At 33.0% G+C, this 57,671-nt stretch carries 49 protein-coding genes and 1 tRNA gene (2 of these 50 only partly in view); 25 read left to right on the top strand and 25 right to left on the bottom strand.

Annotated features, from left to right (window positions below):
- The 3 genes from ACU4C5_RS07720 to rfbB all read right to left on the bottom strand — a co-directional run.
- A protein-coding gene (locus ACU4C5_RS07720; RefSeq protein ID WP_446843616.1) for an NAD-dependent epimerase/dehydratase family protein crosses the window boundary here: on the bottom strand, window positions 1–217 show its beginning. The gene continues 797 nt to the left of window position 1, outside the view; the window shows 217 of its 1,014 coding nt (coding positions 1–217); it begins with the start codon at window positions 215–217; the stop codon falls past the left edge of the window.
- Between the two features lie 76 nt (window positions 218–293).
- Entirely contained in the window at window positions 294–1,163 is an 870-nt protein-coding gene (gene rfbA / locus ACU4C5_RS07715; RefSeq protein ID WP_446843615.1) for a glucose-1-phosphate thymidylyltransferase RfbA, read from the bottom strand.
- 4 nt (window positions 1,164–1,167) lie between these two features.
- Complete coding sequence (gene rfbB / locus ACU4C5_RS07710; RefSeq protein WP_446843614.1) at window positions 1,168–2,217, bottom strand: dTDP-glucose 4,6-dehydratase; 1,050 nt, start codon at window positions 2,215–2,217, stop codon at window positions 1,168–1,170.
- 597 nt (window positions 2,218–2,814) lie between these two features.
- Between rfbB and ACU4C5_RS07705 the strand changes: the two genes are divergently transcribed.
- The 5 genes from ACU4C5_RS07705 to ACU4C5_RS07685 are packed head-to-tail and all read left to right on the top strand — an operon-like array spanning window position 2,815 to window position 10,089.
- Window positions 2,815–7,008: a T9SS type A sorting domain-containing protein gene (locus tag ACU4C5_RS07705; protein ID WP_446843613.1), complete on the top strand. Its 4,194-nt coding sequence runs from the start codon at window positions 2,815–2,817 to the stop codon at window positions 7,006–7,008.
- Window positions 7,009–7,064: 56 nt separating this feature from the next.
- Window positions 7,065–7,247 carry a hypothetical protein gene (locus ACU4C5_RS07700; RefSeq protein ID WP_446843612.1) on the top strand — a complete coding sequence of 61 codons (183 nt, stop codon included), beginning with the start codon at window positions 7,065–7,067 and terminating at the stop codon, window positions 7,245–7,247.
- A 12-nt stretch (window positions 7,248–7,259) separates the two neighbouring features.
- Complete coding sequence (locus ACU4C5_RS07695; RefSeq protein ID WP_446843611.1) at window positions 7,260–8,387, top strand: phosphoenolpyruvate carboxykinase (ATP); 1,128 nt, start codon at window positions 7,260–7,262, stop codon at window positions 8,385–8,387.
- Window positions 8,388–8,412: 25 nt separating this feature from the next.
- Window positions 8,413–9,456, top strand: a complete 1,044-nt coding sequence (locus tag ACU4C5_RS07690) for a nucleotidyltransferase family protein (RefSeq protein ID WP_446843610.1) — start codon at window positions 8,413–8,415, stop codon at window positions 9,454–9,456.
- 54 nt (window positions 9,457–9,510) lie between these two features.
- Entirely contained in the window at window positions 9,511–10,089 is a 579-nt protein-coding gene (locus ACU4C5_RS07685) for a hypothetical protein (RefSeq protein ID WP_446843609.1), read from the top strand.
- 61 nt (window positions 10,090–10,150) lie between these two features.
- Here ACU4C5_RS07685 and ACU4C5_RS07680 read toward each other — a convergent pair whose 3' ends face one another.
- Complete coding sequence (locus tag ACU4C5_RS07680) at window positions 10,151–11,044, bottom strand: zinc-dependent peptidase (RefSeq protein ID WP_446843608.1); 894 nt, start codon at window positions 11,042–11,044, stop codon at window positions 10,151–10,153.
- Between the two features lie 201 nt (window positions 11,045–11,245).
- A complete protein-coding gene (locus tag ACU4C5_RS07675) occupies window positions 11,246–11,914 on the bottom strand; it encodes a class I SAM-dependent methyltransferase (protein ID WP_446843607.1) in 669 nt (222 codons plus the stop codon).
- 257 nt (window positions 11,915–12,171) lie between these two features.
- Here ACU4C5_RS07675 and ACU4C5_RS07670 point away from each other — a divergent pair, with 257 nt between their 5' ends.
- Entirely contained in the window at window positions 12,172–13,620 is a 1,449-nt protein-coding gene (locus ACU4C5_RS07670) for an MBOAT family O-acyltransferase (protein WP_446843606.1), read from the top strand.
- 3 nt (window positions 13,621–13,623) lie between these two features.
- The gene (locus ACU4C5_RS07665; protein ID WP_446843605.1) at window positions 13,624–14,556 is read left to right on the top strand and encodes a hypothetical protein; all 933 of its coding nucleotides are present in this window, start codon (window positions 13,624–13,626) and stop codon (window positions 14,554–14,556) included.
- 134 nt (window positions 14,557–14,690) lie between these two features.
- On the opposite strand, the gene ACU4C5_RS07660 is transcribed toward ACU4C5_RS07665, so the two are convergent.
- The 4 genes from ACU4C5_RS07660 to ACU4C5_RS07645 form a co-directional block, all read right to left on the bottom strand.
- Window positions 14,691–15,587 (bottom strand): 3-hydroxyacyl-CoA dehydrogenase, encoded by an 897-nt coding sequence (locus tag ACU4C5_RS07660; protein ID WP_446843604.1) that lies wholly within the window; start codon window positions 15,585–15,587, stop codon window positions 14,691–14,693.
- Window positions 15,588–15,656: 69 nt separating this feature from the next.
- A complete protein-coding gene (locus ACU4C5_RS07655; protein ID WP_446843603.1) occupies window positions 15,657–17,597 on the bottom strand; it encodes an oleate hydratase in 1,941 nt (646 codons plus the stop codon).
- Between the two features lie 97 nt (window positions 17,598–17,694).
- Entirely contained in the window at window positions 17,695–18,564 is an 870-nt protein-coding gene (locus ACU4C5_RS07650) for a helix-turn-helix domain-containing protein (protein ID WP_446843602.1), read from the bottom strand.
- A 554-nt stretch (window positions 18,565–19,118) separates the two neighbouring features.
- Window positions 19,119–21,977: a T9SS type A sorting domain-containing protein gene (locus ACU4C5_RS07645; RefSeq protein WP_446843601.1), complete on the bottom strand. Its 2,859-nt coding sequence runs from the start codon at window positions 21,975–21,977 to the stop codon at window positions 19,119–19,121.
- Window positions 21,978–22,199: 222 nt separating this feature from the next.
- Here ACU4C5_RS07645 and ACU4C5_RS07640 point away from each other — a divergent pair, with 222 nt between their 5' ends.
- The 16 genes from ACU4C5_RS07640 to ACU4C5_RS07565 all read left to right on the top strand — a co-directional run bounded on the left by ACU4C5_RS07640 (window position 22,200) and on the right by ACU4C5_RS07565 (window position 38,887).
- Window positions 22,200–22,583, top strand: a complete 384-nt coding sequence (locus ACU4C5_RS07640) for a hypothetical protein (RefSeq protein ID WP_446843600.1) — start codon at window positions 22,200–22,202, stop codon at window positions 22,581–22,583.
- A 159-nt stretch (window positions 22,584–22,742) separates the two neighbouring features.
- Complete coding sequence (locus ACU4C5_RS07635; RefSeq protein ID WP_446843599.1) at window positions 22,743–22,940, top strand: hypothetical protein; 198 nt, start codon at window positions 22,743–22,745, stop codon at window positions 22,938–22,940.
- A gap of 204 nt (window positions 22,941–23,144) precedes the next feature.
- Window positions 23,145–24,362, top strand: a complete 1,218-nt coding sequence (locus ACU4C5_RS07630) for a tyrosine-type recombinase/integrase (RefSeq protein WP_446843598.1) — start codon at window positions 23,145–23,147, stop codon at window positions 24,360–24,362.
- Between the two features lie 3 nt (window positions 24,363–24,365).
- On the top strand, window positions 24,366–25,607 hold the full coding sequence (locus ACU4C5_RS07625; protein WP_446843597.1) for a hypothetical protein: 1,242 nt from the start codon (window positions 24,366–24,368) through the stop codon (window positions 25,605–25,607).
- A gap of 132 nt (window positions 25,608–25,739) precedes the next feature.
- Window positions 25,740–26,024: a helix-turn-helix domain-containing protein gene (locus ACU4C5_RS07620; protein ID WP_446843596.1), complete on the top strand. Its 285-nt coding sequence runs from the start codon at window positions 25,740–25,742 to the stop codon at window positions 26,022–26,024.
- A 5-nt stretch (window positions 26,025–26,029) separates the two neighbouring features.
- Window positions 26,030–26,923 carry a hypothetical protein gene (locus ACU4C5_RS07615; protein ID WP_446843595.1) on the top strand — a complete coding sequence of 298 codons (894 nt, stop codon included), beginning with the start codon at window positions 26,030–26,032 and terminating at the stop codon, window positions 26,921–26,923.
- 104 nt (window positions 26,924–27,027) lie between these two features.
- The gene (locus tag ACU4C5_RS07610; RefSeq protein WP_446843594.1) at window positions 27,028–29,121 is read left to right on the top strand and encodes an HsdM family class I SAM-dependent methyltransferase; all 2,094 of its coding nucleotides are present in this window, start codon (window positions 27,028–27,030) and stop codon (window positions 29,119–29,121) included.
- Window positions 29,121–30,449, top strand: coding sequence for a restriction endonuclease subunit S (locus tag ACU4C5_RS07605; protein WP_446843593.1), 1,329 nt, complete (start codon window positions 29,121–29,123; stop codon window positions 30,447–30,449). Before ACU4C5_RS07610 ends, ACU4C5_RS07605 begins: the two co-directional genes overlap by 1 nt.
- 2 nt (window positions 30,450–30,451) lie before the next feature.
- On the top strand, window positions 30,452–33,724 hold the full coding sequence (locus ACU4C5_RS07600) for a DEAD/DEAH box helicase family protein (protein ID WP_446843592.1): 3,273 nt from the start codon (window positions 30,452–30,454) through the stop codon (window positions 33,722–33,724).
- A 26-nt stretch (window positions 33,725–33,750) separates the two neighbouring features.
- Window positions 33,751–34,770, top strand: a complete 1,020-nt coding sequence (locus ACU4C5_RS07595; protein ID WP_446843591.1) for a hypothetical protein — start codon at window positions 33,751–33,753, stop codon at window positions 34,768–34,770.
- A gap of 2 nt (window positions 34,771–34,772) precedes the next feature.
- Window positions 34,773–35,096, top strand: a complete 324-nt coding sequence (locus ACU4C5_RS07590) for an STAS-like domain-containing protein (protein WP_446843590.1) — start codon at window positions 34,773–34,775, stop codon at window positions 35,094–35,096.
- Entirely contained in the window at window positions 35,077–35,631 is a 555-nt protein-coding gene (locus tag ACU4C5_RS07585) for a hypothetical protein (protein WP_446843589.1), read from the top strand. Before ACU4C5_RS07590 ends, ACU4C5_RS07585 begins: the two co-directional genes overlap by 20 nt.
- A 909-nt stretch (window positions 35,632–36,540) precedes the next feature.
- A complete protein-coding gene (locus ACU4C5_RS07580; protein ID WP_446843588.1) occupies window positions 36,541–36,708 on the top strand; it encodes a hypothetical protein in 168 nt (55 codons plus the stop codon).
- A gap of 249 nt (window positions 36,709–36,957) precedes the next feature.
- Window positions 36,958–37,398, top strand: coding sequence for a DUF6943 family protein (locus ACU4C5_RS07575; RefSeq protein WP_446843587.1), 441 nt, complete (start codon window positions 36,958–36,960; stop codon window positions 37,396–37,398).
- Between the two features lie 137 nt (window positions 37,399–37,535).
- Window positions 37,536–38,177, top strand: coding sequence for a DUF6266 family protein (locus tag ACU4C5_RS07570; protein ID WP_446843586.1), 642 nt, complete (start codon window positions 37,536–37,538; stop codon window positions 38,175–38,177).
- A 338-nt stretch (window positions 38,178–38,515) separates the two neighbouring features.
- Window positions 38,516–38,887 carry a hypothetical protein gene (locus ACU4C5_RS07565; RefSeq protein ID WP_446843585.1) on the top strand — a complete coding sequence of 124 codons (372 nt, stop codon included), beginning with the start codon at window positions 38,516–38,518 and terminating at the stop codon, window positions 38,885–38,887.
- 473 nt (window positions 38,888–39,360) lie between these two features.
- Here ACU4C5_RS07565 and ACU4C5_RS07560 read toward each other — a convergent pair.
- From ACU4C5_RS07560 to mraZ, 15 genes are all read right to left on the bottom strand, one after another.
- Window positions 39,361–39,434: transfer RNA gene (locus ACU4C5_RS07560), tRNA-Arg, on the bottom strand.
- A gap of 37 nt (window positions 39,435–39,471) precedes the next feature.
- Window positions 39,472–39,921, bottom strand: coding sequence for a GatB/YqeY domain-containing protein (locus ACU4C5_RS07555; RefSeq protein WP_446843584.1), 450 nt, complete (start codon window positions 39,919–39,921; stop codon window positions 39,472–39,474).
- A gap of 163 nt (window positions 39,922–40,084) precedes the next feature.
- Window positions 40,085–42,031, bottom strand: coding sequence for a cell division protein FtsZ (ftsZ, locus tag ACU4C5_RS07550; RefSeq protein WP_446843583.1), 1,947 nt, complete (start codon window positions 42,029–42,031; stop codon window positions 40,085–40,087).
- Window positions 42,032–42,088: 57 nt separating this feature from the next.
- Window positions 42,089–43,438, bottom strand: coding sequence for a cell division protein FtsA (ftsA, locus tag ACU4C5_RS07545; RefSeq protein ID WP_446843582.1), 1,350 nt, complete (start codon window positions 43,436–43,438; stop codon window positions 42,089–42,091).
- Window positions 43,439–43,441: 3 nt separating this feature from the next.
- Window positions 43,442–44,161 carry a cell division protein FtsQ/DivIB gene (locus ACU4C5_RS07540; protein ID WP_446843581.1) on the bottom strand — a complete coding sequence of 240 codons (720 nt, stop codon included), beginning with the start codon at window positions 44,159–44,161 and terminating at the stop codon, window positions 43,442–43,444.
- Window positions 44,151–45,503 (bottom strand): UDP-N-acetylmuramate--L-alanine ligase, encoded by a 1,353-nt coding sequence (gene murC / locus ACU4C5_RS07535; RefSeq protein ID WP_446843580.1) that lies wholly within the window; start codon window positions 45,501–45,503, stop codon window positions 44,151–44,153. The genes ACU4C5_RS07540 and murC overlap by 11 nt, the downstream gene beginning before the upstream one ends.
- The gene (gene murG / locus ACU4C5_RS07530; protein WP_446843579.1) at window positions 45,504–46,598 is read right to left on the bottom strand and encodes an undecaprenyldiphospho-muramoylpentapeptide beta-N-acetylglucosaminyltransferase; all 1,095 of its coding nucleotides are present in this window, start codon (window positions 46,596–46,598) and stop codon (window positions 45,504–45,506) included.
- Window positions 46,598–47,788 carry an FtsW/RodA/SpoVE family cell cycle protein gene (locus ACU4C5_RS07525; protein ID WP_446843578.1) on the bottom strand — a complete coding sequence of 397 codons (1,191 nt, stop codon included), beginning with the start codon at window positions 47,786–47,788 and terminating at the stop codon, window positions 46,598–46,600. The genes murG and ACU4C5_RS07525 overlap by 1 nt, the downstream gene beginning before the upstream one ends.
- A complete protein-coding gene (gene murD, locus ACU4C5_RS07520; protein WP_446843577.1) occupies window positions 47,788–49,119 on the bottom strand; it encodes a UDP-N-acetylmuramoyl-L-alanine--D-glutamate ligase in 1,332 nt (443 codons plus the stop codon). The genes ACU4C5_RS07525 and murD overlap by 1 nt, the downstream gene beginning before the upstream one ends.
- A gap of 2 nt (window positions 49,120–49,121) precedes the next feature.
- Entirely contained in the window at window positions 49,122–50,363 is a 1,242-nt protein-coding gene (mraY, locus tag ACU4C5_RS07515; RefSeq protein WP_446843576.1) for a phospho-N-acetylmuramoyl-pentapeptide-transferase, read from the bottom strand.
- 1 nt (window position 50,364) lies between these two features.
- Window positions 50,365–51,828, bottom strand: coding sequence for a UDP-N-acetylmuramoyl-L-alanyl-D-glutamate--2,6-diaminopimelate ligase (locus ACU4C5_RS07510; protein WP_446843575.1), 1,464 nt, complete (start codon window positions 51,826–51,828; stop codon window positions 50,365–50,367).
- The gene (locus ACU4C5_RS07505) at window positions 51,828–53,777 is read right to left on the bottom strand and encodes a PASTA domain-containing penicillin-binding protein (protein WP_446846439.1); all 1,950 of its coding nucleotides are present in this window, start codon (window positions 53,775–53,777) and stop codon (window positions 51,828–51,830) included. Before ACU4C5_RS07505 ends, ACU4C5_RS07510 begins: the two co-directional genes overlap by 1 nt.
- Before the next feature lie 56 nt (window positions 53,778–53,833).
- On the bottom strand, window positions 53,834–54,151 hold the full coding sequence (locus ACU4C5_RS07500; protein ID WP_446843574.1) for an FtsL-like putative cell division protein: 318 nt from the start codon (window positions 54,149–54,151) through the stop codon (window positions 53,834–53,836).
- Window positions 54,148–55,044, bottom strand: coding sequence for a 16S rRNA (cytosine(1402)-N(4))-methyltransferase RsmH (gene rsmH / locus ACU4C5_RS07495; RefSeq protein ID WP_446843573.1), 897 nt, complete (start codon window positions 55,042–55,044; stop codon window positions 54,148–54,150). The genes ACU4C5_RS07500 and rsmH overlap by 4 nt, the downstream gene beginning before the upstream one ends.
- Complete coding sequence (mraZ, locus tag ACU4C5_RS07490; RefSeq protein WP_446843572.1) at window positions 55,031–55,501, bottom strand: division/cell wall cluster transcriptional repressor MraZ; 471 nt, start codon at window positions 55,499–55,501, stop codon at window positions 55,031–55,033. Before mraZ ends, rsmH begins: the two co-directional genes overlap by 14 nt.
- Window positions 55,502–55,800: 299 nt before the next feature.
- Between mraZ and ACU4C5_RS07485 the strand changes: the two genes are divergently transcribed.
- Both ACU4C5_RS07485 and yihA read left to right on the top strand, forming a co-directional pair.
- Complete coding sequence (locus ACU4C5_RS07485) at window positions 55,801–56,565, top strand: alpha/beta fold hydrolase (protein ID WP_446843571.1); 765 nt, start codon at window positions 55,801–55,803, stop codon at window positions 56,563–56,565.
- 15 nt (window positions 56,566–56,580) lie between these two features.
- Window positions 56,581–57,198, top strand: coding sequence for a ribosome biogenesis GTP-binding protein YihA/YsxC (gene yihA, locus ACU4C5_RS07480; protein WP_446843570.1), 618 nt, complete (start codon window positions 56,581–56,583; stop codon window positions 57,196–57,198).
- A gap of 5 nt (window positions 57,199–57,203) precedes the next feature.
- On the opposite strand, the gene ACU4C5_RS07475 is transcribed toward yihA, so the two are convergent.
- Window positions 57,204–57,671, bottom strand: the end of a protein-coding gene (locus ACU4C5_RS07475; protein WP_446843569.1) for an ABC transporter permease. 627 nt of this gene lie beyond the right edge of the window; 468 of the gene's 1,095 nt are visible here — the last part of the coding sequence; the start codon falls outside the window, past its right edge; its stop codon occupies window positions 57,204–57,206.

The following is a 57,671-nucleotide window of genomic DNA, read 5'->3' as shown; positions in this document are numbered from 1 at the left end:
AGCTAAATTGTTCATTATACAACTGACTTACAATACTTTTATTATATATTATTTCTGTATCACAAATCCCTAATTCTTTAAGACGTGCTATTTTTAAGTTTACATCATAATAATCATTAATATTATCTAAGCCAACAACACTATAACCTAAGGATATTAATTTTACACATAAATGATAGCCTATAAATCCTGCAGCTCCAGTAACTAATATTTTCATGAAATGTTTTTATTTATGAGTTCTAATAAACGATTATTTTTTATAGTAGTACGAATTGTCCATTACTTTTATTATGTTATTGAGTTAATCGTTTTAAGTACGCATAATAATCGCCTTTTAAATGAGTTATTCTATCGCTTAACTCTGTGTTTGAAATCCACCCATAATTAAGGGCTATTTCTTCTAAACAAGCTATTTTAAGTCCTGTACGCTTCTCTACAGCTTTCACAAACTCAGTCGCTTCAGTTAAAGCTTCATGGGTTCCCGTATCTAACCAAGCAAAGCCACGACTTAAAATATTCATTTTAAGTTGTTGTTGTTCTAAATAATATTGGTTAACAGCAGTAATTTCTAATTCTCCACGATCTGAGGGTTTAACTTGTTTAGCAACATCTATAACCGAATTAGGATAAAAATAAAGCCCTACCACAGCATAATTAGATTTTGGGACTTGCGGTTTTTCTGCAATACTAATCACATTGTTATCGGCATCAAACTCAGCAACACCATAACGTTCTGGATCACTCACATAATTACCAAATACCACAGCTTTCTGTTCATCTTTAACCGCAGTTACAGCTTGCCGTAACAAACCTTGCAAACCAGCGCCATAAAAAATATTATCACCTAAAACCAAACACACATCGTCTGTACCTATAAAAGCTTCTCCTATAATAAAAGCTTGCGCTAAACCATCTGGAGAAGGCTGTACTTTATAACTTAAAGTCAATCCTAAAGCTGTACCATCGCCTAACAAACGTTTAAAGTTGGGTAAATCGTGAGGGGTAGAGATAATTAAAATCTCTGTAATACCAGCCAACATAAGTACCGAAAGCGGATAATAAATCATCGGCTTATCATATATAGGTAACAACTGCTTACTCACACTTAATGTTAAGGGGTGTAATCGTGTTCCCGATCCTCCTGCTAAAATAATTCCTTTCATAATATTAAGAGTATTGTGTGTTATAATAATCCTTATACGCACCAGAAGTCACATTCGCTAGCCAATCGTCATTTTGCAAATACCAATCAATAGTTTTAGATAAACCGTCTTCAAAAGTCACACTTGGCGACCACCCTAAAGTTTCATTTATTTTACTAGCATCAATCGCATAACGCAAATCATGTCCTGGTCTGTCTTTTACAAAAGTGATAAGCTCTGCACTTGTACCAGCTGCACGTCCTAATTTCTCATCCATTTGTGTACACAACAAACGTACTAAATCAATATTTGTCCACTCATTAAAACCACCTATATTATAGGTTTCTTTAGTAACACCCTCATGATAAATAAGGTCTATAGCTAAAGCATGATCAATAACATATAACCAGTCACGTGTAAACTGACCATCACCGTAAATAGGTAAAGGTTTATGATGTATAATATTATGAATACATAAAGGGATTAATTTTTCAGGAAAATGATGAGGTCCATAATTATTTGAACAATTACTAATCACATAAGGCATATCATACGTTTCACCATAAGCACGAACAAAATGATCTGAACTTGCTTTTGAAGCCGAATATGGAGAATTTGGATCATAAGAGCTATCTTCTGTAAATAAACCTTCAGCGCCTAAACTTCCATAAACCTCATCGGTACTAATATGATAAAAACGTTTGCCCTCTGAGCCAGTTGCACAAAGTGCTTTAAAAGCATTTAAAAGTACCATCGTTCCAAAAACATTGGTCTTTACAAACGATAAAGGATCTGTAATAGATCGATCTACATGAGATTCCGCAGCCAAATGAATAACACCATCAAATTGATAACGTGCAAATAAGGCATCTACAAAAACAGCATCGGTGATATCACCTTTTTCAAAAGAGTAATTAGGCGCATCAACAATATCTTTTAAGTTCTCTAGATTTCCGGCATAGGTCAAAACATCTAAATTCACAATATGATAATCAGGGTAATTGGTAACAAATCGTCTCACAACATGAGATCCAATAAACCCAGCACCTCCAGTAATTAAAATAGTCCGCTTCATGCTATATATGGTCTTTAATAAGGTCTTATTTTTCAAAAAACCTCTTTAGCAATCACCTCTAGTAAATAAATACAAGAATAGTGAAAAACACAAGAGTTCAGGCAAAACTAACAAATTACCAACCAATTCCAACGAATTGAATCAGATAACTTTACCAATACACTGTAACAAATCATTAAAGACATCCTAATAAAAAGACAAAGCAACGTTTTTGAACACTAGCAATAAATAATTCAGAAAGAAAACCCACAAAAATCTCAAGCAGCTTCTGGACCTCCAAATCCTAATGGAGACCTCTTCAGCTAACAAGCTTATAAAAAAACTAAAAGCGTTTAAAGGTATTTAAACGCTTTTTTTTATACTCAAAAAGAACAAACCACAGATATATTGAAAATTAAAACCTGCAAAATTCAAATATCACACCTAAAAAAGAGCACCTCATCGAATTTATTAACCATACACCTATATAAAAGTAGATTTCACCGTTTCTTAACACTTCCATAACCAATAACATACTCGTTTTTCTAAATTTGCTACACTTTTAACCAATCAATGTGGTCCCATCCCTCTGGCTACGAACTTAAAAAATAGAACTAAATGAAAAAATTCTACCTATTATTAATGGTACTCATGTCAACCTATTTAGGCTTTGGGCAAACAACAATTTTTGAAAACAGCTGCGACAACCAAACAGCAAGTGATTGGTCTTTTAGTGACACTAGTCAACAATCAGGTTATTGGAAAATAGATGAAGTTGATGGATATGTAACATCTGAAACATTTGGAGCTTACTCCGATTTAGTTTTAGTAACTAATTTACGCTCATACGGAGGAGGTAGCACCGCAAACTGTCTAATTGAAATATCAACGGATAATGGAGCTACCTGGGATGGTGTCTCTCAATCTTTTACTGATTTAGCTAATACCTATATTAATTACACTTTTAATATAGGTACACTTACAGGATCTACTAACAAAATTAGATGGCTAAGAAACACAGGAACTAAAGCTGTTAGAGTTAATAATATCAAATTACAAGGTACACTTAGCACCACAAACACCCAAGTACAATTCACAGCAGCAGAAGCATCAGTATCTGAAGGTATAGGAACTTACAACCTAGAATTTGCAATCCTAAACGAAGATGTTGCAGCAACAAACTTTGAAGTCGCTTTAACAACTGGAGACGCCTCAGAGATAAATAACTACAGCACACAAACAATAACATTTCCTGCAAATAGCGCAACCAATCAAACCGCAACCATAACAGTAACGGATGATACAGACTTTGAGCCAGACGACACACTAACATTTACCATACAAAACGTAACTGGTGGAAATAGCGCAGAAGTTGGAAGTCAAGACACATTCAATCTTACCATCACGAATAATGATGCAACACCACCAACAACATTACCTTACAATGAAGATTTCACTGATTGTGGTACAGCAGAATGGACTCCTTTTGATGAATCTGCTAGTAAAGAATGGACATGTACTTACGGAGCATACACCATGAATGGATTTGGTAATAATGACGATATAGACTGGTTAATTTCAGATTTTACTATTGATTTCTCAGCATATACCAACCCTATCATTGATGTCACAACTAAAGAAAAATACGGAAACACAACTAATGAAGTAGGAGAATTTGAATTAAGATACTCTACAGATTATTCAGGTTCTGGAGATCCTACAACGGCAACTTGGACGGCATTAACCTTCAACCCAAACAACACATCCTCTGGAGGAGGCTACTCTCCATCCTCAATAACAAGCGTAGAAGCTTCAGGTATTACAGGAGTAGCTTACTTGGCATTTGTATATGATACCGCAGCAGGTTCTGGTGCCGAAGAATGGGTTATTGAAAACGTTAGTATTGATAATGTAATTGCTAAAGATCAAGACACCGAAATTTATGAATCAACAACTCCAATTACAGCAATAACACTAACTGCTGAAGATAATACAACAGTAGCAACGTCTGTAGATGTATTTGCGTTCAATATTGAAGATCAAGGAACATCAGATGGTTTACCAACAAACATCACCACTATGCGTTTTGTGCCTGGTACAAATAATACAGCAGATTGGACAGATCATTTACAAGGCATTACATTATATGACGACAGTCTTAACGATTACACACCAACAACAACCACCATTGAAGATGATGAAATTGTTTTAACATTTAGCACACCAATCGCAATCGCAGATGCTACAGCGGTAGAATTCTTTTTAGGAGTGTACTTAAACACAACCAATATTACAGATGGAAGTATTTTAGAATTTAACATCCCAGAAACAGCAAGCGGATTTACAGCTGACACAGCAGGTTCAGGATTTGCTTCTAGTCTGCCTTCTGGAGAGGTTAACAGTAGCCAATTCACTATAGATGTTGAAGTAACACAATTAGCATTCACACAACAACCTACAGATACTGAAATTGAAGCGATAATGACACCTCAAGTTACGGTAGCTGCTGTAGATACAAATGGAAATATAGATACCGACTATAATTCAGATATAACCATCACATCTACAGGAACTCTAACAGGTACATCTATAGTAGCAAATGCAACAAATGGAGTTGCCACCTTTGCAACGCTAATACATACAGTGATTGAAAACGGATTAACATTAACAGCTAATGATGGTTATGCAGGTCCAGTAACAAGTAATACATTTAATAGTAATGCAATTGTTATTGTACCAAGCTTAATTATATCTGAAGTAGCAGATCCTGATAACAATGCAAGTAACGGAAGATTTGTTGAACTATATAATAACGGTACAACAACTATTGATTTAGACGCTCAAAACATTTATTTAGTAAAGCAAGTAAACGGAAACAATATAAACGACATAACTCTTACAGGTACTATAAACCCAGGAGAAGTATATGTAATATCTGGAAGCACAAGCTTCAACAATACATATGGTTTTGATAGTAATAATAATAACAATCAAGTTAGTGGTAATGGTGATGACGGATACTACTTATATTTTGACGGAAACTACAGTTCAGGAACTCTGCTAGATGCTTATGGTGTAATTGGAGAAGATGGTTCAGGTAAAGATTGGGTATACGAAAACGCGAGAGCCATAAGAAATAACCCAAAGACAACTAGCCCTAATGCAACATGGACAGCTTCTGAATGGACAATTACAGATGCTGATGATGTAGATATGACTCCAGGGGCTTTAGAGAATGAATTTAGATACAATAATGCGGCTTGGATGCCAAGAAATGGTTTTGATAATGCAACCAGTGGTGATGAGGTTATCATTTTTTCAAACATAAATGCTAATGATAATTTAACGGCTAAATCTTTAGAAATAAAAACAGGAGCGACATATACCGTTACACCTGGAAATGCTATGACTATAACAGAAAACATTATCAATAATGGAAACCTAACCCTACAATCAACAGCAACAAGTTTTGCTAGTGTAATTGTAGACGGTACACTAACAGGAACAGTAAACTACCAACGTTTTGTAAACGCAACAGCTAATGGTAACGATCTAATTGCACCACCATTAGTAGGACAAACTTGGGCAGATTTCCTAACAAATAACCAATCAGTATTATTAAGTAGCGGAACTACATACGGGTTTGCGCCTTTTGATAAAACGGCAATTCCAGCGCAATATGTAAATTATACAGATGCAACAGTTTCTGCTTTAGTAAACGGACTTGGATACAGAACAGCAACCGCCGCAGGAGAAACTCTAACCTTTACCGGAACAGTAGCTACAGCGCCTGTAGTAGCTCCAATAACAACGTCTGGTGCTGGTTATGAACAATGGAACCTTATAGGAAACCCATTCCCGTCTTACATCACTCTAAGCGAGTTTTTAACTGAAAACAATGCGAAGTTCGCTACGGAAGAGGCAGGAATTTACGGATATAATGGTTCAGATTTTACCGTGTATAATTTAGCTTACGCACAAGCAAACCCAGGAACACAAATCGCTCCTGGTCAAGGATTTTACGTAGCAGCTGCAACAGTAGCAGAAACAGTTACGTTTACAAATGCAATGCGTGCTATAGGTACTGAGGATGATTTTATAAACGGAAGAACAAATAACACGTCTATTTCTCATCTACAGTTACAACTGAATACCGCTTCAAATGCTACAGCTACTGAATTTTACTTCACAGCAAATGCATCGCAAGGTTTAGATCACGGATATGACGCCGCACGTTTTGGTAACACGATACCAGAATTTGCATTGTATTCGCATTTGGTTCAAGATAATCAAGGACGTGCAATGTTAGTACAATCATTAAGTGATAACGACCTTACAAACGTTACTATAGCTTTAGGGGTAAATGCAAATCAAGGGGAACAAATGACCTTCAGCATCAACGCATCTACAATACCTGAAACGGTACAAGTGTACTTAGAGGATAATGTAACAAATACCTTTACATTATTGAATACGGGGGATTATACAATAACTCCAAGTGAAACGATAAATGGTACAGGACGTTTCTTTTTACGTTATGCAGATAGCGCTTTAAATACCGTAGAAAATGAACTAAACGGAATAAATGTGTTTGCAAAATCAGACACAAAAACTATTGAGATTAGAGGCCTTTTAGCACACAAAACAACTTGTACATTATATGACATACAAGGACGTGCTATAAAAACAGAAACCCTAAACACCAATACAAATGCACAAGCTATAACAACTAATAACCTAAGTGCAGGGGTGTATATTGTAAAACTGACAAACAATACACAACAGAAAACACAAAAAGTAATTATTAAGTAATACAGCATTAAAAAAGAGATGTAATACACACCAAATTGCATCTCTTTTTTTTAACTTTGAAAAGAGACATCATGACTAAAAAAAATAACACAGATCAGCTGACGAGAAAAGAAGCCATCAAAAAAATGGGAAAATATGCCGCTTTAACTGCCGTTGGAACTTTTATCATATTAAACCCTCAAAAATCTCAAGCCGCTTCAGGACCTCCTAATCCAAGTGGTAGTTTGTTTGATGAATAAAATAAAATCAATTTGAAGCATAACTTAGCCCCCACCTTAATAAAAAAGCACGGAGAACATTGGATACTGTGGTACCAATCGTCAAATAGTTATACAGTTATAGACAAAGCGTTTAAAGTCACTTTAAACGCTTTTTTTGAGGCTAAAACAAGCAACGAGTTTCAGGATAGCTTAGAAAACACGATGTCTGCTACAGATAAAGAAATAATTACATCGCATATTGAAAACTACTTGAAATCATGCAATCAAAAGACACCTGAAATACCCACTACTCAGGCAAATTTCAAGACCAATAAAGCAAGAATTAAAAACGACTACACCATAAACAAGCACAGACTACAAGTGTGCTATAGTAGTCAGAAATTAAAAAATATAATTCATCCTAGTATATCGCATTTAGAAACCGAAACTACAGCAACGGTAAAAGCTAAAATTGACATATACCTAGCTAACGGCGAATTGCATCTATTTAAAGATGAAGAACTAATCATTAAAGTACCACAACACCAATACCACCGCATACAAGGGAAATTTGTAATGCTAATGTTGTGTACTTTTTATAACAATACCGAAGCAGATTGGATAGCCACCTTACATGGCTCAACAATTAGCAATAACGATGCTGCAATACTATTAATGGGAGAATCGGGAAAAGGGAAAAGCACATTAACCACTTTATTAGCAACCCATGGGTTTCAATTAGTAGCCGACGATGTATCGCCATTAAATGCAGATACCACAAACATACACCACAACCCCGCTGCAGTATCTATAAAACACGGTGCTTTTAAACGTATAAAACCTTTCGTTCCTAATTTTAATAACTTAGCAACTTCAAATTATAACCCAGAAAAAGGAGAGATAAAATATGTGCCGTTTCCAACACCAAAACAACATAATTACCCCTGCTGTGCCATCGTAATGGTAAATTACAAAAAGGACGCAGATACGGTAGTAGAAGCTATAGCTATTGATAAAGTATTACAAACGCTTATTCCAGATTCTTGGATTTCTCCAAACCCAATACATGCCGAACAATTTTTAAATTGGTTAAAATCACTTAACTTGTACCAATTAACTTATAGCAATACCAATTCAGGAATTGCTGCAATTACAGATATTTTTAAATCCAACAGCTAAATGTAAATAGTTTGTAAACCCAACTATGGAGACCAACCTAATAACGCACCAACAGATTGCAACAATTTTAAGTAGGCACACAACACGAACCCACTTAAACAATACAATGTCTACCAATGTTAACTGGGATAACATCGTGATGGAAGGCAGTAAAAATCTAGTATTACCAGCCATATACACCAACCTAAAAACAAAAGACGCCTTACAGATACTACCTAAAGATTTAGAAGTATACTTAAGTGAGATCACCCAGATCAATAGAAATAGAAACCGCGCCATCCTAAAGCAGGCAACAGATATTTCGGCAATATTAAATGCCCATAATATTAAACATGTCTTCTTAAAAGGAACCGCGATGTTAGTCTTAAACCATTACAATGATCTTGCAGAACGTATGGTTGGAGATATTGATATTTTAGTGGAAAAACAAAAACTCATAACGGCATTCAACCTCATCAAAGCAAATGGATACTCAAAAACATTAGGCTTTGCCTATCACAACCCACAACACAGACACCTAGAGCGTTTGATTCCTGATAAGGAGTTAGCAGCAATAGAATTACACGCCCAATTATTAGCTAAAAAAAACCAACACCATATAAATGTAAATCACGTATTGCAAACCCGAGAAATACGTGAAGGGATGGCTATTCCTAACCCCTACTACAGAGCACTACATAATGTGTGCAATTGGCAATTGAACGATCATGGACATTATTACGGAGAAATCAATCACCGCACATTATATGATAGCTTGATGTTAAACACACCAAAAAATGAAACACTAATCACACACTTATATACGACAAATTTCGGACAGTCATTTTTAGAATTAGCAAAAATATACTATCCCGATTATACAGAAATAGTGTCTCATCCTAAAATGAAATGCTATAGAAAACAACACCTTCTGAAACTGAAAAGCAAATATATAAAAGCGACTTCTAAATTTCTTAAAGTATTCTATTTTGAGAATAGGGAACGAATTATATTAGTAATCAATAACAAAAGCTATAGAAAACACCTTTTCAAAATGATATTTTCTAAAAAAAAGAACACTATTAATTGATAAAACGCTATTTTTGAATCTTAAAATTTATCTCGAATTTAAAACGGAACGAAAATGAAAAAAATTACATTAATAATCGCATTACTTTTAAGTGTGTGTACCTATGCACAAGAGAACGACGGTTGGATTTTTGGTATTGGTGTGAATGCTATCAATGATACAGGATCAGAATCACCAGTTGAAAATATTGACGACTGGGCATTTAAAACTCCTATTGCTATTAGTGCTGAAAAAGCATGGTCTAAATATTTCTCTCTTGAAATTGCTGGAACTATAAATGGTTTTGATAAAAATGAACTTGAAATTAGCGACAAAAAGTATACATATTACGCGCTTGATACAAACGTAAAATACTACTTTGGAGATCACATTATTCCTTCTGTAAAATGGTTAGACATGTATGCATCTGCCGGTGTAGGAATGTTTCTTCTTGGTGAAGGAGACGTTTTTAAACATACAGGTACAGGAAATGTTACAGGTAACTTAGGTGGAGGATTTTTATTCTGGTTAAACAAAAACCAAACATTTGGTTTAAAAACTCAAGTAATGGCTAAATTTGCAGCTAATAACGGAGATGTTGGAATTAACACAAACCACTACCAATACACAGCACAAGTTATTTTTAAATTATAAAAATAATACCTCATACAAAAAAGCCTCACTATAACTAGTGAGGCTTTTTTAGGTTTAAATATTAATAGCCTTTAAAATTAAAGTTCAACATCAATTTAATCTTACTATAAATCACAGGAAACTGATCTTCAAATGCGGCAGGGGTTTCAATAAAATTTTCGGCGAGTACCGAGATAAACTCAAAATGATTTTCAAAAGCATAAGCCCTAAAATACCCCGAGGCAATTAACGCCGTTTTCACACGCTCATGAGTCGATAAATAAGTAACCAACTCGTCATAAGCCACCAAAAATAAAGTCGCACTAGCACTTTTACGCCTGTTTTTTAAGAACGTAAAATGCAGCGCATGCATATACTCATGTACTCCCAAATTAATATTATCAGTAGTATCTAAATACCCCAATTCAAAATCTTTCCACGAAAAAACCAAAGCTTTATAAGCCATATTAAATTCGCCTTTATGCATTCGTTTATTAAGGGTAGAATAATAGGATTGAGGATAAATGATAATCTTATCTACAAGAGCAAACTTATAATCCCGGAGTCCGAAAGTTAACTTAGCGGCAGTAGCAGCAGTCCAAACTTTCATGGTATCGGTAATCTCAATATCTTTTCCTATAAATTCCCAAGACCCAATATAATACTGTACACGATGTACAAAATACGATTGCTGTCTGGCATTTAATCGTTTATAAAACTCAAATTCTGAGGCCAAGATACCATGGAGGGATGGGGAAAGTTGGCGTTTTTTTAAATACACATGATTAAAAAATAATCGTGGCTTAAAAACCCGAATACTAAATGTTTCAATACCTATAAAAAGATGCTTAACAATATAAGCGATAAATACAACCACCGCAAAAATAAACATCAAAGCAACAAGCACACCAAGGATAATCATAGTAATAATTTCGCCTTGTGTTTGAACAGCTTTAACAATACTAAAATAATTCATAGATAACATTTAGTGCATACAATATGAGACATTGTAAATATAAACATTCCACATCTAACAGAAATAAATCCTCTAATCATACCTCATAGATAAGCCATAGACGGTCCATGGATAGTCCATAGATGGTCCGTAGATAAGCCGTACATAGTCCGTACCCAACCCGTAGTTGTTAAAATTGCATATATTACCGATAAACGGTATTTAAAAAAGCGTATAAATTGTAGTGACAATCACACCTTTACCTGGTGCTAAAGGAACAGACAACACTGTTTGAGCATTAACAACCTTAAGATGAAATGGAGCCTGAAGCAAATCTACACCACTATTTTTTTTAAGCCGCGTACCTTGTCCAGAAATAATATCAATATTAGGTGTAAAATCACCTTCAGGGACATGTTCGGTTAAAACAACATACTGGTAAGCCTGTAATTTAAGGACAATACGTTGTATTTCTGCATTAGATAAATGCTGTAGTACTTGCCGAATTAAAACACAATCGCCAGCGGGCAAAGCGGTAACAGCAATATCCAAACATTGAAATTCTAACTGAGGCATCATAAAGATCTTTTTATTCCGAGCAATAAGAGCAGGTACAATATCCACAGCAATATAGTGCGCACTAGCGTCCACTAACGAACGACCAACATTAAAATCACCACAACCTAAATCACACACAGTTAAATCCTTTTCAAAAGAAGTTAAAAAAGCATGAACTTCCGCAATATAAGGCTGTACAATTTCGGGAGTATGTGAACCGTCTCCTGAATAAAAATCGCTAGCAGCGCCACCCCAAAGATGCTGGTCATAAACTTGTGACATAGCGGCTTCGGTGGGCCAAGGGGTTTTAGTACGTGGTTTGTGATCTGACATAAATACAGTGAAAAGGAACACTGCAAACCTACAAATTATATTGATATATAAATATAAGAAAAAGCAACAAGATGCCAAGCAACAACTAAAAATCTGAATAAAAATTTCAATACACAGAATGTTTTGCTAAAAAAAGTTAAATTCGCTAATTAACATAATACAAATCATCTTTTTAGCATACATAAGTTTCTCGTATACGGTCTAGTATTTTAAACAATGTCATTAAAAAGGAAAACAATCATTAAAAAGAAAACTGAATGTTATTTAATTCCATAGATTTCGCTATATTTTTACCCATAGTCTTTTTATTATATTGGTTTGTAGTAAACAAAAATTTAAAGCTTCAAAATTTATTAATTGTCTTGGCGAGTTACCTTTTTTACGGCTGGTGGGATTGGAGGTTTTTAGCTTTAATTTTATTTAGCACAGTAATAGACTACTCAATAGGAGTTGCATTATCTAAAGAAGAACATATAAAAAAAAGAAAAATACTACTATGGATAAGTATATTAGTAAATCTTGGGTTTTTAGGGTTTTTTAAATATTACAACTTCTTCCTAGATAATTTTATTACAGCATTTTCTTTTTTAGGCACACCAATAAACATACAAGGTTTAAATATTATTTTACCCGTTGGGATCAGTTTTTATACGTTTCAAACACTGAGCTACACCATAGATGTTTACAGAAAAAAACTAGAACCTACAAAAGATTTTATTGCATTTACAGCATTTGTAAGTTTCTTTCCGCAACTAGTGGCAGGCCCAATAGAAAGAGCCTCAAATTTATTACCCCAATTTTATAAAAAAAGAACATTTAACTATAGTAAAGCAGTTGATGGTTTACGCCAAATACTATGGGGCTTATTTAAAAAAATAGTCATCGCAGATAACTGTTCACAAATAGCGAATGAAATATTTAATAACTCCAATGACTACTCTGGAAGCACTCTAGTATTAGGAGCCATCTTTTTTACATTCCAAATATATGGGGATTTCTCAGGATATTCAGATATAGCTATTGGAACCTCAAGACTTTTTGGTTTTGATTTAAAACAAAATTTTGCTTTCCCATACTTCTCAAGAGATATTGCTGAATTTTGGAGACGATGGCACATATCACTGTCAACATGGTTTAGAGATTATCTATATATTCCATTAGGTGGAAGTCGTGGAGGTACTTGGATGAAAGTAAGGAATACGTTTATAATATTTATGGTGAGTGGTTTTTGGCATGGGGCAAATTGGACTTTTATTGCCTGGGGAACATTAAATGCTATGTATTTCCTACCCTTATTATTACTTAATAAGAACCGAATGAATACTGATGTTGTAGCTAAAGACAATAAATGGCCTAGTCTAAAAGAACTGTTATTAATGACATCAACTTTTGGATTAACCGTTTTTGCTTGGATCTTTTTTAGAGCAGAAAACATGAATCACGCTTTAAACTATATTTCTACAATTTTCTCCAAATCATTATTTAACATCCCTAAGTTCTCTGGAATAAATAATGCGATAATTGTATTGATATTAATCCTTATATTTTTAGGAATAGAATGGTCAGGAAGAAGACAACAATATGCTATTGAAAAAACAGGTCATAATTGGAAAAAAATATACAGATACGCCATGTATTATGCCATCATTTTTGCAATATTATGGTATAGCGGAAAAGAACAACAGTTTATTTATTTTCAATTTTAAATTATGAGAAAATTCATTACAAACACAATATACATAGCAATACCAATTATACTTGCTTTTATATTAATGGAAATTTTATTAAGAAATATTCCTAATGATTATTCCTTTAAAAAAGAATACCTAGACAAGAATTCAAATGAAATAGAAACCTTAATTCTTGGGAGCTCGCATACATATTATGGTGTGGACCCTAGTTACTTTTCGAGTAACACATTTAATGCAAGTCATGTCTCTCAATATCCAAATCATGATTTTGAAATACTGAAAAAATACCAATCTAACTTTAAAAACCTAAAAACAGTCATACTACCTATATCCTACTTCACCTATGCCACAAGACTTAAAGATGGAAAGGAAGCATGGAGAATAAAAAATTACATGATCTATTATGACCTGAACATATCTAAATCCCTTTCAGACAACTCTGAAGTTTTTGGTAATAAGACAAGTACAAATATAAAAAGAATAGCTTCAAGCTACATCTTAAACAAATCCGTTATCACCTCTTCAAACCTTGGATGGGGGACAATCTATAATGCTACAAAACAAAAGGACTTAGAAGAAACAGGAAAAAAAGCAGCTTTAAGACATACACAAAAAGAGAGTAATACAGACAAGAGTAAACAAATAATTAATAAGAATAAATCTAATGTAGAGGCAATTGTAAAATGGTGTGAAGAGCGTAATATAAAAATCATTTTAATTACAACTCCAACATACAAAACCTATCATGAAAACTTAAATAGTGAACAACTAAACTTAATGATAAATACAAATAATGAAATTGCTACTAAATATGAAAACTGTACTTATTTAAATTTATTAAGCGACTCTAATTTTATAGCAAAAGATTATTACGATGCAGATCACCTATCTGAAATTGGAGCAAAAAAACTTAGTCTTATGCTAGACCAAGCAATCATTAATTTAAAATAAAAAACTACAACTAATTGTCTATAAATTAATTGTAGTTTTTACCCCGTACATTCAAATACCATTAGGACATTTATGAGTAGTAATCTAAGACATTTTTAAAAGCCATCACACCTCATCAAATGCCCAAAAAACCTTTATTCTAAAAAATCATCGGCTTTATAAGCCGGATTAGGATAAGTATAAAAACCTGCACCTGTAGAAACACCTAATTTATTAGTGTCTAAAAAATGGGTTTTCAAATAGGCAGTCATCTTAGCTTTAAAAGGGTCTCTAGAATGCTCTGAAGCTATTTTATTAATATTATAAACCGTATTAATACCCACTATATCAAGAATAGCAAACGGACCAATTGGTGCGCCTGTAGCTTTCATCCAGGTTTTATCTATCGTTTCAACTGTAGCAACTTCGTTAACCAAAAGACGAGTAGCAGCATCCAAAAAAGGAACCAATAAAGAATTTAAGATATAACCAGGCTGCTCTTTTTCTAAAGGTAATGCCAACATCCCAATGGCTTTAGCAAAAGCAACAACATCATTAAACACACTAGCATCTGTAGTAGAATGCCCCATGATTTCTGCAGTGTTGTTTTTCCAAATATCATTAGCAAAATGAAGGGCTAAAAACCGAGTTGGTCGCCCCGTAACTGCTGCAAAATCACTCGGTAAAAGTGTAGAGGAATTAGTGACAAATACTGTTTTTTCAACCGCAACTTTTGATAACTTTTTATAAAAAGCCGTTTTTATTTCTGGCTGCTCGGGTACTGCTTCTATTAATAAATCGGCATCCTTTACTGCTGTAGCTAAATCTGAGCTATAACTTAAATTTGAATAAGCAACATCTAGTGCTGCATCTGAAGCATTTAAGTCCCTTTTAAAAGCAGCACTCATAAGACTGAATTTTGCTTTTGCTTTTTCAAGCATCTCATCATTTATATCGTAAACCATAACATTAAAATGATGAAAGGCTGCTTGAAAGGCGATTTGATAACCTAAAACGCCACTCCCGGCAACGGTAATATTTTTATAATTCATTTGATAGTATTTGTTTAGTGTTTATAATGCAATTAACTTAAAATAAAATGCTTATAGCTGTTTAAAAGGTTACTTAATACCTTTTGCCCATGCTTTAAGGTGCTCAAATTGTTCATGAAGAAAAGAATCATGATCATCAGTCTCTGAAACAACTGCTGTTGGTAAAATATGCTCAAAATAAGTGTCTTTTAACACGCGTCTTAAAAGACGTTCTCCTGGAAATAAAGCATTATCATTTAAAGCTTTAGCGGCTTTTAATAATTGACGAATATCATATTGTGTACTTGCAATATCAGGGACTTGCTTATTTAAATTTAGCAACTTATACACAGCGGTTCTTGCGGTTCTAACTGACGATTCTACAGTAAATACAACATCGTTTTTAGTAGATACAAACTGACCAACAAGTCCTAAATTAGAACAACCTTCTGGTACTATTTCTGGACGATCACCTACTGCTCTTGGTAAAAACATAGAAGTAATATAAGGCATAAATGCTGTACGAACAATAGTATGTGCAATCACATCATCAATAGCATCTTCAATATCAAGATGATAACATAGTTCTGATAAAATCTCATTACCAGTACATGCTGGCATGGTTTTTTTAACTTTATTTCCTGATTTATCTATATATAAAGCATAAACCCAAACCACTAAAAGATCATCGGGTTGTGTTGGAAAATGCGGTTGGCGATTGATTGTAAAACTCATTAACCAATTGGAATCGGTGATAGTAACAATACCTCCTGTGGCAGTGCGTCCTGAATATGGGTCGTTCACACAATAAGCTTTAAATTTCTCGGTTAAAGCCGAAGGACGACAGGTTAATGTTGCAGATTCCCAAGCCGATTGAGCTATACTGCTACAAAATTTTTCGGGCTTACCAAATACTGAAGATTTAGCGGCTAAGTTTTTCCATAGCGTCCAACCACTACTAGCTCCTTGTGAAATAGCATCTAGTGAAACAATAGCAGGAGTTGTATTATCGCCATATTGAGTACCTTCAGTCATAGAACCAGTGGTTACTATAACATAATCATTTTTAGCAACAGGAATAACTACCGCTTCTCCGTCTTGTTCAGTAATGATCCCTTCAACAACTTTACCTTCTGCATGAATTTTAATATCCAAATCACGAACCAAAGTATCAAACTGAAATTGGACGCCTTTAGATTTTAAATGATCGGTTAAAGGCTTTACAAAGGTGTCATACTGATTGTACTTAGGAAAAACTAAACAGGATAAATCTTTCATCCCATCAAGAGTATGTAAAAAACGATGCATGTATAATTTACACTCTAGTAAACTATGCCAGTTTTCAAAGGCAAACATGGTACGCCATAAGAACCAGAAATTACTCTGTAAAAAAGAAGGACTAAAATAATCTTCAATAGTTAAATCATCTAAATCAGTTTTCTTTTTTAATAAAAGTTTGACAATGGCTAATTGATCGGTCTTACTCAAACCAAATTTACTAAAATCTTTAAGCTCTCCTTGATTATGAATTAATCGGGCTTTAGAATAATTAGGATCATTATCATTTAATAAACGATATTCATCCAAAACACTATATGGAGCTGGAAGTTCTAAAGCGGGAATATCTTGAAAAATATCCCAAAGATTCTCATAAGTCATCTCCATCTCTCTTCCGCCTCTAACAATATAACCATCCTTGGCATTTCCAGCACCATCAAGCGAACCGCCTTCTAAAGATAACTGATCTAGAAAAACAATATGCTCGCCTAAAACATGACCATCTCTAATAAAGTAATAGGCTGCCGATAAACCGGCAATACCACTTCCTACAATATACACTTTACTCGATTCAAAAGAGCTTGAAGGAATACCTTTATTACGCTGATAATTTCCTGTTAAATCAGCAAAAGGCAGCGGTTTATCTTTGGAATGATGCACAACCTCTTTACTTGCATCTGGATCATGAGTAACATGTCCTAAATAGGGAGAGGCGTTTAATACCTTGTCAAATTTTGAGCTATCTGTATTCATATTTAAAGGGTTTTAAGGTGAGTCTTACACAAATTTACAGGATATATAATGTGATAAGCATCCCTAAATTCAGAAATGACATCCCTAAAAAACAAACTTAAAGATGTTCTTTTTTGTATACTGATGGGGTGTAATTTGTTTGTCGTTTAAAAAACCGACCAAAGGCAGAGACAGATGTAAATTGCAATTTATATGCAACCTCAGAGATGGACAAATCAGGATCACCTAATAAAACCATAGATTCCCTCAATAACATATCATTAATAAGATCATGCGGAGTTTTTCCTGTAGCTTTTTTAGTGATTTCTATTAAATACTTACTAGAAACACATAAAGCATTAGCATAAAAAGAAACGCGCTTATGCAATAAAATATGCTCTCTAATAAGTTGATTAAATTTTAAAAGAAGTGGAGCTTGATTATCTTTAGTAATAATAGCTTCGGGAGCAACCTTATGGTATATCTCGGCAATTTCAAAAAGAAGTAGGAAGATTAAAGTTCTTATTTTAGGTACAGTAAACGCTCCTGTTCGCTTTTCTTCAGCCTTTAATTTATCAACAATACTTAATAAAACATTGAGATCACTAGAGGAAGTTGTAATAATAGAATATGAATCATTTTGAAACAGACCCATTTTTTCAATAATAAAAGGATCTGAAATATTTGCCAATAAAAAAGAGGTTTTAAAAAACACCAATTGCATATGAAAATCATCAGTAGCATTAAGAAAATGTATGACTGTTGAGGGTGCTGCACAAATAAGAGTGCCAGTTTGCACTTGATAAGCCATCCCATTAATCTTTAAATCAATACCCCCTTTGGTACAGATACAAAAAGTATAATAATCCATACGAAAAGGCGCTTCAGGGAACTCAAAAACAGAGTGACCAGTGGAAATATAATAAGAGTTCTGACAATCAATATTAAAGAAAGAAAGTGTGTCTTTTAAATTTTTGTAGAGCTTCATCTGTATCGTAATAGAGTTTAAATATCAAAATAACCAGGGGTATTTACAGTAATAAAAATCAACACTCCAAATAATTATTTCAAACCGTAATGAGCTTATAAAAACAAGCTGTAAATTAAACTGAGAAATCTACTATAAACATACAGCTTTTTAGGAAGTTTTAGGTGATAAAACGAAGGTAATTTCAGCATTAACTTAAACAAAAACAACGACTAATGATAATAATTCACCACAAAGGAAAACAGAGATAAAACAAGCCTCATAAGCCACCCTACAAGTTGTTTTAAGTAGTCACACAGATCTTTACAACCATAAACTCAACGCTCTATAGGAATACGACAAAAACGGACTTAAAATGAGCTAATAAAGCACAAAAGAGATACAGCCATAAAACAAAAAAACACCTAAAACAACCATTAGATATGTTTTAAGTGTGTTTTGTGACCAATTGAGAAACGCTAATTAATTTAGTTTTTACAAAAATTAAAAGCGTGAATTCTTAATTTGAATTCACGCTTTTTACACTGTATAAAGTTCTATAATTAGAGTTTTTACTATTTTTTTATGACTAATTTTTTAGAAGAAGCATTTAAACTATTTATAGCTTTTACAAAATACACGCCTCCACTTAAGTCTCCAACATAAACTGTTGTTTTTACTGCAGCTTGCGTATTAAATACTTTTACAACTTGTCCTAATTGATTAATAATTTGGAAATCACCTCCTAGACTAGATGTGATTTTTACATTATTAGAAACGGGATTAGGATACATTGAAAATTTAGAATCAATTTTATCGACATCTGTTAAACTTAAAGAAGATACAGTTACACATGCTGATTCTAAAGAACAAGTACCCGTTGTAATTACAACTTTATAATCACCATTTGAAGTTGCCGTAAAGCTTTGATTTGTTTCTCCTGTTAATAGAGTGCTTGGACACTCATACCATTGGTAAGTTGCTCCAGCTTGATTCGCTGTTAAAACAGCTGTATTTTGAGTAATAGTAATATCTAAGCTAAATACTTCCACATTGTCACTAGCAGCATTGGTACAGCCGTTAGCATTTGTAAATGTGTAAGTGATAGTATGTGTTCCAACACCAGCTACTGCTGGATCAAAAGCATACGTTGTTCCATTGCCATCATCGGTAACTCCTGCTCCAGAATACACACCACCTGTAGCGGTTCCACCACCTAAACCAGCTTGCACACCAGCATCGATACATAAATCTGAAAGTGTAGTAAATGCAACTGTTGGTAATGCGAATACTTCTACGTCATCACTAGCAGCATTGGTACAACCATTAGCTGTTGTAAAGGTATATGTAATAGTATGTGTTCCAACACCAGCTCCTGCTGGATCAAAAGCATACGTTGTTCCATTGCCATCATCGGTAACTCCTGCTCCAGAATACACACCACCTGTAGCGGTTCCGCCACCTAAACCAGCTTGCACACCAGCATCTATACATAAATCTGAAGGCGCTGTAAAGGTTACTGTTGGCAATGCGAATACTTCTACGTCATCACTAGCAGCATTAGTACAACCATTAGCTGTTGTAAAGGTATATGTAATAGTATGTGTTCCAACACCAGCTCCTGCTGGGTCAAAAGCATACGTTGTTCCGTTGCCATCATCGGTAACTCCTGCTCCAGAATACACACCACCTGTAGCGGTTCCACCACCTAAACCAGCTTGCACACCAGCATCAACACATAAATCTGAAGGCGCTGTAAAGGTTACTGTTGGTAATGCGAATACTTCTACGGCATCACTAGCAGCATTAGTACAACCATTAGCAGTTGTAAAAGTATAAGTAATAGTATGTGTTCCAACACCAGCTGCTGCTGGATCAAAAGCATATGTCGTTCCGTTGCCATCATCAGTAACTCCTGCTCCAGAATACACACCACCTGTAGCGGTTCCGCCACCTAAACCAGCTTGCACACCAGCATCAACACATAAATCTGAAAGTGTAGTAAATGCAACTGTTGGTAATGCGAATACTTCTACGTCATCACTAGCAGCATTGGTACAACCATTAGCGGTTGTAAAGGTATATGTAATAGTATGTGTTCCAACACCAGCTCCTGCTGGGTCAAAAGCATACGTTGTTCCGTTGCCATCATCGGTAACTCCTGCTCCAGAATACACACCACCTGTAGCGGTTCCGCCACCTAAACCAGCTTGCACACCAGCATCAATACATAAATCCATAGGCGCTGTAAAGGTTACTGTTGGTAATGCATCGATAGTAACACTAACTGTTTCTCTACCATCACATAAACCGGGCGTATTATACTGAACAGTATAGGTATTAGGTATTGAAGCTGACACATCAATCGTACCCGTATTTGCATTTATAGACAACCCTCCTGAAGATGAAAAAACACCTCCAGCAACTCCTGTAACAGTAGGTGTTGGATCTACACTATCCACACAGTAACCCGGTGCTCCATAACTAAAAGAAGCATCTTCTCTAGCTGTTGTATTTATAGTAACGGTTCCGCAAACCCCAGGTGTAACACAACCACCTTCACCTCGAATATAATAGGTGGTACTTGGTGGCGTAGGGACTACAATAACAGATGATCCAGTTGTTGTCGCCACTAAATTCCCTCCACAAGAGCCTGTATAAACAGACCATTGCGTTGCATCATTTTTATTTCCAGAAATAGAAATAAGAGCGGCATTCCCATCACATATTATTCCAGGTGCCGATACAGCTGTTGGTATAGCTGGCGCTGTACATACCGGAGCCACACCCCAAGTAAAAGCATCCAAAGCTAAGTAATCTGCATTACTTGTTGAAGCTACTACTATTTCATCAACAGCAATGTTTGAATTATCAGACCCCCCTTGAGTTGCAAGGTCAATTAACGTAAAGCCATTGTTAGGGCTATATGCCCCGTTAAAAAAGCCACTACTTTTTACAATAGTATAAACCGTTGAGCCATCTTTCTTACCAGTTATAGTAACCGTTGTTGTTGCAGGATTTTGAATTCTATCTGAAACAAAAAGATAAAAACTTTTAACACTAATATCTGTTCCATCATTAGTTTCGATAGTAAAGGTGCTTCCATTATTTAGTCCGTTATTATTAGATGACCCTGTATTATCTATAAATTGATCATCGACAGAGCTTCCTCCCCATCCAAAACCGAGACCTGTATCGGTTGAGCCATTATCATTGGTTCCGCTTTTAAAAATATTAAATAACTCCAATGGGTCTTCACTTGATATATTAAAAATTTGTCCATTATCAGTAAATGACGTAGAGCCACCGGTTTCATATTCGAATGCCTCTGTAGTTTGGGCCGAAGCTTCTAAGCTAATACAGCTTAAAAAAAGAAATACTACAAAAAACTGTAAGTATTTAAGAGGTAAAGATTGAGTAGTTTTTTGTTTCATTTTTTTTTAGATTTAACGTTCACTAACAAATATATATTTTTATTTACAATTCAGCATCAAATACAGTCGTAATATTTTAAAAAACAGGTATTTATACGTAGTCAACTAACAAACAACCATACCCGTGATGATATTTAAGCAACACTAATTATTAAGACGTATTTTTCTAAATAATTTATTTAATTTTAATTAAATTACATCTTAAACATCATAAAAAACGATATGTCCTCTGAATTGCATTTAAAAGATATAACAAAACTGTTAATTGATTCAAAAACAGAGCAAGAAGAAATTAAGGCTGTTAATTTATTATCAAATTTTTACGCAAAAATTTTAAAAGTCATTTTATTTAAGGATTTTAATGCAACTGGCACAGAAGTTAATGGTAGGCTAGCGCTATCTCCAAAACATACTAAAGACTGTTTGGAAGATTATGTAAGAACTGCTCGTTTTATTAAAGGATCATACAAAGCAATACAAAAGGCAATACAAATTTTCAAAAATAAAAAAATTGAAATTGTTTATGCAGGAACGGGGGCATTAGGGACATTACTAGTCCCATTACTGCCTTTATTTAGTAGTGATGATTCTTTAAATAAACTATAGAAAAAGGAGATTACAAAATAAAATATGGAGATTTAGAAATAGGATATGATGATATTTATATACAGTATGAAGAATTTACACTAGGACTTGGTCTTTATATGTACATCAAGAAATCATAAAAATGTAAATATAAATCCATATAAATTTTTAAATGCTTTATTGGGAGAATATAACACCGAAAACCATATTGAATTTATCCGATTTAAGGACAGAGAAAATAATTTGGTTGACGACATAAAAGTTGTGAGTAAAAAACAAATGGAGGAAATAAGTGCTGAATCCGAAAAAGAATCTGGAACTCTGAATATTCCGCCACCACCTGCACCACCAACTGAAAAAAAGAAAAACGGAAATTAAATACGTGTGGTAACACCGTGTTGTCTAACTATTATATTCAATTTCTTTAAAATTCACTCAAACCCTTGTTAATAAAGGGTTTTGTTGTTTTATGCAATGCAAAATAATGTAACAAAATACAATAAAAAGCATTGTTTGTTGTACCTATTGTTGTACCTTAGTATTCGTTTGCATCCTATTGCACCGACTATAAACCAATAAGTTATGGCTTCAATAAAACTAATTTTAAAAAAATCAAAAGTAGATAAGTCTGGAAAAGCACCTTTATATTTAAGAGTGATAAAAGACCGAAAAACTAATTTCGTTTCTTTAAGCTTAAAATTAGAGCCTAACGAATGGGATGAAGAAAAGCAAAAGGTTAAAAAAAATCATAGTAACTCTACACGACTAAATAGTTACATAACTCAAAAGGTTGCAGATGCACAAGGACAAATAGCAGATTTAGAAACTAAAAATCAATCCACATCGGCAAGAAAACTAAAAGAAGCTATAAAAGGGAAACCGTTAGTTAATTTCTTTGAATACGCATATAACAGATGCGAAAAACAAAAAGACACTTTAGCATTATCAACATATAACAACTATAAAAACTACCTTAAAAAGTTTGAAAAGTTCGTAGGCCATAAAGAGTTAATGTTCGATGATATAACGGTAACCACTTTAAAAGACTATGCAGGTTACTGTAGCACCACTTTAGGCAACAATAACACAACGATAAATTTTTCTCTAAAGATTCTAGGCTTAATGTTTAAAGAAGCGCAGAGAGAGGATTTAATACCGTTAAATCATTTTCCATTTAGTAAATTTAAAGTCAAGAAAGCAAAAAGCACAAAACGTTTTTTAACAGCAGAACAGTTAGAAGCTTTTACTAAATTAGAGGTTTCAGATAAAGCAAAGGCACAAATCATAAAAGATATGTTTCTATTTGCTGTCTTTGCAGGAGGTTTAAGATTTGGCGATGTAATAGAATTAAAGTGGAATAATTACAATGCAAAAGCGCATAAAATAACAAAGACAATACGTAAAACAAGCAGACAGCACAGTCTTAGAATTGGGCAAGTGGCAATAGATATTTTAGAAAAATATAAAACTGAAAATGTAAGTCAAGACGATATAATATTTCCTTTCGCAAATATTAATAACGATTATTTTACAGACAGAGAACACAGGGAAAAAGTAGTAAGACAAGCAACAGCTTTGAGTAATATGTATCTGACTAAAATGGGTAAAACTTTAGAGTTACCATTTTCTTTAACCTTTCATATTAGCAGACATACATTTGCTACCAGAGCATTAAACAATGGTATGCGTATAGAACACGTATCTAAATTAATGGATCATTCCGATATTGGAATTACACAGGTTTATGCAAAAATTATAAGTAGTGAATTAGATAATGCAGTAGACAAATACATCAATTAAAAAATGGGAGAATATTCAAAAATAGAATTAACATTATTAGAAAAGCTTACAGAAGCTATAGATGCTTTCATAGAAACAAATACTTATAGTCAAAAAGATAAAGACAAAATGATGTTTGTATCTTGTGTAAACGAGGATGAAAAACACGACTTCACAAAAAGTGAAATCAAAAAAATGCAAAAGAAACTTGCAAAATGTAGTCCAGATATTGCAGGATATTTGACTTGTTATATTAATCCTTCAACACTTGATTTAGATGGAGATTCAATATACGATTATAGAAAACGTTTAGTAAGGAATTTTCTATCTATTGAAATTAATGATGTGTTAGAGGTTTTAAAGTCAAAGTTTAAAACATTAAAATCTATTGAAGAAGTTTACGAGTCATTTTGGGAAGAAGTAATTGAAGATGGCGAATACGGTATTGATAATAAATTTATGAACCACTTCATAAAATATATGGCAATAGCTGAAAGGTTAAACACCTTTAAAAGCTTCTTACAATATCATAAAGAAGAAACCGAATCAGAAGAAACTAACGAGATATACGATTTACTTGATACAATTAGAACTAAAGACCATACAGATTTACAATTATATAATATAGTAAAAGAACGCACCCAATTAAATAAAGATGCATTACAGTACCTATATAAAGATATTGAAGTCTATTTGTTTGGTGAAAAAGATGATTTTGAATGTAATTATTCCGAAGAAGAAACTGAACAAGCAATTGAAGATTTAAAAGCCAAAGGTCATACAGAGGACGATTTAATAATGTTAGGTTACATAAGAAAAAGTAAAGCTTTAGATGTCAAGACAAACGATTTAACCTTAGATTATACCTATATCAATAAAGAGAAATTATTCTTTCCATTAGAGTTTTTCCCTATTTACCAATTACAAGGTTTAATTAATGCCGAATTATCTAAAATTCAAGAAAAGGAAGACCTAATAAATCCACAAACAAAAAGCACACCTAAACTTAAAACAGACCTTTCTGTTCCTCAATTAGCATTATTATTTAAAATGATAAATGACTTAAAACCTAAAATATTTAATACTAAATCAGATGCCGAATTATTCCGTTTCATATCTGCTAATTTTCAAACTAAAAAATCTACAGAAAAAGGAATCAGTACACAAAAATTAAGAAACGAATGTAATAGTCCAGATCTAAAAGCTATCGAATTTTGGGAAAAACATCTACATACAATGCTATCAGAATTAAGAAAATTAAAATAATTTATTCCCACTAAAGTCAATGTTTATAAGGGTTTTGCGTAGGGTTATATAACCGTATGTAACTGTTTTTGCTTCCTTTGTTAACTCATATTTGCTTCATAATTAAATCATTAACATTTAAAAAAGAAGTAAATGGAAGCAGTAATTTTAACATCAGAGCAGTACAACAATTTAGTATCAAGATTAGACAAATTAAATTCTACTTTAGAGTCTAATCAAAAAACATCAAAAGAAACTTTTCTCGACAATCAAGAGTTTATCCAGCTAATGCATATTAGTAAACGTACAGCGCAAACGTGGAGAGACGAGGGTAAGATATCATTTTCTCAAATAGGTAGTAAAATTTACTATAAGATGAAAGATGTAGAAGTCTTACTAGATAAAAACTACAATAAAGCCTTTAAAAATAAAAGGTAGTCGTTTTGTACGACACACTTAAAATAAAGCATCAAGTAACACAGTTACCTAAAGAAGTTATAGAACAACAAGAAAGTCCATTTTTTTGGAAAGGCTTAAAATGGACACCTATTTTCAATAAAAAAACAAATCAAGTAAAAGGTTATGAAACGAGTGTAAATAACTTAGACCTGCGTTTAAAAGGAAATACAATCTCTTGTAATAACTCATTACAAAAATGGTATATGGGTAATAATTACGAGTTGTTTACCTATTCACAAGTCGTTAAGGCATTAGAGAAATTAGATAGTGTTTTACCGTTCAATGTTTATAATGCAAATATTCATTATTTAGCAGTAGGCACAGTTATAGAAGAAGAAGCACAACCAATTCTAGATCCTTGGTTAAGTCTAAACGGTAAAACACCAATACCAATGTTAGGTGCTAATAAACAATACGGTAAAAAATTCTATCTCACAGATTATACTGTTAAAGGTTACGATAAAACTTTTGAAGTAAAAACACACGAACGTATAAGGTTAAATAAACCATTATTCAGATTCGAGTTAGAAATCTATACACGTAATCTAAACAATCGTAAAAATGCTATTGGTATTTATACCGTTAAAGATTTAATAGATAAAAAGAAGTATCAAATGTTAGCAGATGAGTTATTGAGTAAATATGATAAAATAGAAAAGCAACAAAGTGTTTCATTATCAAAGCTTAATAACAAGGAAAAAGAGGTGTTAGCATTATTTCAAAATCAAGAAATATTACAACAGTATAAAATAGACCATTTCGAAAGCTTTAGAGATAGAAGAACGGTTTATAATAAAATTAAAAAACGCTCTAATAATAATTATCTAACACACGTAAAAGAGCAATTAAAAACAAGTGTAAAACACACGCTATTTTAGTACTTGTAATATAACATAAAACAGGGGTAAAAAGTAAATGAGGAAATCCTTATTATTTAACCAATATATATTTATATTTTTAACGATTAAAGACAAAACTATCAATGAGCCAAAATATACTACAATACGAATCTAAAGTATGGTCTACTGCCGACCTTTTAATTGGTGCAGGTATAAAACAATCAGATTTCCCTAAATATATGATGCCATATTTTGCATTAATGATGTTAGAGAGCAGGTTGGTGCGTCATTCTAAAGAAATACTAAAAGATTTAGGAGTAGATTCTATTGATGATATAGAAGATATTAACGATTTCTTAGAAGAGTTTAAAGATTCTAAAATCGGGTATAATGAAATAATAGTAAAGAATCAAAAAACCTTAGCAGACATCTGTAAAAACGATACAACATTTATTAATGATTTTGATACCTACTTAAAAGCATTTGACCCAGAAACAAAAGAACTTCTTGGTGTAGATAGAGGGAATACAGAAGAAAAGTATTTAGATATATCAGGACTTAGCGGACAATTACGTAAAAAGAACATCCTTTTTGATACTGTTAAAAAATGGAGTGAGGTAGATTTAACACCTTACAATAACTCTGATATAACAACATTAGAAGAACACATAAAACGGAAATGGGCAGACATTTCTGCTGAAACTGCTGGAGAACAATATACACCTGACGATATTATAGCATTAATTACTGAAATTATCCTATCTAAAACAGAGGATAATGGAGAATTTTTAACCATATACGACCCAACGTGTGGTGGTGGAAACTTACTTTTTGGTGTAGAAGATATTATTCAAAAAAGTTATAACAGACCAACAAAAACTTACGGTGAGGATTGGAGTGATAGCTTATACGCATTAGCAAAAATAGAAAGTCGTTTCCGTACAGATTCAGATATTCGTTATGGTAACACATTAACCAATATTTCATTTATAGAAAAACAGTTCGATGTAATTGTAGCTAATCCGCCTTATGGTGTAGATTGGAAAGGTTATAAAAAAGATATAGTAAACGATACAACAGAACGTTTTCACGCTTTACCATCCATTTCAGATGGGCAATTTTTATTTACACAGCATATTTTATCTCAATTAGACGCTAAAGGTTTGTCAGTTGTAGTGCATAATGGTTCTACATTATTTAGTGGAGATGCAGGAAGTGGCGAAAGTAATATTCGTAAATATTTCTTTGATAATGATTGGGTAGAAGCTATTATACAAATGCCTACCGATGAATTTTTCAATACAGGTATTTACACCTATTTATGGATTTTCAATAAAAATAAAGCAGGAGCACGTAAAGACAAAGTAATCTTAATTGATGGTAGCGACTTTTACGAACCTTTAAAGAAAAGTAAAGGTAAAAAGCGTAAAGAAATGGTATTAGATAATAGAAAAACTATTGTTGAAGCCTTAACTAATTTTGAAGATACTGAATACGCAAAGGTATTTGATAAATGGCATTTCTATTTTAACAAACAAGCTATAATGCTAACTAATGTAGATGAAAACGGAAAAACCTTTGAAAGCGTATTACCTGTTAAAAAGAATAAAGAAGGAGAAGAAATTAGAGCAAAATCTATAAAATTAAATCCTACTAAAATAACGCAAGTTACAGAAGAGGAAACTATAGAAATAACAGACTTTGAAATTAAAACCTTTGATGCTAAAAAACACAACTCTTTGTTAACCTATTTTAATGATGAATTAAAACCTTTAATAGCTAATTTAGACTATAAAGAAGCAGATTTAAAAGTAACTACAGCCAAAACAAGTTATTATTTTGATTCTGATAAGGAAACTATTATAGAAGAAACGAAAGATAATAAAACAGCCTTAGGTAATGGTAAAATAGTAATCAAAGCATCGTATAAAAAAGCAACAAAAACTAAAGAAGCATCTATAGTAATTACAACAGAGTTAACGCCAGATTACGAGAAAGATTACGAGATAATACCATATGCACCAACAGTAGAAGACAACCAACAAAATATTGCCAGTTTTATGGCAAAATATATTACAAAACCGTTTAGATATATAGAAAACACTATAGGTGTAGAAATTAACTTTAATAAGGTATTCTATAAACCAGAAGAGTTACGTTCTTTAGTAGAGATTACTACCGATTTACAAAACTTAGAAGATGATTTGTTAAACCTTGAAAAAGAATTAGCGATTTAATGGAAAAATATAACGAGTATAAAGATTCAGGAGTAGCTTGGTTAAATCAAATTCCAAAAAATTGGCAATTTAGAAGAGTTAAGGATTTAACTAAAATCATTTCTAAAGGTACAACACCAAGCACTGAGGGAGAAGCTTACACAAATACAGGAGTTCGATTTGTTAAAGCTCAAAACGTAAATTCAAATGGAAAAGTTGTAAGTAAACCATTTTTTTTTATTAGCAAAGAGACTAATGAGATATTAAAAAGGTCTCAATTAGAGGCTAATGATTTGCTTTTGGTTATAGCAGGTGCGACTACAGGAAAAATTGCTGTAATTGAAGAATCTCAATTACCTGCAAATACTAATCAAGCTGTTTGTTTTTTGAGATTAAAAAACGAAGAAAAAAAAGAGTCATTACGCTATAAGTATTATTATATTAATAGTAGTTGTTTTCAAAGTTTAATTTGGCTTTATGCAGTTACTTCAGCACAACCTAATCTACCAATGGCTATCTTAGGGCGTATTGATTTTTGTTATCCACCATTAAAAGAACAAACCCAAATAGCCAATTATTTAGATGCTAAAACGATTGCAATAGACAAAAAAGTAAACTTATTGCAGCAAAAAATAAAACACTACAAAGCCTACCGTAAAACGTTAATTAATGAAACAGTTACCAAAGGTATAGATAAAACTGTAAAATTAAAAGATAGCGGTATTGATTGGATAGGTGAAATTCCAAAGCATTGGGAAGTTAAGAGATTGAAAGATTTATCTAAGTTTATTAATGGTTATGCTTTTAATTCAAAGGAATATATTGATAAAGGTGTACCAATTATTAGAATTAGTAATATTTCAAATGATATGGATTTTGAAAAATGCAGATATGTAGATTCTAAATATTTAAAATTAGCTAAAGACGCATTAATAGTAGAAAATGATATTTTAGTAGCAATGACTGGTGCTACTATTGGTAAAAACTCAATATATAATAGTGAGAGAAAAGCTTTATTAAATCAACGTGTTGGTATAATAAGAACTAAAAAAAGCATTAATAATTTATTCTTATTTCAAATTATTAAATCACAGATTTTTAAAGATTATATTGATTTATTATGTGGAGGTAGTGCTCAAGAGAATATAAGTAAAACACAAATTGAAAACTTCTATATTCAATTACCACCAATAAAAGAACAACAACAAATAGCAGATTATTTAGATACTAAAACAAGCAATATAGATAAAATTGTAAAAAACATAGAAACTCAAATTATCACCTTAAAAGAGTTGCGTAAAACATTAATAAACGAAGTAGTAACAGGTAAAGTAAAAGTAAGCGCATAATTATGGACGAATTAATACTACAAGACAAATACTTAATGAACTTCTTTACCAATCGTGCAGATGGGTTACAATACAAAGAAGTAAAAGCAAATACAGTATCTAAATTACATTTTGTAGTAGAAGATTTAAAATACTTTATAAGCGAAACAACACTAAATAAAACAGCATACCGTAAACTCTTAAAAAAGTTCGATAATAACGAAAAGCAATTATTACAAGAGTTTCAAGAAGAATTAAACGAGCGTATTGGTAAGTCTAAAAATATGGCTTTGTTTATTGGTAGTAATCAATCTATCACGTTTAAGGGTGTTAAAGTCAATTTGTTTTATCCAAGCGGTAGTATAACACACGGAGATACATTATTTAACGAAAATCAATTTTCTGTAGTACAAGAATTACCATACATATACAAGCATCAAGGCAAAACACAATTTAGTTTTCGTCCAGATATTACCTTTTTCTTAAACGGTATATTTTTAGGCTATTCAGAATTAAAATCTAACTACAATAACCAAAGCGCGCATAAAGACGGTAAAATAAAAATAGCCAATGATTATCAAAAAGCAGTAACCAATTATTTAACTATTGCAGAGGGTAATGATGTTTCACAAACTATACGTAAAGATTTTTTAAAGATATTCGAGAAAGCCATACACATTACAACTACAGATGTTCAAGATACCTTTATCATCAGAAATATTTCCAATCAGTTTGATGAAATTAAAGCTAAGGTAGAAGACAATTCGTTTGATTTTGATAAGTACAAAGCCAATGTTAATGATGGTTTAAAATCTTATCCTTTAACTAATCCAGAAGCTAATAAACAACAACGTTTTGAAGAAGTCTTTAAGGCTTTGTACGGTAAAAAAATGATAGAGCGTGAAATACTCTATTATAACTTTATTGAACGAGAATTAGTAAAAGAAGATAAGGGAAAACAAAAAGGATATAAGCATAACGATGGTAGATTAATTGCGCCAAGACCAAAACAAAAGTTTGGAGCAGATAAAATCATCAATAAAATAGATGAGTTTTTAGAACACGAAGACGAGCCAGATTATTTTATCAATAAACTACGTCAGCAACTAACCGATAAAGGCTTAGGAGCTACTCAAATAGAAGAGTTAATTACTAAAAGGCAGAAGTATCAAAATAATAAAAACGTCTATTCCTTACTCTTACAATACGCAGCAGGTTTTGGTAAAAGTAATATTATAGGTTGGACTTCTTTAATGCTGAAAGATTTACGTAAAAATGATGAGTTTGTCTACGATAAAATAATGTTGGTTGTAGATAGAGTGCAGTTAAGAGACCAATTAGATAGTAAAATGTATAATATGAACATTGCGAATAGTATGTTCATAGAAGCCAATAGTAAAAAGTCTTTTTTAGAAGCTCTAAATACAGACAAACGTATAGTAGTAGTCAATCTTCAAAAGTTCAATTCAATTAGAGAGTTTTTAGATGATGAAGTAGTACAAAAGTTATCCGCTATGCGTATTGCTTTTTTAATTGATGAAATACACCGTTCTAATAGTGGTCAACAACACGAAGAAATGGTATCGTTATTTGATGAATTACAAAACAGTTTCGATACTAATAAAGAATACAAGAAAACATACAATAAGAAAAACTTAATTATAGGTTTTACAGCAACACCAAGTGATGTGACATTAGCACGTTTTGGAGAGTATAACAAATATGCAGAAGCCGAAAAAATATGGGTTCCGTTTGATAGTTACACAATGAAAGAAGCTATTGAAGATGGCTATATTTTAAACCCAATAAAAGGTATTGTTCCTGTATCTGCTAAAATGTATTTTGAAAAGCCAGACGATGCAACAGAAGGTTTTGAAGGAGATACTGGTTATTATAGAGAAATGCCAGACAATCCAGATTCAGGAGTTGATGCTAATGGTAAAAAATACAGAATTAGTAAAAAGAAAATATACGAAGATGAAGAACGTATAGAAGCGATTTCAAAGTTTGTAGCAAAACGATTAGTATCAGCAGTATATCATAATATTAGAGGTACAGCAAAAGCAATGTTTGCAGCATCTTCTATTAAAGCAGCGATTAAATATCGTAAATACATACAGCAATATTATAGCGAGTTAGTTGCAGAGAAAAAACACGAACGATTTAAAGATGCGCCTATTTATATTGTGTACAGTTCAGATGGTCAGAAATACGAGAGCGCAACAACCTTAAACGGTGGTTTGTCAGAAGCCAAAGTGTTACAGAATTTTGCACTTAAAAAGAATGGTTTAATAATAGTAGTAGATAAATTACAAACTGGTTTCGATGAACCTAAATTGCATACTTTATTCTTAGATAAAGAAATAAGAGGTATTAACGCAATACAAACTATTTCAAGAGTAAACCGTACAGCAGGTAAATATAAAAAGGATTGTAAGATTATAGATTTATCATATAAAAATGTAAACGTAAATAACATAAAACAAGCGTTTGAGCATTTTAGTAATGTAGTCGTAAGTGATTTTGATCCTTTAGGTCAAGAGCAATTATTACAAGAGATTTATGAAAACCTAAAACAAGTAGATATTTTTAAAGCACATTTTAAGCTGTTTAAAACATATCAATTAGGCGATAAAAAAGATATATCTGCTATTCTTAATTTTGAAAGTGCAGTAACAGAATTAGTAAGAAAGCAACCAGAAGAAGCTAAAAAGTTAAAACAAAGTATCAATAAATATTTTAAAATTCTAAACTTAATAGCGTTTGTTATAGAGATAGATGAAAAATATAGCGAAGAGCATTTTACAGAGTTTTGGTATAGATTCAGTGTGCTGTATAACTCATTAACAGGTACAACAGAGTTAATAGATGATGTTGAAGTATATTTTGATAATAGAATAGGAATTGTAGCACCACCTGAAGAAGTTGAAAAGAAAGAAAAATCTAAAACAGGTGTAAGTGAACCAGGAGGAGAATATGGTAAACAATATAAGTTCGATATATTAGCAGTAATAGAAAAACGTAATGAAGAAGAAGAGGAAATTGAAGCTTTAATATTGGATTTTGAACATAAGATAGAAGCCTTTTTCGAGTATGTAAATAAAGAAGGTACAAGAGTAATTGCTAAAATGAAAAGTACCAAAACCGCTTTTGATGAAGATGAAATTTACAAAGACTTCGAAATTATTTATAAAAAGTACATAAGAAGAAACCGTAAATTATTAGGTCAATTCTTTATCAAAGAAACCGAAGACATAGTAAACCAATTATGTGATGATTTTGAAAAAACAATTTAGTTATAATATTTATTCCATACAATTTATTGAAAAACACCAAATCAAATAAAGCTTTTACCCAAAATCGTTTACTCAAAGAAGAAAGACGTAAAAAGCGTAGAAAAGAAAAAAAGAAAAAGAATAGGATAGCTCAGACTAAACTAAAACAAAAGCGTAAATACTTTAGTAAATATGCTGAAGTTAATGCACCAGAAAAACTTACCTTACAATTAGGTTATTCTGAAGATGTCCTTAGATTTATAAGTCTTTTAAAAGAATTAGGTAAGTCTGAAGATATTATAAATATAAGATTACATAAAGTAACTGATATTGGTGAAGGAGCTATAGCTATGCTTCTTTCTGTTATGAAAGAACTTACTAACGCAGGTATAGCTTTAAAAGGTGAGAAACCATCAAATACAATAGCAAGGAATAAATTAGAAATGTCAGGCTTTTTCAAGTATATGCGTGGTTATGTATCACCAGAGAATTTGAAAACAAAGAACATAATTATTCATACAGGTGATATTACCACCTCGCAAGAAGAATTAGAGCCTGCAATGCCACAGGCTATGGAAACGGTTTGGGGTGTGTCAGGGCGTTGTCCTCAGTTGTTTGGTGTAATTGGTGAAATGTTGCGTAATTCTTGCGACCACGCTTTTCAAACGGATAATAGTGTTTCTTGGCATTTAGGTGTATCACATATTGAAAAGGATAATACAGTTAAATTTTCATTTGTAGATAATGGTGTTGGTATTATTAAAAAATATTATGAAGATAACAATTGGCAGAAAGTAAAAGATCATTTTAAGAGTGACGCTACAGTATTAGAGAATGCATATAAGAATGGTATAGCATCTCAAACAGGTTTACCTTGGCGCGGTGAAGGATTGCCTACAATATACGAATTGTATACAGACAATATAATTACTAACTTAGTAGTTATTACTAATAATGTCTATTTAGACTTTGATAAGAAAAAATTTGAGGAAATAAAAGTTCCTTTTTCAGGAACATATTATTTCTGGAGAGTAAATAACAGCTGTACACCAGCATTTTTTGCATAATTATGATAATAATAGATATACCTAACGATTTCACAAAGACACCAGGTTGGCGTACTTATGATGATGGCCCTAATTCAGGACAAGAATTTTATGATAAACTATTAAAAGAGAGATTTGAAGAAGCCTTAAAAACAAATGTAAAACTCAAGGTTATTTTAGATGGTTCAAATGGTTATACTACATCTTTTTTAAACGAGGCTTTTCGCTTACTCGGTGGTGCTTTTGGTGCAGATGCTGTTTGGGATAGGTTAGTAATTGTTTCTAATGAAGTACCCAAATATATCGAACGTATAAAAAAAGGTGTTTATGCAATGGAAAAAAAATAAATGGCTTTTATTAATTGCGTTTTTTTCAGGCGTATTAATATGTTTTATTGCTACAAGATTTCATTATTTTGAAATAAAAAAAGAGCTTGATGTACCTTCATTGGTATTGGGTGTTTTAGGATTAGGTATCGGTTTATTTATAGCAGATAATATTCAAAACAAAAACAATAAAAATCAAAATCAATATGCTTTTTTAGAAAGTAAATTAGATACTTGTTGGACTAAATTTTCAACTTTAGCAAAAGTTATTAGCTTAGATACAAAAGTGCCTTTAGAAACTTTATCTGGTTTTAGTCAAGATATTGTGCATCAGGTAGGTTTTATTAAAAATATTTTTAATGCTTTTGAAAAGGATTGTACTTGTATTGATAGTTTAGAAGAGCAATTAGATAGTTTTGAAGATTTGTTTGATGATTTACGCACAGAGGAAAATATCAAGTATTACTCAGAAGAAAAGGATGTAATTGAAAATAATATTGTAGCTATTAATCAATGCTTTTCGGAAGTACTTAAAGCGATACAAAATTTAAGTTAGTAAGACGGTCATATTAATTCCACACAACCCAAAACCCAGTTTTTTACGAAAAAGTAAAAATCCTCTGTCTTTTGTGTTGTTCCGCGCACCACCGCATAGTTGGTTTTATGTCATAATAGTTGTAGCCAACGCTATAATAGCACATTGCTTGTTTTATTTAAACTTATCTATTTTAATAAATTGGTACAATAAAAAAGCAAAGAGCTATTGCCAACGCTCAAAACAACTATTCCGCCACAAAACCAACCCAAAGCTAAGTTACATAATAGAAGTTATAGGAGCAAAAATCCTTTCAAAGGTTGCCTACGGCGTTTTATTATATTTTCGTCGCTATAACTGCTATTATGTAAAATATCGGCTAGCCTTTGCCCTTGGTCAAGTGTAATAAACATTATAAGTCGATATTCACGAGTACATTAATTTAAAATAAAAAAGATACGAGCTAAATATCCGCTTATCCAACGCTCAAATCCGAACATATAACAACATTCTGAACAAACATTAAACAGTTGAACAATTAAAGGATTAAGATAATTGAAAATAATATTCGTTATCTCATTCAACTGCACAAAACCATCATTAAGTCCAAGTATTCCTTAACTCAAGTCTTTGTTTGTTTCATTTCACTAACAAATATTAAAGACCACTTTTCCCCACCACCCAAGAAATAGGATATAAAAAAATAGGTTTAAGAAAGTTAGTACTACGCCATAGCATATTGCTTTTTCTCGTGCCTCAAAAAAACAAAAAGCTATCGTCTAAAAGTCCTGTATAAGTATTAATTTAAATGCTGTTTTATCAAACAACTATTTAAACCAATACCCATACAAACGCTTCATCCACCGCACAGTAAAAGATTAAAACCTATTTTTTTAAGTGTTAATTCCCCAGAAAAGTTAAATTTATAGAATGAAGAAAATGATTGAAGATTTATTTGATTTATTCTTTCCTAAAAATATAGATGAAAACGGTAATGAAATTGAAAATCCTGAAGGCGACGATTCATATACAACAAAAGTTTTTACAATAGTTATGCTGATAATTATAGTAATATTCGCATTTATAGAATTAAAATAAAAAAAGGTAGCAAATATATGTGGCTTCCTCTGCCAGCCGCACAAGCCTGTAAAGGTCAAGCCCTACGGGTTTTGAATAAAACTTTTTTCACAAACTTTTTTCTTTTTCATTAAACATTTTAACTCAAAAAACTTTTATCCAAAAACCTTGACAGCCTTACCCACGCCACAACAACTATGGCTATCTTTTTATTCTTTTCAAAAAAAATAATGTAGCGAAGCGTAGCGAGCAATTTTAAATTGGATAGCTATGTCAACTTTTGAACTGAAAACACACCGTACAGGAAAAACTTACTCAAACCCTCATTTTTTCATCCTAAACAAAGGTTTAAACAGCGGAAAACCGCTCTCAAATCCTTGTCCTAATTGTTTTGTAGTTACTACTTCAACCGAAAAAGAGAAAAACACACTTTTTCATTTATCTATGATGCTACAAATAGGCGGTTTTTACGCTTATTATTTAAAAGGAAGTGTTATTCCGTTTATCTCAATACATGATTGCAGAAAAACCCTTAAAAATAGTTTAAAATCAAATTCTAATGCAGAGGATATAATGCAAAAACATATTAAAGCGGTTGAGGTTATCAGTAAAAAAGAAAAGGAGTTACAAAATGTCATTGATAAAATGGCAGTTTTAAAGGTCGCATATATACGTAATTGTTTCAACTTGATGCAAACGAAAGAAGCCTAACGCAAAGGTATCGTAAAGCCTTAAAACAGTAACAAAATGGCATTATTTTAGTTATATTAGAAGAGTAAACAAAGTTTAAAAGCAATATCAAGTCCGTACCAAATCCGAACGAGTATTAATTTTAAATTTAAATAGTAATGGGTAAAATTGCACAGGGAATTTTAGGAGGGTTATCAGGAAAAGTAGGTAACGTAATTGGTGGTAGTTGGAAAGGTATTGATTATTTAAGAATCAAGCCATCAAGCGTGGCGAATCCACGAACAGAAGGACAAGTAAATCAACGTAATAAATTTACTATTACATTGGAGTACTTGCAAGCAAACAAAGGCTTTATTAAAATTGGTTATAAGGCATTTGCGAACAAGAAAACGGAGTTTAATGCTGCAATGTCTTACGTGTTGAATAATGCAGTAGGAGGTATTGCACCAAACTTTACGGTAGATTATGCTAATGCTTTATTAAGTAGAGGTTCATTATCTGGAGCATTAAATGCAACAACAGATTTAGCAACAGCAGGACAAGTTTCTTTTGCTTGGGATGATAACTCTGCTGAAGGTAATGCAAACCTAACAGATAAATCAATGGTATTGGTTTACAACCCAAGTAAAAAAGAATCGATGTACATTTTAGACGGTGCTGATAGAACAGTAGGTTCTCAAGTAGTTACAATACCAAACACCTATGCAGGTGATACAGTAGAGCTGTTTATGGCATTTGTTTCTGCTGATGGAACACAAGTATCAAACAGCGTGTATTTAGGCTCTGGTACGGCAGCTTAATAACTTTAAGCATAAATACATTCAAAAAGAAACCGTTACAGTATATTTGTAACGGTTTTTTTATGCTTATAGATCACTATATTTTCTTCTCTATTTTACAGTTTAAAAAGTTTTACCTATGTTGTACCTTTTTTAATTAATTCTTGTTTAAGTCAATAAAATCAATACATACAAAGTGTTATCTACACAACACCGTGTATAATTAATTGCTTGGTCACTGCCGACTTACGAACATTCCTGCGGAATATTCTATCTGTAATTTATTTGCTAAATTAGTTGCTTAACCAAGCAACTAACCATACACAAAACCGTTGGCACTAATAACGCGAAAAATAAGAATGAATAAATTATATACCACAATTATTACATTTGGAATAATAGCGGAAATTACTATTCTAATCTTTTTCAGTAAGAAAATTGCTGCTTGTGGACCTATAATATTTTGGGCTATAGGGCTATTTGGATTACTGAATTATGGAATGAACATTCACAAACTGTCTGTTTCTGTTAATAGGACAAAACCTGAACTTTATAAAAAACATAGTTTCGGAACAATGTTAACTCGAAATGCATTTTCAGACAATGAATTTTTGGGTGCATTGAACGAAGTAGAAAAGAAATTAATAGATAATAACAAAACCATATTTAAATTTCTATTTCTATGTTTTGGTCTTTTTGTAATCTCTATAATCCTAATCTTATTAAAGTAAAACAGTAAGTTATATAAATAATAATAGATATGAAAAATCCCTTATGATTTCGCTTAAACAAAGCATGAAATCCGAATAGTATGCAAAAAAAAATAATCAAATTCTGAATTTAAAAGTGTTGAAATAAAACGTCGGAATTGAATACTCACTCAACTCTTGAATTTTACTCAGTCGGAATTTCAACAAGTTTGTGCAATCTGAACTGAATAAAAAATTGAGCCACTTTCGGAATTAACGCTTCTTATTCAAGAAGACTTGAATGTATAAAGCTGCTGTTCCATCCTCCTTTATGTAATCATCTTTAATAATTACTTTCTTAGTAAAGTTCCCAGTATTTTTCTTTGGGTAGTTCTTTGGGTAGTTTAATTCAAATATTTCTTTCGTTTAAAAAACAAAAAAACCACTTAAAACACAACCAAACAGAAAGTTAAGGGTATTCCCCAAACTTTCCGCCTGAATATTTTTTAACTTAGTGACCGCGAAGGGATTCGAACCCCCAACCCTCAGAGCCGAAATCTGATATTCTATCCAGTTGAACTACGCAGCCTTAATTCCTGAAAAGACAGGAATCTTTAATCATATATTTAAGACAATTTCGCTTTTACAATAGTCGAAATAGTTTTACCATCGGTTTTACCGGCTAATTGTTGATTAACAAGCCCCATAACTTTACCCATATCTTTCATACCTTCTGCTCCTACTTGAGCAATAGTAGCCACAACAACTGCTTCAACAGCGGCTTCACTTAATTGTTCTGGTAAAAACTGACTGATAATTGCTGCTTGTGCTAATTCTGGCTCTGCTAAATCTTCACGGTTTTGTTCTGAGAAAATAGAAGCACTATCCTTACGTTGTTTTACAAGCTTTGATAATATTTTTATTTCTTGGTCTTCGCTAATCTCTTCTTTAGTGCCTGTTTCAGTTTGAGCTAATAATAACTCAGACTTCACAGCTCTTAAAGCTGCTAAAGCGGTTTGATCTTTAGCTTTCATTGCTGCTTTCATAGCAGTCATAATATCTTGTTGTAAACTCATAACTTAAAATCTTGGTTGTATGCGCCAAATATACTAAGAAATTTAAGATTCTTTACGGACAACATATAACTATTATGCCTTGTAATTTTTAATTATATAAAAAAAAGACACCCGAGAAACTCAATGAGTAACTCGGGTGTATAAATTAATAGTGATATAGTGTTTAATCTACATTATCATGTAAATATGAATTATTTCTTCTTAATTGAATATCATCATTATCATCGGTTCCTACAGACAATCTTGATGCAGATGTATCTGAAGAATGCGGAGTATTATCTAAACTTAATCCTTGTCTTTTATAAGCGGGTTGACGTTCAATCTCATCAATTTTTGCGGTATTAAACTTGTAATTAAAGTCTTTCATTTTACGACGACGCTCATCGGCTCTTTCTTTTAATAATTCAGAAAGTGGCGTGTGCATAGGATCAATCTCTTGACTTGGACTGTCATCAACAGGTGCTGCGGCCACTGTTTTTCTTTCAAAAACAATAGCTTCCTCAACCTCTTCAATCTCCTCTACCGCTTCAACAGGTGCTTTTTGCTCTAAAACAGAAGATTCAACCTCCATATAATCACCTAAAGCATAACGTTTTTCGTTAGTACCGCTAACTTGAGCTTGAGGGGCTGTAGTCACTTCTACAGGATCATTAACTTCAATAGCATGAACACCTTCATTCAAATTGAAATGCGTTTTAGCGTCTGTTTTTGGCGCTTGTACTTCTGAAATTGGCGCGTTTATAGGCATATCAAAAGTTAAGGTAATTTGTTCTTCTTGTTCAACAGGAGTTTCAACATGTCCTGGCGCATCATCTACTGAAGTAATAACAAAATCATCCTCTTCAGCAACTTCTTTACTATTTAAAACCTCATCATACGCTACATCTATACCTTTAAGTGATGCTGATGTTGGTATAATATCCATCACCGTTTGAGCTTCTGCTTTTGGTGTATCATCTAACGATAAAGTATGACGTACAACCTCTGAGGCTGGTGCTGTAGGTACAGCAACTGCTTTATGTGTTGGCGCAGGGTTATGTATGCTTACATTTTTTACTTTTCCAATCTCGTTTTCTAAAGAGTGAACGACTTTTACAGCTTCGGTATTAGAAATTTCATCTTGCTGATCTAAATCAAAACCCGTAGCTATGATTGTTACAGAAATAGCATCTTCTAAGGTATCATCATCACCAACTCCCATAATAATATTAGCACTATGACCTGCTTCATTTTGAATGTGATCATTAATTTCACCAATCTCATCGATAGTAATTTCAAGAGGTCCAGAAACGATAAGCAACAGTACGTTTTTGGCTCCAGTAATTTTATTATCGTTTAATAATGGTGAATCTAAAGCATTCTTAATCGCTTCAGCAGCTCTAGTTTCTCCTGACGCTGTAGCAGACCCCATAATAGCAGTACCGCTATTACTTAATACGGTCTTAGCATCACGTAAATCAATATTTTGTGTATAGTGATGTGTAATAACTTCTGCTATACCTCGAGAAGCGGTAGCTAAAACTTCATCTGCTTTTGAGAAGCCTGCTTTAAAACCTAAATTACCATAAACTTCTCTTAATTTGTTATTGTTTATAACAACTAACGAGTCAACATGGCTACGTAATTTCTCAATTCCTTGTTGTGCTTGTCCATTACGAGTACGTCCTTCAAACTGAAACGGCATAGTAACAATACCTACAGTTAAAATATCCATCTCTTTGGCCATTTTAGCTATAACTGGCGCTGCACCTGTACCGGTACCTCCTCCCATTCCTGCTGTGATAAATACCATTTTGGTATTAGTATCCAACATACGTCTTATATCTTCTCTACTCTCCAAAGCGGCTTGCTCTCCCACTTCTGGGTTTGCTCCTGCTCCTAATCCTTCGGTTAGGTTAACTCCTAATTGAATTTTATTTGGAACGCTACTACTTTGTAACGCTTGAGAGTCTGTATTACAGACTACAAAATCTACTCCTTTTATCCCTTGCGAGAACATGTGGTTAATAGCGTTACTACCACCTCCACCAACACCTATCACCTTAATGACGTTAGACTGGTTTTTTGGTAAATCGAATGCAATATTCCCTAATTCGTTATTGTTGCTCATAATTAGTTCTTTACTGATTTATATATTTTAATCTTACTTATTCTTTTTATTATACTCTTATTCTGCGTTGTCTAAGAAATCTTTAACACCTTGTGTTAGCTTCTCTAAAAAGGTGAGCTTAGGTGCTTTCTTTTTAACGTTCTCAGGTGCCGGTTCAACGGTCTCTGGGGGCGTTTCAACAAGGTGAGGGGCTTCTTCAACTTCTGGAACTTCTTCAACAACCGCTTCTTTAACACATTCACGCTCTTGACGTTTAATATCGTCCATAACTAAACCTACGGCTGTAGCGTATAACGGACTTGCAATCTCTTCGTCACTATTACCTGCAAGATGCTCATTAGGAAACCCTATTCGAGTATCCATTCCTGTGATATATTCTACAAGTTGTTTTAAATGTTTAAGCTGTGCGCCTCCTCCGGTTAAAACAATTCCTCCTATTAATTTTTTCTTCTGTTCTTCGTGTCCGTAGTTTTTTATTTCTACAAAAACTTGCTCTACAATTTCTCTAACACGGGCATGTATGATCATTGATAGATTTTTCAACGTAATCTCTTTTGGATCTCTACCGCGTAATCCTGGAATAGATACAATCTCATTATCTTTATTTTCTCCAGGCCATGCTGAACCAAATTTAACCTTTAATAATTCGGCTTGTCGTTCAATAATTGAACAACCTTCTTTAATATCATCAGTAATCACATTTCCTCCAAAAGGAATCACTGCAGTATGACGAATTATACCATCTTTAAAAATGGCTAAGTCTGTGGTTCCTCCTCCTATATCAATTAAAGCAATACCGGCTTCTTTTTCTTCTTGACTTAGTACGGCATTTGCAGATGCTAAAGGCTCTAAGGTAATACCTCCTAATTTTAAACCAGAACTAATCACACAGCGCCCTATATTTCTTATTGATGGTATTTGCCCAACAACAATATGAAAATTGGCTTCCAAACGTCCTCCATACATTCCAATAGGTTCTTTTATTTCACCTTGACCATCTATTTTATATTCTTGTGGTAAAACATGAATAATTTCTTCTCCTGGTAACATTACCAATTTATGAACTTGATTGATTAAAGTTTCAATATCACTTTCATCAATCACCATTTCAGAATTTGAACGGGTCACATAATCATTATGTTGTAAACTGCGTATATGCTGACCTGCAATACCTACAGTGACACATTCTATTTTTAAACCAGCTTCTTCTTCAGCTTGTTGTACAGCTTGTTGGATGGATTGTATAGTTTGTGTGATATTATTAACCACCCCGCGGTGTACACCCAAACTTTTAGATTTTCCAACGCCTAATATTTCGGCTTTTCCATATTCATTTTCACGACCAATCATCGCCACAATTTTTGTGGTTCCAATGTCTAATCCTACTGAAATCTTATTATTTTCCATCCCTTACTTTTTTGTACAGATAACCTGGTTATCAAACTTCAAATTCACTACACTGTAACTATCCAATGTTTTATCTTTATAAGCTTTTTGGTAAAAAGCTTTAAGATTATTTATTTTCTTATCTAACAGATTTAAAGACCCTAAGTGGATATTAAAATCATGTAATCTAAATTTCAAATCAATCGTTGCATTTTCATTTTGATGAATCTCTACAACATGTGAATTTAAAAACGCATCATCGGCTACTTTTTGAGCAATTTGATATACGTTTTTTAAATCATTTTTCAATACAGATCCTGTAACCAAAGGCACTCTAGCTGTATAGTTTTTTGATAGCGGCATTGCGCCCCCATCTCTATCAATATAATAAGAAGCATTAGTACGCACTCTTGCGATAGGTTGCTTTTGTTCAACCTCTGCAACAATGTTTCCTGTAACACTCAGATACACTTGCGCTTGCTTAATTATCGCGTTAGAATTTAAGGCGTTCTCTAAACCGTACAAATCTATAATATCTTTCCGTTTATTAGCAACTGTTTCTTGACTTTGTATCAACAATTTACTAACAGCTTCATGCGTAATAAATAAGTTATCCTCACCTACAAAATTCACTATAGGTTTTGATACTTTTCTTACTGAATTTCTAGCTGACGAAAAAGCATAAAGAAACACTACTAATACAAGTAGTAATCCAATTTTTATATAGCTCCAGTTAAGCTTCAATTTGTAACGCGTCTTTTATTAATTTTACTTCTACTCCAATATCTCCTGCACCCATAATTAATATAATTGGTGCATCTGATTTTTTTATTTCTGAAATCAATTCAGCTTTCTGAACCAATTTCTTAGACTCTAAAGTCATTTTATCTAATAACAATTGCGCATCTACTCCTGCAATTGGCAATTCTCTTGCGGGATAAATATCTAACAGCAATACACTATCAAAACACGATAATTGTGCTGCAAATTCATCGGCAAAATCGCGTGTTCTAGTATACAAGTGTGGCTGAAATACGGCTAACACTTTTTTACCTGGATACATCTCTCTTACAGCTTGATGTACGGCTTTTAGTTCTTCTGGATGATGTGCATAATCATCAATTAGCACAAGATCTTCTGTTTTTATATGATAGGTAAATCGTCGTTTAACTCCTTTGTAAGATGCTAATGCATCAACAAGCTGCTCAGAAGAGCAACCATACTCTAAAGCCATGGCCAATGCAATTAATGCATTAGACAAGTTATGTCTACCAGGTAGGTTAAATTTGAATCCTTTAAGAACAGTATATGGTGTTTTGACATCAAACACATAAGTCCCGTCTTCTATTTTTATATTTTGTACTGAATAATCAGCATCATCTTCTATACCGTAAGTAATTCCCTGCAAAGGCAATCCGTTTTTAACAAACAGTTTTCCGTTAGGTTTTATACGTTTTGAGAACTCTACAAACGACTTCTCAAGTTCTTCAGCTTCACCGTAAATATCCAAGTGGTCTGCATCCATTGAGGTGATGCATGCCAAATCGGGCGACAAAGTTAAGAACGATCTATCAAATTCATCGGCTTCTACTACAGAAACTTTGGTACCATTTAAAATTAAATTAGAATCATAATTCTGACTAATTCCTCCTAAAAATGCAGTAACCTCTTCATTACATACATACAACAAGTGTCCTAAAATACTTGTAGTAGTTGTTTTTCCATGTGTACCCGCAACTGCCAAACAATACGTGTGTTTAGTAATTGCGCCTAAAACCTCCGATCGCTTTAAAACACTGAACCCATGAGTCTTAAAATAATTAAGCTGAACATGCGTATTTGGTACCGCTGGTGTATATACGACTAAAGTCTCCGAAGGGATCATAAAGTCTGAATCAATTGCAGAAATAGCGTCAATAAAACCTACAGATATTCCCAAATCCTCAAGAGAATTTGTGATTTCGGTAGCTGTTTTATCATAACCAGATACACGCTTTTGGTTGGCCTTAAAATAACGCGCCAAAGCACTCATCCCGATACCTCCAATGCCTATAAAATAAACGTTATGTATATGATTTAAATTCATTTATTTCTGCACTAATTTTTCGACTTCGTTTACAATATCTTTTGTGGCATTTACCAAGGCTAATTTCTTGATGTTTGCACCTAACTCTTTTTGTTTTTCAACAGAATTAATAAGTTCTGAAAATTGATTTTCAAAATCAACATCTAAATCTGCTTCCTTAATTAATAAGGCTGCATTTTTTGAGCTCACTGCCAAGGCATTCTTAGTTTGATGATCTTCAGAAACATTTGGTGAAGGAATAAAAATAACTGGTTTCCCCACCACACATAACTCTGATACCGAACTTGCTCCTGCGCGTGATATAATCACATCGGCAGCAGAATACGCCATATCCATAGTATTTAAAAACGGATATACCTGTACGTTTTCCAAGGCATTGTATGTTTTATATTGATTATAATACAGTTTTCCGCATTGCCATATAATTTGCACATTTTGCGCATGTATAAAATCTAATTCTTTTTCTATAAGCTCATTAATACGTTTAGATCCCAAACTACCTCCTAAAACTAAAAGGGTGTATTTACCATGACGCAACTTATAATTGTCTTTGGCTAAAATTTGTTTGTCATCTAACTCTAATAAATCTTGACGTATTGGATTACCTGTTTTTATTAATTTTTCCTTCGGAAAAAAACGTTCCAAACCATCATACGCGACACAAATAGTATCTACTTTTCGACCTAAGATCTTATTAGTAATCCCTGGAAACGAATTTTGCTCCTGTATCAAACTAGGTATCCCTTTTGATGTTGCCATTTGCAATAATGGACCACTAGCAAAACCGCCTGTACCAATAACAACATCGGGTTTAAAGCTTTTTATAATTTTACGAGCACGTAATAATGAACAGAGCAACTTAAATGGAAACACTAAATTTTTAAGTGTTAATTTTCGTTGAATTCCAGAAATCCATAAACCTTCAATTTCATAACCTGCTTCTGGAACTTTTTCCATTTCCATACGGTCTTTTGCTCCTACAAATAAAAATTCAGCATCAGGATAACGCAATTTTAATTCGTTCGCAATAGCAATTGCAGGATAGATATGTCCTCCTGTACCGCCACCAGATAATATAATTTTATAATTACTCATTAAATTGTTTCACTTAAAATTTCTAAAGGATTATCATCCACATGTTCCTGTTCCTTAATCTCTTCACGTTTAGCACTTACACTAAGGATAATCCCTATAGATAAACAAGTCATCCATATAGATGTTCCTCCACTACTTATAAGCGGTAAAGTTTGCCCCGTTACTGGAAATAACTCTACGGCAACCGCCATATTTATTAAAGCCTGAAATACAATGGGTAATCCCACTCCTAACACTAATAATTTACCAAATACAGTATCTGCCTTTTGAGAGACAATAACAATTCGGAATAAAAACCAAGAATAGAGTATCAATAAACAGACACCACCTATTAACCCGTATTCTTCTATAATAATGGCGAAAATAAAATCGGAAGATGACTGCGGCAAAAAGTTCTTCTGAACACTTTTCCCTGGACCTACACCTTTTATTCCACCTGAAGCAATAGCTATTTTTGCTTTTTCAATTTGATAATCTGCATCAGTATCTGCTCCATTTGAAAAGTTTTCAATACGACTCATCCAAGTATCCACACGATTTGGCATAGCATCAGGAAAGGCTTTAGCGACCAAGATAAACATCAATAACGCAACAATACCTGAGCTTATAATAACAGCCAAATATTTTAAGGGATAACCCCCTATAAACGCTAACATCATCACCATAGTAAAAATGATGGCTGTTGTTGAAAAGTTGGCTGGTAAAATTAAAATCAGCACAAAAAATACAGGAAGCCACAAAAATATTACCGTCTCTTTAAAAGAAACTTTTTGTTCATATATTTTAGACAAATACCTTGCCACATATACCATTAACACTACAGAAGCTAAAGTAGAAGTCTGAAAAGATACACCTACTACAGGGATACGTATCCAACGACTCGCATTTGCACCAGCAATTGTGGTACCTTGAAACATAGTAATAACCAACAACACCACCACCACTGGAATCATCACCATTGAAATACCTCTAAAATAACGATAAGGCACTTTGTGAATACCATAAATAAGTGCAAATCCTAAAATTAAATGCACTAAATGTTTTATTAAAAACGAAAAAGCACCACTGCCCCCAATGTTAGCCAAGTTACTGGCTGCACTGTAAACCGGAAGGAATGAAAATATCGCCAATAGCGCCACAATAGCCCATATTAGTCGATCTCCTTTTATGTTTTCAATAATCTTTTTCATTATAACTGTCTTACAGCATCTTTAAATTGACGCCCTCTATCTTCGTAATTTTCAAATAAATCAAAACTTGCACATGCCGGAGATAACAATACATTATCACCTGAATCTGCTAATTTATATGCCATTTGCACAGCTTCACTCATAGATTGAGTTTCCTTAATAACATCAACCATTGAGCTAAAATTTTCTAATAACTTTGTATTATCTGTTCCTAAACAAATAATAGCTTTCACTTTTTCGTTTACAAACTGAAACAACTCGCTATAAGCATTTCCTTTATCTACACCACCAACAATCCAAACCGTTGGCGCATCCATACTTTCTAAAGCGAAATAAGTTGCATTAACATTCGTTGCTTTAGAATCGTTTATATACAACACCTTATTTATTTTAAGGACATGCTCTAAGCGATGCTCAACACCTTGAAAGCTCTGTAAACTCTCTCTTATCGTTTGCTTTCTAATTCTAAGCAAATGAGAAACAGTAGACGCTGCCATGGCATTTTTTATATTATGTTTGCCCTCTAGAGCAATATCTTTTGTTGGCATAATAATTTGATTATTATCAATTGTTATTTTAATGTTATCCTGGTCCAAACACGCACCGTTTTCAATAGGTTTTTCTAATGAAAATGGTAATAATGTTGATTGAACTGGATATCGTTTTAACCAATCTGTGATAACAACATCGTCGCCATCAAAAATTAAATAATCGCTACTAGTTTGAGCCATTGCAATTCTGAATTTTGAAGCAACATATTGCTCAAAATCATAATTATAACGATCTAAATGATCTGGTGTAATATTTGTAATCACCGCAATATGTGGTTTAAAATCAACACAGCCATCTAACTGAAAACTGCTAATCTCTAACACATAATTATCGTAATTCTCTTCTAAAACCTGTTTCGCAAAACTATCGCCAATATTTCCTGCTAATCCAACATGAAGTTGCTGCTTTAAAATATGATGCGTTAGTGTAGCAGTAGTAGTTTTCCCATTACTACCCGTAATACCCACTAAGGTTGCTTTTGTAAATTTTGAAGCAAATTCAATCTCTGAAATTACAGGGATTTTTTCTGCTAATATTTTTTGAACTAAAGCAACTTTATCAGGAATACCAGGACTTTTCATTACCAAGTCAGCATTTAAGATTTTACTCTCTGTATGCTGTGCTTCTTCCCATTCAATCTCATTCTGTATAAGAACGTTTTTATACGTTTCTTTTATTTTTTTATTATCTGAAACAAACACATCGTATCCTTCCGATTTTCCTAAAAGTGCTGTACCAACACCACTCTCTCCGCCTCCTAGAATTACAAGTCGTTTCATTTCTATCTAATTTTCAAGGTCACAATTGTTAAAATCGCAAGTAAAATTCCTACAATCCAAAAACGGGTTACAATCTTACTTTCGTGATATCCTGATTTTTGATAATGGTGATGTAACGGCGACATCTTAAAAATGCGTCGTCCTTCACCAAATTTCTTCTTTGTGTATTTAAAATAACTCACCTGCATTACTACCGATAAGTTTTCTGCTAAGAAAATTCCGCATAACACAGGAATTAACCACTCTTTACGAACCGCAATAGCAATTACCGCAATAATACCTCCAATAGTTAAACTTCCGGTATCACCCATAAACACTTGTGCGGGATAAGTATTATACCAAAGAAAACCTATTAATGCCCCTACAAAAGCAGCAATATAAATAGTAATTTCCTCTACCCTTGGGATATACATAATATCGAGATAATCTGAAAAAATGATATTTCCAGATACCCAAGCAAAAATCCCTAAAGTAAACACAATAATTGCCGATGTTCCTGCGGCTAAACCATCTATTCCATCGGTTAGATTTGCGCCATTAGAAACAGCTGTAATAATAAATATGGTGGCTAGGATAAAAATTACCCATGCGTATTTTTCTAAATCCGGACTGATCCATGTAATTAAATCGGCATAATCAAACTCATTACCTTTCATAAATGGAATGGTTGTTTTAGTCGATTTTTTTTCAACATCAAATAATGCTGAAGATGATGCATTAGGATTTTCTGCTAAAATTTCTTGCTGTTGTGCTATTGGCAATTGCTCTTTAAGCGTTACATCATCATGAAAAAACAAAGTAGCGCCTACAATAAGCCCTAAACCAACTTGACCAAGTACTTTAAAACGTCCTTTTAAACCTTCTTTATCATTTTTGAATTTCTTAATGTAATCATCCAAAAACCCAATTGCTCCCATCCAAAGTGTGGTTACAATCAATAATATGATATATATGTTTTCTAATTTCGCTAATAACAATACAGGAATTAAAGTTGCTAGAATAATAATTACCCCTCCCATTGTTGGTGTTCCTGCTTTTTCAACCTGACCTTCTAAGCCTAAATCTCTAATGGTTTCTCCAACTTGTTGTTTTTGTAGAAATCTAATAATTCTTTTTCCGAAGATGGTAGAAATTAATAACGACAAAATAATAGCCACAGCTGCTCTAAAGGTTAAAAACCCAAAAAGTGATGCTCCTGGCAATTGATAATGTTGTTCTAAATATTCAAATAAGTAATATAACATCCTACTTCTGTAATTGTTTTAGTAATTCTTGTACTGTTTTATAATCATCAAAATCAAAACGTTCGCCGTTAATTTCTTGATAATTTTCATGTCCTTTTCCTGCAATAAGAATAATATCATTAGGCTGCGCCAACTGACATGCTGTTTTTATGGCTTGCAATCTATTTGTAATAGATAATACTTTATTAAAATTTTGAGGCTCTACACCTTTCTCTATAGCTTCAATAATGGTTTCAGGAGTTTCACTACGCGGATTATCACTTGTAAAAATCACCTTAGTACTTAAAGCCGAAGCAATATGCCCCATTTTTGGTCGCTTTGTTGTATCGCGATCACCACCACATCCTACAACGGTAATTAGTGCTTCGTTTTTAGTTCGAATAGCATTAATCGTTTCTAATACATTTTTCAATGCATCGGGTGTATGTGCATAATCAACTATAGCGGTAATTTTTTTATCTGAAACTATGTATTGAAAGCGACCACTCACACTTTCTAACTCGCTTATTAAACGTAAATTTTCAACATTTTCTAATCCTAATAATTCTGCTGTAGCATAAATTGCTAATAGATTATAAGCGTTAAAAGTTCCTATTAATCGAGACCAAACCTCATGATCATTCAGTTTTAAAAGTAAACCTCCAAACTGATTTTCTAAAATTTGTGCTTTATAATTAGCATACGTTTTTAAAGCGTATGTATATGTTTTCGCCTTAGTGTTTTGCAACATTATAGCGCCATTTTTATCGTCACTATTTACCAAAGCAAATGCTGTTTTTGGTAACTGATCGAAAAAACGTTTTTTGACATCTCTATATTCAGCAAACGAACTATGATAATCTAAATGATCATGTGATAGGTTTGTAAAAATCCCACCTTCAAAATGTAATCCTTCGGTTCTATTTTGATGAATTCCATGTGAACTCACTTCCATAAAACAAAACTCAACACCTGCGGCGTTCATTTCGCTTAAATATTTATTTATAGTTAAAGAATCAGGCGTGGTATGATACGTCTTAAATTCTTTATCATCAATCATTATTTTTACGGTAGACAACAACCCTACTTTATATCCTGCTTTTTTAAACTGCTGATATAATAATGTAGATACCGTTGTTTTTCCGTTAGTTCCAGTAACTCCAACAAGTTTTAAATTCTCAGAAGGGTTACCATAAAAATTAGCTGCCATAAATGCTAAAGCACGACTAGCATCTTCAACTTCTATGTAAGTAATACCATCTTTTAAAACTTCAGGATTTTGCTCACAAACAATTACCGAAGCACCACTTGAAATAGCGGTTTCAATATAATTATGCCCATCAACAACAGTTCCTTTTATAGCTACAAAAACAGTATGAGCAGCAACACGTCTCGAATCAAATTCGATAGCATTTATCTTAACAGCTGTAGTTCCTACAACTGCATTGATTTCAACCTTATATAATATGTTTTTTAACGTAATCATTATATATCTAAAACTATGGTTTGATTTCTTTTGACTTTAACGCCTCTATGTATAGACTGTTTCTTTATAACGCCTACACCATCTACTTCAACTTTTAAGCCCATGTTTTCTAACAAAGCCAGAGCATCCATTGTAGGCATTCCTACAACACTCGGCATAATAGTTTTGTGTTTTTCGGCTAAATCATAATACACATCAAAATCTTTTTCGGTAGTTGCATCTGCAAACTCTAAAGTTTCTACCTCATCAATTAATGGCGTATCTGTAAATATTTTTTGTGCAATTTTCTTGAATACGGGTCCAGAAACATCTGCGCCATAATAGCCTTTTTTTGTACTTGGCTTATGAATCACTACAATACAAGAATACTTAGCATTTTCTGCCGGAAAATACCCTGCAAAAGACGATACATAACGCTTGTTTGCTTTCCAATCCTTCATCCAATACTCCGTTTGTGCTGTTCCTGTTTTTCCTGCCATAGAAAATGTTTCAGAATACAACGAACGCCCCGTACCTCTTACTACGGCATTTTTAAGAATTTCCTGAATTTCATTCAATGTTTTATCTGAACAAATTTTAGGCTCAATCACTTCTTTTTCAAATACTTTTATCTGTTTATCAAATTCTTTAACCTCTTTTATAAAGCGTGGTTTTACCATTTCGCCATTATTAGCAATAGCATTATAAAACGTCAAGGTCTGCAATGGAGTCAAACTTAAATTATACCCATACGCCATTGAAGGCAATGCATTTTTACTCCATTTTTTATCTCCTGGCTCCGGAATATCAGGAATTCCTTCTCCAATAATTGAAATCCCGATAGGCGTAGTAAGATGCCAACTTTTTAAACGATCGATAAATTTATTTGGGTTTTCAGAATAATGATCATCTATAATAGTTGCCAATCCAATATTTGAGGACACCTCTAAACTTCGTGCTGCAGAAATCTTTCCGAAACCTCCTCGTTTTGAATCATAAATTTTTCGTCTATAAAATGTCTTAACACCTTTTTTAGTATCTACAACAGTTGATGTATCAATAACACCATCTTCCAATGCTGCCATAAGCGCCATTACTTTAAAAGTTGACCCCGGTTCATGACTTTCGCCAACCGCATAATTTAAACGTTCATAATAATGCCCTTTTGAATTTCTCCCTAAGTTTGAAATCGCTTTAATCTCTCCTGTAGCGACTTCCATTACCACTACACAACCATGTTCGGCTTCATAATATTCTAACTGTCCTAATAATGCATGATGCGCAATATCCTGAACATTAACATCAATTGTTGTATACACATCGTAACCATCTTTAGGATCTACTTCATTATGATCGGTGATAGGTTTCCATTGTCCTTTTCCTATTTTTTGTTTCCAACGATACCCATTTACGCCTCGCAAATAATCAGCTCCAAAAGCACCATCAATTCCAGGACGTGTTACATTACCATCTTCATCAATACGCTCATAACCAATAGTACGTTGAGCAATCCCACCCATTGGATGTTCTCGTCGTGTAGTTTGCTCCACAATTAATCCACCCTTATAAGCACCAAGCTTCAGTAAAGGAAAATTCCTTAATCTTATATAATCCGAATAGCTAATATCACGAGCTATCAAATGATACCTACTTTTATTAATTCGTGCTCTACGTATATTTTTCTCGTAAGCCCTCGCTGATTTCCCTGTGTATTTTGATAAAGAATCACTTAGTGCCTTTATATGCATTTCAAAAGTTGAATTTGTAGCCTGCACAGCATCCAAACGAATATCATACTTAGGAATAGACGTCGCTAACAAACTTCCATCTGCAGAATACACATTACCTCTATTTGCTTGAATTTCGAAATTTTTTATATTACGTTCTTCAGCTAATGCACGGTAAGCATCACCTTGAATAAATTGTATAACCAACAACTTAACCACCACGGCGATGGCAAAGACAAACATACTTCCAGCTACGAAGTACAATCTATTTAATATGTTGTTTCCTGGGTTAGACAAGGTTATTTATTCGATTTTATTTTTATTTTTTTTGGTGGTATCACTGAAGGCACCACTTCTAAAGGTTTCATTTTATTAACAATAGACGACTCCATTTTAAGTCGCATTAATTTTGAACGTCCATCCACAAACGCAGATCTTAATTCTTTGACTTCATTTCCTAATCGCGCAATATCATACACTTTTCTATCTACACTATGAGAGCTCGCAATCATAACGATAGCTAAAACTGAAATAAAAATGATCACAGTCCAACTTTTCCCCGAAGCTTCATCGGTTAAAAACGCGCCTTTTAAAAACTCAAAGTTTAGTTTTTTCATAGCTTTTCTGCGATTCTTAATTTTGCGCTTCGCGCTCTATTATTTAGTTTAATTTCTTCTCTTGAAGGCACAATTAAACCACCAACTTTCTTAAGCGGCACATCAAAGTTTCCAAACATATCACGTTCAGGCTCGCCTTCAAACATCCCATTTCTTATAAAACGTTTCACCAACCTATCTTCCAATGAGTGGTAAGAAATAAAACTTAAACGTCCTTTTTCAACTAATAACTCTGGAGTTTGTAATAACAATTCTTTAAGTACTTCAATTTCTTGATTCACTTCAATTCTAATCGCTTGATAAATTTGCGCTAAAACTTTATTTTCTTTTTTATGTTGTAAAAAGCGTTTCAATACTTCTTTTAACTGCTCACTAGTTTTTAATTCGCCTTCTTTTCTAGCTTCAACAATTACACTTGCCATAGTATTTGCTTGACGTAATTCGCCATATTGCCATAATACTTGTGCAATTTGTGCTTCATCATAATCATTAACCACATTATAAGCTGAAATGATTCCTGTTTGATTCATTCGCATATCCAAATCAGCTTCAAAGCGCGTAGAAAAACCACGTTCGGCAACATCAAATTGATGAGACGACACTCCAAAATCTGCTAAAATTCCATCAACAGCTTTTACACCGTGAAATCTTAAAAAGCGTTTTATAAATCTAAAATTCTCATTAATCAATGTAAATCTAGGATCATCAATAGCGTTTGAAAGTGCATCTAAATCTTGATCAAAAGCAAACAAACGTCCGTTTTCCCCTAGTCGGCTTAATATTTCTTTACTATGTCCACCACCACCAAAAGTGACATCAACATACACACCATCGGGTTTAATATTTAAACCGTCAACTGTTTCTTTTAATAATACTGGATTATGATATTCCATAGTCGTCATCGTCTTGTCCCATTACTTCTTCAGCTAAATCAGCAAAATCGCCTGTAGCATCATCAATAGCTTGTTCGTATTTTTCTTTATCCCAAATTTCAAGAATATTTACTGCAGAAGAGACCACAATTTCTTTTGTGATTCCTGAAAACGCAATAAGATCCTTCGGAATTAAAAGTCGCCCAGTAGCATCTACCTCAACTACTTTAACACCAGCTGTAAATCGTCTTATAAAATCGTTATTTTTCTTTTTAAATCGATTTAATTTGTTAATATCTTTCATAAGCACCTCCCATTCAGCCATTGGATATAACTCCAAACATGGTTGAAAAACGGCTCTTTTTAAAACAAATCCATTCTGCAACGCTGGAGCCAACTGCTTTTTTAAAGCAGCAGGAAGCATCAAACGCCCCTTGGCGTCTACCTTGCATTCATAAGATCCTATTAAAGCGTTCAAAATGATTATTTTATATTACTAACGATTACATTTCAAAGATATTGAAAATAATACCACTTTTTACCACTTTACACCACTTTGTTAATAAGTTTTTGATTTCAATAAATTTCACAGCTCAAAACCTTTAATAGTAACAAAAAATAAATAGCTAAAAATCAGCATTTTGAAGTTTTCTATTTTTTCAAAAAAAACACGAATCAAAGCAATCTTAAAAGTATTTAAAGTAGAGGGCCAAAAAAACCATAAAATAGGAATGATTTACCTATATTTGTTGACAATGATTTACGATTAAATAGTACATGAAACACCTTTTAAAAACAGAAAATAACTATAATTACATTGAAGTAGGAGAAGGTAAACCTATAATAGTTTTACACGGATTGATGGGCGGATTGAGTAATTTTGAAGCTGTTACAAATTTTTTTAGCACAAAAGGTTACAAAGTTATTATTCCTCAATTACCAATATACTCAATGTCTTTACTGAAGACAAATGTTAAAGCTTTTGCTAAATATCTTCATGATTTTATTGAATATAAAGAGTTAGATGATGTCATTTTACTTGGAAACTCTTTAGGAGGTCACATTGGTTTGTATCACACCAAGTTATTTCCAGAGAAAGTAAAAGCATTAATAATTACAGGAAGTTCAGGATTATATGAAAGCGCAATGGGAGGTGGATACACCAAACGTAGCGACTATGAAGTTATCAAAAAGAAAGCTCAAGATGTATTTTATGATCCAGAAATAGCTACTAAAGAAATTGTTGATGAAGTTTACGAAACAGTAAACGACAGGAACAAATTGATAAAAACTGTTGCGATAGCAAAAAGTGCTATACGTCATAATATGGCTAAAGATTTACCTAAAATGACACAACCAACGTGTATTATTTGGGGTAAAAATGACACCGTAACTCCACCAGAAGTTGGCGTTGAATTTAACGAACTTTTACCGGATTCAGATTTATTTTGGATTGACAAATGCGGACACGCAGCAATGATGGAACACCCAGAAGAGTTCAATACCATTTTAAATAAATGGCTTACTGAAAGAAATTTTTAATACCCACACTACACCATGCTAATTAAAACTGCTGAATTTATTATAAGCAATTCTGAGGTTACCAAATGCCCAAAAGATCAGATTCCTGAATATGCTTTTATTGGACGAAGTAACGTTGGAAAATCATCGTTAATTAACATGCTAACTAATCATAAAAGTTTAGCAAAAACTTCTGGACGACCAGGAAAAACACAATTGATTAATCACTTTTCAATTAACAAAGAGTGGTTTTTAGTGGATTTACCAGGATATGGTTATGCGCGTGTTTCAAAAAGTGCAAAAAAGAAATTTCAAAAATTTATTACTAATTATTTCGAAAAAAGAACACAGTTAGTTTCTGCTTTTGTGCTTGTAGATATTCGTCATAAACCACAAAGTATTGATTTAGAATTTATGGAATGGCTTGGAGAACACCAAATTCCGTTTTCAATGATTTTCACTAAAGCTGATAAGTTAAAACCTAAAGCTATTGAGAAACATGTTGAAGATTACGCTGCCGAAATGCTAAAAAGCTGGGAAGAGATGCCAAATTATTTTGTAACCTCGTCTAGTAAAGCAATTGGTAGAGATGAAGTTTTACAATATATAGATGATACTAATATTGAAATTAGCGCGTTAAAGAAAACAATTTAATAGTGTTAGTTTTTAACATCTAAAGCATCCCTTAGCGCATTTCCGATAAGCATAAAGGCCATTACTAAAATCATAATACATACTCCAGGAATCATTGCCAAATAAGGCTTTCCTAAGATAATGTAATTATAATGATCTTTAATCATTGCTCCCCAACTTGCCATTGGAGGTTGTGCTCCTATACCCAAAAAACTTAAACCACTTTCAATTAATATTGCTGCGGCAAAGTTAGCCGCAGATATGACTATAATTGGCGCCATAATATTAGGTAAAATATGTTTGGCTATGATTCTGAAATGCGTGTAACCTAACGCTTTTGCTGCGGTTACATATTGCATTTCTTTTACACTTATAATCTGTCCTCTTACTACTCTTGCAACTTCTACCCACATAGTAATTCCAACGGCAATAAAAACTTGCCAAAAGCCTTTTCCTAAAACTAAGGTAATTGCAATAACTAATAATAAGGTAGG

The organism is Lacinutrix undariae (assembly GCF_052934785.1).
This window is presented reverse-complemented; position numbering and strand designations above follow the sequence as displayed.

What these genes read in the sequence shown, in the direction of transcription:
- ACU4C5_RS07680 (WP_446843608.1), bottom strand. Translation starts at nt 11,044, where the DNA reads ATGAATTATTTTAGTATTGTTAAAGCTGTTCAAACACAAGGCGAAATT.
- ACU4C5_RS07525 (WP_446843578.1), bottom strand. Translation starts at nt 47,788, where the DNA reads ATGAAAAAGATTATTGAAAACATAAAAGGAGATCGACTAATATGGGCT.
- ACU4C5_RS07585 (WP_446843589.1), top strand. Translation starts at nt 35,077, where the DNA reads ATGCAATGGAAAAAAAATAAATGGCTTTTATTAATTGCGTTTTTTTCA.
- murC (WP_446843580.1), bottom strand. Translation starts at nt 45,503, where the DNA reads ATGAATTTAAATCATATACATAACGTTTATTTTATAGGCATTGGAGGT.
- ACU4C5_RS07645 (WP_446843601.1), bottom strand. Translation starts at nt 21,977, where the DNA reads ATGAAACAAAAAACTACTCAATCTTTACCTCTTAAATACTTACAGTTT.
- rfbA (WP_446843615.1), bottom strand. Translation starts at nt 1,163, where the DNA reads ATGAAAGGAATTATTTTAGCAGGAGGATCGGGAACACGATTACACCCC.
- mraY (WP_446843576.1), bottom strand. Translation starts at nt 50,363, where the DNA reads ATGTTATATTACTTATTTGAATATTTAGAACAACATTATCAATTGCCA.
- rsmH (WP_446843573.1), bottom strand. Translation starts at nt 55,044, where the DNA reads ATGGAATATCATAATCCAGTATTATTAAAAGAAACAGTTGACGGTTTA.
- ACU4C5_RS07630 (WP_446843598.1), top strand. Translation starts at nt 23,145, where the DNA reads ATGGCTTCAATAAAACTAATTTTAAAAAAATCAAAAGTAGATAAGTCT.
- ACU4C5_RS07660 (WP_446843604.1), bottom strand. Translation starts at nt 15,587, where the DNA reads ATGAATTATAAAAATATTACCGTTGCCGGGAGTGGCGTTTTAGGTTAT.
- ACU4C5_RS07620 (WP_446843596.1), top strand. Translation starts at nt 25,740, where the DNA reads ATGGAAGCAGTAATTTTAACATCAGAGCAGTACAACAATTTAGTATCA.
- murD (WP_446843577.1), bottom strand. Translation starts at nt 49,119, where the DNA reads ATGAAACGACTTGTAATTCTAGGAGGCGGAGAGAGTGGTGTTGGTACA.
- ACU4C5_RS07580 (WP_446843588.1), top strand. Translation starts at nt 36,541, where the DNA reads ATGAAGAAAATGATTGAAGATTTATTTGATTTATTCTTTCCTAAAAAT.
- ACU4C5_RS07555 (WP_446843584.1), bottom strand. Translation starts at nt 39,921, where the DNA reads ATGAGTTTACAACAAGATATTATGACTGCTATGAAAGCAGCAATGAAA.
- ACU4C5_RS07485 (WP_446843571.1), top strand. Translation starts at nt 55,801, where the DNA reads ATGAAACACCTTTTAAAAACAGAAAATAACTATAATTACATTGAAGTA.
- ACU4C5_RS07665 (WP_446843605.1), top strand. Translation starts at nt 13,624, where the DNA reads ATGAGAAAATTCATTACAAACACAATATACATAGCAATACCAATTATA.
- ACU4C5_RS07565 (WP_446843585.1), top strand. Translation starts at nt 38,516, where the DNA reads ATGAATAAATTATATACCACAATTATTACATTTGGAATAATAGCGGAA.
- yihA (WP_446843570.1), top strand. Translation starts at nt 56,581, where the DNA reads ATGCTAATTAAAACTGCTGAATTTATTATAAGCAATTCTGAGGTTACC.
- ACU4C5_RS07570 (WP_446843586.1), top strand. Translation starts at nt 37,536, where the DNA reads ATGGGTAAAATTGCACAGGGAATTTTAGGAGGGTTATCAGGAAAAGTA.
- ACU4C5_RS07510 (WP_446843575.1), bottom strand. Translation starts at nt 51,828, where the DNA reads ATGATTACGTTAAAAAACATATTATATAAGGTTGAAATCAATGCAGTT.
- ACU4C5_RS07675 (WP_446843607.1), bottom strand. Translation starts at nt 11,914, where the DNA reads ATGTCAGATCACAAACCACGTACTAAAACCCCTTGGCCCACCGAAGCC.
- ACU4C5_RS07670 (WP_446843606.1), top strand. Translation starts at nt 12,172, where the DNA reads ATGTTATTTAATTCCATAGATTTCGCTATATTTTTACCCATAGTCTTT.
- ACU4C5_RS07690 (WP_446843610.1), top strand. Translation starts at nt 8,413, where the DNA reads ATGGAGACCAACCTAATAACGCACCAACAGATTGCAACAATTTTAAGT.
- ACU4C5_RS07590 (WP_446843590.1), top strand. Translation starts at nt 34,773, where the DNA reads ATGATAATAATAGATATACCTAACGATTTCACAAAGACACCAGGTTGG.
- ftsZ (WP_446843583.1), bottom strand. Translation starts at nt 42,031, where the DNA reads ATGAGCAACAATAACGAATTAGGGAATATTGCATTCGATTTACCAAAA.
- ACU4C5_RS07650 (WP_446843602.1), bottom strand. Translation starts at nt 18,564, where the DNA reads ATGAAGCTCTACAAAAATTTAAAAGACACACTTTCTTTCTTTAATATT.
- murG (WP_446843579.1), bottom strand. Translation starts at nt 46,598, where the DNA reads ATGAGTAATTATAAAATTATATTATCTGGTGGCGGTACAGGAGGACAT.
- ACU4C5_RS07610 (WP_446843594.1), top strand. Translation starts at nt 27,028, where the DNA reads ATGAGCCAAAATATACTACAATACGAATCTAAAGTATGGTCTACTGCC.
- rfbB (WP_446843614.1), bottom strand. Translation starts at nt 2,217, where the DNA reads ATGAAGCGGACTATTTTAATTACTGGAGGTGCTGGGTTTATTGGATCT.
- ftsA (WP_446843582.1), bottom strand. Translation starts at nt 43,438, where the DNA reads ATGGAAAATAATAAGATTTCAGTAGGATTAGACATTGGAACCACAAAA.
- ACU4C5_RS07605 (WP_446843593.1), top strand. Translation starts at nt 29,121, where the DNA reads ATGGAAAAATATAACGAGTATAAAGATTCAGGAGTAGCTTGGTTAAAT.
- ACU4C5_RS07705 (WP_446843613.1), top strand. Translation starts at nt 2,815, where the DNA reads ATGAAAAAATTCTACCTATTATTAATGGTACTCATGTCAACCTATTTA.
- ACU4C5_RS07625 (WP_446843597.1), top strand. Translation starts at nt 24,366, where the DNA reads ATGGGAGAATATTCAAAAATAGAATTAACATTATTAGAAAAGCTTACA.
- ACU4C5_RS07600 (WP_446843592.1), top strand. Translation starts at nt 30,452, where the DNA reads ATGGACGAATTAATACTACAAGACAAATACTTAATGAACTTCTTTACC.
- ACU4C5_RS07655 (WP_446843603.1), bottom strand. Translation starts at nt 17,597, where the DNA reads ATGAATACAGATAGCTCAAAATTTGACAAGGTATTAAACGCCTCTCCC.
- ACU4C5_RS07505 (WP_446846439.1), bottom strand. Translation starts at nt 53,777, where the DNA reads ATGTTTGTCTTTGCCATCGCCGTGGTGGTTAAGTTGTTGGTTATACAA.
- ACU4C5_RS07575 (WP_446843587.1), top strand. Translation starts at nt 36,958, where the DNA reads ATGTCAACTTTTGAACTGAAAACACACCGTACAGGAAAAACTTACTCA.
- ACU4C5_RS07500 (WP_446843574.1), bottom strand. Translation starts at nt 54,151, where the DNA reads ATGAAAAAACTAAACTTTGAGTTTTTAAAAGGCGCGTTTTTAACCGAT.
- ACU4C5_RS07640 (WP_446843600.1), top strand. Translation starts at nt 22,200, where the DNA reads ATGTCCTCTGAATTGCATTTAAAAGATATAACAAAACTGTTAATTGAT.
- ACU4C5_RS07685 (WP_446843609.1), top strand. Translation starts at nt 9,511, where the DNA reads ATGAAAAAAATTACATTAATAATCGCATTACTTTTAAGTGTGTGTACC.